Origin of the sequence: Holdemanella hominis (assembly GCF_014306155.1) — a bacterium.
GTDB lineage: Bacteria > Bacillota_I > Bacilli_A > Erysipelotrichales > Erysipelotrichaceae > Holdemanella > Holdemanella hominis.
This window is the reverse complement of record NZ_JACRWH010000015.1, coordinates 1-41705: the sequence shown is the minus strand read 5'-3', so window position 1 is coordinate 41705 and position 41705 is coordinate 1. Positions and strand designations below refer to the sequence as shown.

Here is a 41705-nt window from a genome sequence, read left to right as displayed (position 1 = left end):
AAATATCATCTAGATTTAAATACATTGCATTCAAAGAAAAGAATGTTTATAGAGCAGGAAATTTATGCAAAGCTAGTGTTATATAATTTCTGCAGCAGAGTAAGTAACAATATAAAAATTAAAGAAAAAGACAGAAAATACGAGTATCAATTAAATTATGTACGTGCCTTTCATATAATACGTAACTACCTAAAAGAAAAAGGTGGAAAGAATCCACCTGATATTGAATCACTGATAGCTAAAGAAATACTGCCAATCCGTCCTAATCGCCAGAATGAACGGAAAGTGAAAGCCAAATCACCGGTATCTTTCAACTATCGATATGATTAACACCTAATATTATATATTTTTTAAAATGTAGTAGCAATACTACAAATTTCGTCGTGCTTTCAAATAAAAACACCATCCAGACAATAGTATCTGGATGGTTCGTCATTTCTTAACTTAATGACATTGCCATACCGAGTACTTGTTTTTTTAGATTGCCTTGATTTTTATAAATGTGGTTTGTACAAAGAATGGGAAAGCATGACCAATCACTTGGAAATGCCAACAAACAAAGAATTAGAATACAACCTATCTTCTTTGCATCTTTCCATTCTTGATATTCCACCCATAAACCAATCACCGACAAGAATAATGGCCATATAATACTTGTCTGATTTAATAAAGAATCTTTTAAAGGAATCAAAGAAATGCCAAAACAGAAGTTATACGCAAAGTGAGCGATAATTGAAAAAATCAATAATCTTTCTAAGTACTTCTTTAAACTATGCGTATGCGTATAGCCTTCAACCACCATAAACCACATGATAGGTGCTGCCACTCGTCCAATTAAATGAATCAATAAAAGCCACCAATACTTTTCATAATTCGGATAAAATGTTGTTGCGAAATGATCCATAAACATCGCAATGATCGCAATCATCTTGATTTGATTTCCATTTTACTTTTTTATCATTGAGTCACACCTTCTCCTACATTAGGTTCAAAGTGCGAATAAACAACATCTGCACCAAATAAAAGAAGTAAAACCAAACATGCCGCAGATAATTTTTTATTTAAGTGTTCTTTAACCCAGTTATCAATTAATGGTGCAATCACATAGACAAAAGCCATACCACCAATGCCAAACACCAATAAGCCTTCCGCACAAATTCTTCCATGAAGATTTAAGAAGTAGCCTGTATAATCCCACCATTTTTGACCATTATGCGTAAGCTCTAAAAAGAAACCCGTAAAGTATTCAATACATCCACAAAGAAGTACGGCCATACTAAATTCAACTTTGGGGCGCATTCTAAATCGTTTTAATAAAAGTAAAATTAAAACACAGCCAAAACCATAAATAGGAATCCACGGACCATGTAAAACTCCGCGATTCACAAAACATCCATAGCTAATCATAGATAGACTCACTTCCCAGATCCATCCGACAAAACACATAAAGAAGAAACAGACTAAAATAGATGTTACTGTATAATTTCGATTTGGATGTAAAACACGAAGATTTGACTTCTTATACTCCTCTTCAATTGGAGATAGCCTTACTGGATAACATAATAAATACACTTCGGTAATCATAGTTTCAGCTTCCATTTTATTATAGGTATATCTCTCATATTGTTTTTCTTTTGAACTCAAATGAAAGATGATCCCAAAATTATCACACAAGAATTTTTTTACGCCCGTATACGCATTTTCTATTGGATTTTTCGCATTCAATGCCGCAATTACATCCGAATACGTATTACGCATCAAAGCACTACTTGGTTTTTCAAATAAATACGTATCATTTAAGATAGCACTTTGAAATTCTTTTCTTCTTAGTGTATAAAATTCACTCATCACAGCCATACGATACATATTCGAATAGAATATAGCACTAATCCCAAATGTACAAACATCCAGAATGTACCATCCAGCCATTGAAAATTGCCATTTAAAACATTCCAACTTATGTCCCTTCATCATATTTCGAGATAAAGAAAGTGCATCTTTTAAAGATATCGTCGGATTTTCAGCTAAGATATAATCCACTAAGAAATACACATAGTAAAAGTAGACGCCTCCTATCGCAGTAAAGTTCATAATTATTAAAATCATAGATTTCACTAACCTCACAAACGCAACATTCATCTGTTTACGAATTCGCATTAAATAAACCAATCGATCAAGTGGAAGTTTTGCATAAACTCTTCCTTCCAAAAATAGTCTGCGATTGATGACTGGCAATACATTCACAATATACACTCTATAAAACACAGATATGCATAAACCCATCACGACAAAACAAATACCCGCAATATCTTTTGAATGAACAATGGTAGATAAACCTAAAAATAGTGTCTTCACAAAGGATCCTGAAGTAATTCCATTTACCACATGTGCAAATACACCGTTGGTCGTACCAAAGACGTCTTCAGGAAGTAAAAATGTCATCGACTTCACAAAAGAAGAGTGCATTAATAGGCCTGAAACTCTCTTGGCATTATCTTGTTTTAAAAGGGATAAAGTCGAACTAAATTCACTTTCCATAAGTACTGCTGCAAGACATAACACTAAATAGGTCGCATAGTGAGTTTTTACATTTTTATGTGCATTTTTCTTAATTTCTTTGAGTTTCATACTTAAATAATAGCATATCTGTAGTAAAATATTTTCAAAAAGAAAGGGGATTTATGATGAATCCAATTATTCAAAGTTTATTTGACCGCAAATCTTGTCGCATTTTTAAAGATAAAGAAATATCCCAAGAAAAAAGAAAATTGATATTAGAAGCTTGCATGCAGGCACCGAGTGCAGGAAACCAACAAATATATACAATCATTGATGTACAAGATAAGAAACTACAAGAAACGCTATCTAAAACGTGTGATAATCAATCTTTTATTAATCAGGCTAAAATGGTTTTAATTTTCTGTGTTGATTTTCAGAAATGGTATGATTTATTTAATTATGAAAATTGCAGTCCTAGAAAACCAGGCGTAGGCGATTTATTACTAGCCACAACAGATGCGACCATTGCCGCACAAAATGCGGTTGTAGCTGCCGAAAGTTTAGGAATCGGATCTTGTTACATAGGTGATATTTTAGAGCAGCATGATTTACATAGAGAATTATTAAATCTAAGTGAGTATGTAGTCCCTGTATGCATGTTAGTACTTGGATATCCTGCAGAAGATCATTTTAAAAGACAAAAACCAAAACGTTGTCAATTAGAAGATATTGTTTGTGTTGATCAATATCATAGAAAAGACCAACAGGAATTAAAAAATATGTATGAATATAAAGCTGGAAATAAAACATTAAACGAATGGGCAACAGCTTTCTGTAAACGAAAATACAATTCGGATTTTTCAAAAGAAATGTCAAATTCTGTACAAAAATATATTGATCAATTTAAAAGTGAAGCCGATTAAGACTTCACTTCTTTTCTTATAGTTTTAATGCAATATTTACGCCATCACGAACTGCTTCCAAAGCTTGTGCTACACATGATGCATCACCAAATAAGTATGTTTCTTTTCCCGTTTCTCTAATAGCTTCATATAGACTTGGGTCTGGTTTTGAGCCTGTCGCATATACGATAAAGTCAAATTTTCCTAAATTTTGTGTTTCTCCACCTTTTTCAACCTTAACACCATCTTCTACTGATACAAGTTTTGTTTCTGTTAGTGCCTTGATTGGTAGACTTTGAATACGAGTCATTGTAGAAACTAAGTTTGCCGGAGATTCTCCATCACCAATATTCTTTTTCATTTCCAAAATTGTAACATGTGCATCCGGGTGCTTTTCACAAATATATTCACTTGCCTCAACGCCAACCATGCCTCCACCTACGACAAGGATATTTCCATGCACATCGACTTTATCACCCAAAATATCATGTGCTGTATAGGCATCTCCATTTGGTTTATTTGGAATAGAACCATTACATACTAGAATCACATCAAAATTATGTACATCATTCACTTTCACTTCATGATTTAAATGAACTGGAATATGCAATCTTTGACATTCATTTTCTAAATAATCAATCCATTTATGCATTTCTTTTTTCGGTGTAATCTTGCTAGCAAGATTGATCTGTCCACCTAACACATCACTTTTTTCAAAAACTTCTACATCAAGTCCTCTTAAAGAACACATTCTTGCAGTGCTTAATCCACCGATTCCGCCACCTACAATCATAATTTTTTTATTCGAAACAGTTGGTTCTATCTTTATTTCCATTTCATGACCACAGAATGGATTAATCACGCAAGTTCCATATAACCGCTTTGTTTGTTGTCCAACACATCCTGCAAGACATCCTGTACAAGGTGCAATTTGTGCATCTTTATGTTCTTTTGCCTTCTTGACAAAATCTGGATCTGCAAGTAAAGCACGACCTAGTACAATACCATCGACTTTCTCTTCCTCCACTAAAGAACGAGCCAATTTCGCTTCATTGATCTTTCCCACCAACAATACGGGTACGTGACTGATTTCTTTGATTCTTAAAGCTTCTTTTAAATTGGTTGCACACTCTTCTCCATGACTTGGCATAATTTTGTTTGGCAATTCATATTGAGATCCACCCGAAATTTCAAAGGCATCAACACCTCTTTTTTCTAATTCAGGTATCAATTGAAGTGTATCTTCAATTGTATTTCCACCTGGAATCTTCTCAGATCCAGACATTCTTAAAATAATTGGAAAATCATCTCCACATTTTGATTTAATCGCTTCTACCACTTCAAATAATAAGCGTGCACGATGCATTAGATTGCCACCATATTCATCTGTTCGCTTATTTTTTAAAGGACTCAAGAAAGAGCCTAGAAGCATATAGCCGTGAGCACAATGCAGTTCAATTCCATCAAAACCAGCCTGTTTTGCCTGATAAGAAGTATTTGCATACATGGAAATAATGTTTGGAATTTCTTCTATTTTTAATTCACGAGTTTGTTGGTACATCGAATTTAAATAGCCACTACTAGAAATTGGTGTAACCCCAAAGAATGAAGAGATACTTTCTGGCCCTGGATGTGTAATTTGAGGAATAATTTTTGTTCCATATGCATGGATCTTATCCGTAAACTTCTTATATTCCAAAATGCTTTCTTCACTTCTAAAACATAGCGTATTTCCTAAATAAGGTGTATTAGGGTCAACACTAGTCGCATCCGTAATAATACATCCTACTTCTCCTTTAGCTCTTTCAAGCCAATATGCCTGTTCTTGTAGTGTTGGGATTCCCGTTTGATCTCCATACCCTAAAGACATAGGAGCCATAAAGGTACGGTTTTTCAATATCATTGAACCAATTTTAAGTTCATCAAATAAAGTTGTCATATCGCTACCTACTTATTAATTTCTAATACTGCATGATAAGCATCTTTAAATGCATCTAAAGCAACACCTGCTTTTTTACAATCACCAACGATATATGTAGGAATATCTAAATCTGCATACATACTTGTGTCGTTTGCCTTTGAACCAACAGCCATAATGACACTATCATATGGATATTCTTTGCCACTGGCAACAACTGCATGATCATCAATTCGTTCTACAGTGGCACTTGTCTCAATTGTGATTGGCATTTGTGCCATCACAAACTGCGCTGTAATTTGACGTAATGGACCTAGATCCTGTAAAGCTTTTTCTTTCATTTCTAAAACAGTAACTTTCTTTTGTCTGGCAGCCAAGAATTCAGCGGTTTCAAAACCAACAAGACCACCACCAATAATGACGACGTTTTCACCTGGCACTTCTACTTTTTCACTCAATACATCATGTGCAACAATAGCTCTTTCACTACCTTCAATTGAAAGTACAAACGGACTGGACCCAATCGCAACAATGAGTGCATCCGGCTTAATTTCTTCTAGCATTTCCTTAGTAACAACAGTATTTAAGTGCACCTCAATTCCAGATTTTTGAACATCCAAAATCATTTTATCTACCGCATTCTTAAAGTCTTTTTTAGCTGAAATAGCCCCGGCCAATAAGAATTGTCCACCAAGACTTTCACTCTTTTCAAATAAAATTGGTGTATTACCTGTTTCTTTTAAATCTAAAGCTGCTTCCATACCTGCAATTCCGCCACCTAAGATGACAACTTTTTTAGAAGCAGATTCTGGTTTTAAGTCTAATGTATCCTCTTCTAATAATCCCGGATTTCGCATACAAGTAATGTGTTTAATCGCTGGATTATATAAGGATGCACAGAATGAGTCATAGCAGCCTTGGTTACATCCAATACAATAGCGAATTTGATTGACTTTACCAGCTCTAGCCTTGTTACAGAAATTAGCGTCGGCAAGTTGAGCACGTGCCATGACAACTAAATCGGCCTTGTCATCTTCTAAGATTTTTTCGGCAAATTCAGGCGTATTGATACGTCCACAAGGCATTGTCAACATACCCGTTTCTTTTCGAATGCGTGCAGCATCTTCTACGTTAAATCCATTTTCAATATCAACTGGTGCCACTTCATATAATGTAGCTGCCGTTAATATATTTCCACGACTAATATTTAATACATCAACACCTAATTCTTTAGCATCTTTACAGAATTCAATCACTTCTTCAACCGTTAATCCACCATCTAACATGTCATCATGACAATCTACACGCATGAATAGTGGCATATCTTCTGGCATATTGGCACGAATCGATTTAATACATTCCAATGGGAATTTCTTACGGTTTTCAAAAGAGCCACCCCACTCATCACTTCGATGGTTAATTCCACCTGAAAGCATAGAGTGTGGTAAATAGTTATGTGCACAATGGAATTCTAAACAATCAAATCCAGCTTCTACTGCACGTTTTGCAGCTTGGCCAAACTTATCTATTATATCGAGTAATCTTTCATTTGTGATAGCTGGCACTGTATATTGTGGACTTAATGGTAAGTCATTGGGCACTAAAATTTGAGCCGTTTGATCTGAAGCTACGGCTAATCCACCTTGCCATAATTGAATGCAAGTTTTTCCTCCAGCTTCATGCACGGCATCATTTAATTTTTTAAATTCTGGAATGTATTTGTCTTCGGCAATCGACAAGAATCCAAAAGGTGCACTTGGAGCATCTACACTTGTAACTTCAATTGTATTTAATCCATTTCCACCTTTTGCACGAGCCACATGATACGCAATCAACTTATCTGTAACACTCTTTCCATCTTCACTTTCCGCACTTTCATGTGTTCCCATCGCAGACATGACAACACGATTTCTTAATTCCATACCACGAATCTGTATGGGTTCAAACAATTTGTCAAACATATGATTCTCCTCCTTTTCGTATGTTTATTTCTTATTTTATTATACTTCAATTGTTAGCGGTTTCACATACACAAAAGAAAAGAGTTGTCATTCTTTGACAACTCGTACGGTTTCAATACCATAATATTTCATGACTTCAATAGAAGACTCACTAATCACTTCTCCTGGAATCACTGGAAGAATCGCAGGAGGACAAGATACAGTCACACTGGAGCATACTTGTCCTAATGATTTAGATACATCCAATGTTATGCTTGACGAAAATAAAGCTTGACGCACATTCATGGCTTTTTTAGATTGTTCTAATTTTGGTGGTTTATTTACTAAAATGGGCTTTCCTTCAATTCCACATAAACATGTCTCTAATCGTTTTAAATCATCCTTCGTATTATATGGAGATGGCATTAATACAATATAGTCTGAATCATAGAATTCAGGATAGATATCACATTCCATTAAAAGATTTGCGATTTCATTTCCAGTATAGCCAAACTCTTTTGTTGAAATCGTAATCTTCATGGGTTCACCAGATAAAATCGTGTATCCATGTTGAACCAACGTATTCTTTGATCCATCAACTCTTTGAATACATTCAAACAAAGAGTTTTTAAACGTAGTATCCAACACCTCATTTGCCGCATCTAAAGATGCCATAATCAAATAGGATGGACTTGTAGAAGAAAAGTATTCCATAAAATGTTTAACGTCATTTTTCCATACTTGATTCAAAGAATCACTTAAATGAAGATAAGCTCCCCCTGTAAGTACAGGCAGTGTTTTATGGGCCGAATCACAACATAGATCAGCACCCAAATCAATAGGGTATAAAGAATCTTTTAGAAAACGAAGATATGCACCATGCGCATTATCAATGGCGAGTAATACATTATGTTTTTTACATACACTAGCTAAAGACTTAATATCCAAAAGATTTCCTAAATAGTCTGGATTGGTCAGATATACAGCCGTTGGAAGACTTTCAATAATCGCCTTTTCTAAATCCTCTGCATGTATCTTACAAGATAAATAATCACTATTTCCATATAACCATTCAATCTCAAAATCTAATAGTGCAGCCGCATGAATAAAACTTCGATGCGCATTTCTTCCTGCAAGAATTTTAGGCTTCTTGCCTTTACTTTTGGCATCTTGGCATAATATCGTGCACATCGTTTGAATGCATAAAGTAGAACCTTGCGTTGAATAATAGGTTGGACAGCCAAATAAGTTTGAAGCATTTTGTTCACTTTCCTTAATGATTCCCTCTGCCGCAAACAATTCATCAGCTCCATAAATTTCTGTAAGATCCATTCCTTCAAAACCAAGAATGCCAGCGCCTTTATGGCCTGGCATATGCATTCTTACAGGTGATTTTTCTTGATATGATTTTAGAAAACTAACAATCGGCGTCTTCATGATTATTTTCTTTCATATCACGAATAATAGCTACGGCAAGGGCACACTCTAGTCGTTTACAGAATAGTTCACAACCCTCTTTATATACACCTTTGACAGATCCTGTCGCATGGTATGCATTGGCTGCACATCCTCCAGAACAATAAAGTCTTGCCCAGCAATCTGCACATTCTTTACGTGCATATACGTTACATGATGCAAATTCATCCTGAATCTTTTTGTTTGTGACACCCGTATAAATGTCTCCTAATTTAAAGGCTTCTTCTCCTACAAATTGGTGACAAGGATATAAATCTCCCCATGGTGTTACGGCCATATATTCAGTTCCTGAACCACATCCTGAAATACGTTTATAAATACATGGTCCACCTTTTAAATCAATCATATAGTGATAGAAAGTAAATGGATCTTTCTTCTCATCATATTCCAACATCAACTTCGCTAAATCTTCATATTGTTTCATAACAACTTCACGATCCGCTTCAGTTAGTGCAGAAGGATCATCTGACTTGGCAACAACAGGTTCCATACTTAATTCTCTAAATCCTAAATCTAACATTTGTTGCACATCTTTTAAGAAGTCTGGATTGGCATGAGTAAAAGTACCACGCATATAGTAATTTTTACCTTCACGAGCCTTTACTAACTTTTGGAATTTAGGAACGATTGTATCAAAACTTCCCTTACCAGAATAATCCACACGATAACGGTCATGAACTTCTTTACGTCCATCTAAGCTTAATACAACATTGCTCATTTCTTTGTTCGCAAATTCAATTACGTCATCATCAATCAACATACCATTTGTCGTTAATGTAAAACGGAAATTCTTTCCAGCATCTTTTTCAATACTACGAGCATACTCAACTAATTGTTTAACCACATCAAAGTTCATTAGTGGCTCTCCACCAAAGAAATCCACTTCTAAGTTTCTGCGTGTTCCTGAATTTTCCACCAAGAAATCAAGAGCTCGTTTTCCCGTTTCAAAACTCATTAATGCACGGTCCCCATGGTATTTTCCTTGGCTGGCAAAACAATACGAGCAATTCAAGTTACAAGTATGGGCAATATGAAGACATAAAGCTTTAATAACACCACTTGTCTTAGCCTTTAACTGTCCTGCCATCGGCTCATATGTATCTTCACTAAATAAACGACCTTGTTCTTTTAATTCTAAAATCTGGTCGTAACATTCTTCTAATTCAGATGTTTCAACACTAGGATATTTCTCCTTCATTTCTAAAACCAAGGTATTTTTATCTTTATCTAAAAATTCAGCAATCATATCATAAGCAATTTCATCTACCACATGAATGCTTCCTGAACAAATATCCAATACAATATTCTGATCAAACATCTTATACTGATGAATCATCTATATTTCCTCCTCAAAATTTAAAAAATGCTGCCTTAAAGGCGGCATTAAAAATGCCGAATCACTTCGGCATTTCTTAATTACTTACTTTCTTTATTATTTTCGCAAGCTTGGTTAGCGATTCCGCAGCTAGTTTTACAAGCTGATTGGCAAGAAGTTTGGCATTCTCCACATCCACCATTTTTTGCGCTTTCACACAAGTTACGAGTATCTACTGTATTAATATGTTTCATGATTATATACCCCCATATAAATTCCTCTTTATTTTAACACGCCAACAAAAGAATATCAAATTAAAAAGGCATTCCGAAGAATACCTTTATAAACTATTTAGAACTTTCTTCCTTAGTACGGAATACATAACGACTCGTTACTGTAGCACCTTCTGGAGCACCAGAGTAAGAAGCATATTCTTTGTTCATAGCTTTGATTTCATCCATTACACTTTGTAATGTTTCAAGTTCTCCAACACCTAAATCAACCTTTTCTTTTAATTGATCCAATCCTTCAGACTTAAATTGTTCGTTACCCTCATACAATTGTTTAGCACCATCATTCAATTGATCAACGGCATCACTTAATTTAGTTAATCCACTAGTTAATTCGCTCATCTTTGACTTAGATGCACTTAATTGTGCAGTTCCATCATTTAATGCTTTTGCACCATTTCTTAAAGAATCACTGTTATCAGATAATTGACTTGTTGCTTGAGTTATTCCTGTATAAGCCTGAGACATACCTGAATCTAAGCCATTTAAGCCTTCACCTAAATTATTTAATTTGTTTGCTAGAGTGGCTACACCATTAGCTAAAGCAGGTGAATTCTTTGCTAATTTTTCAACTCCTGCTTTTAAAGTATTCACCTTTTTTTCAAACTCTTCACTAGTTATGCCATTTTCATTTAATTGCTTCATTACGCCATTTAAAACTTCAATTGACTTTTTAGCTTCATCCAATTTTGTACTAAGATTCTCAATGTCAGTTTTAGAACTATTATAAACAGCATTTAATTCTTCTAAAGTTTCCTTTGAATCCGCAACAATTTTATCAATACCCGCCTGACATTGACTTAAATCTTTCAATGTAACACTTAATGAAGACGCATCTCCTAATGTCGCTTTCTGGCTTTCTAATGCATTAATTTGTTCTTCAATCTTAGCTTTAGCTCCAGTTGTATCATCTTCTGGAACAGCATTGGCAGCATTTTTTAACGCTTCAATTGAAGCATTTAATGCGTTGATTTCTTTTGTACGAATAGCAGCTAATTGATCATCAACACTCTTAATTTGTTCATTATCTGCAGTAATAATTGCAGATGCTCCATCTGTAACTTCTTTAAAACTTGTTTGTAGAGTTCCTAATTTATTAATATTTTCACTGGCTTTTGTAATTTGATTGCTTAAATCAACAAATGCACCTTCTTGATCTTGTAAATCATTCAATACTTGTCCTAATTTTCCAACCTGTTCATTCGTAGTCTTTAAAGCTTCAGTAAGATTTTTTACCATATCTGGTTTTAACATACTGTCATCGCCATTTACTTGTTCATTTAGATTCTGAATACCAGCATCCAAAGCTTGAGATCCTTGAACCAATTGATTTAATTGACTCTTTGATTCTTTGTTATTTAAAGATGTATTTAATGTTGTAGCACCCATTGATAATTTATATAAATTTTGTTTACTAACGACATTTAATTGATCCACACCAGCCGTATATTGATTTAAACCAGTGCTTAAAGTTGTTGTTCCATCATGTAATTGATCAAATGCATTTGTTAATGTTTCAATTTGAGGATATGCACTTGATAATGGAGCAATACCTTCTTTTAATTGAGTTGTTCCATCATACAATTGTTTAGAACCATCAATCAATTGATCATCCGCTTCAATTAATTGATCGATTCCATCTGTTAATTCAGATACAGAACCAATTTCACCTAATTCACTTGCCAAATCAATTTCATTTGTCATACCAACCATGATAGAACCTAAATCAAAATTATTGACATCCGCTTCTACTGTTACATCATCACTAATTCCTAATTGATTATTTACTTTGTCTAAACCAGCAGATCTTAATGTTTCATTCAAGCCTGGAATATTCGCAAATGCCAACATTTCATTTGTTCCATCATTTACGATCTTACCAGATTCACACTTCACATTTGTAAAGTTACCAGTACTCATATTCAACATACCACCAGCTAAATAACTAGGGTGAATCACAATGGATTTGCCATTAATATTTTTTACTTCTGAATAGTTATTTGTGAAAGAAATAGTTAATTTCAAATGACCAGACTTACCTTCCATATCTTTTGCAGACATTTCCTGACCATCTAATTCATAACGAAGCTTAACAGACACAGGAAGTTGTTTTGTTCCTGTTCCTTCATAATACACATCATTTCCTTTCGCATTCCATGTATATGTATTTCCATTTTTTGAAGGTTTTTCATTTGATTTAATGTTCTTAACATCTGTTAAGTTTAAAGTTTCTTTAATATTATTAATTCCATCCTCATCATGTAACCAGCTCGATACGATTGTATCACTGATTGAACCATCAGAGTTTAATACAGAATAAACAGTTTCTGTTTTTTCTGTAGGATTTTCATCATTATTTTGTGCAAATACAGTCACAGGCATCATACTTCCTGCCATAACTGCACTCAACACTACACTACCAACTACTTTTACTGTATGACTTAAATTCATATTTATTCTCCTTTCGCTTCCATGTTTGATTCTGGCCAATTCTTTGTCGTTTTTTCAATAAACTTATGGCAGAAAATCAACAATGAAGGTAATACTAATAAAATACTTACGACTGAAATTAAAGCACCACGTGCTAATAAAATAACTAATGATTTAATTAAATCCATCTTAGCTATAAAGCTTACACCGATACATGCGGCAAAGAATGAGAATCCACTTGTCATAATGGAAACACTCGATTTTTCCATCGCAATTAAAGCCGCTTCCTTAACCTTCTTACCATGCGATAACTCTTCTTTAAAACGCGTTGTCATTAGGATAGCGTAGTCAACGGTAGCACCCAATTGAATAGTTCCGATAACCATACTTGCGATAAATGGAAGTGTAGTTTTTGTAAAGAATGGAATACCCATATTGATTGTGATCGCAAATTCAATTGTTAGTACTAAAATGACTGGAAGTGCAAATGATTTAAATGTTAAGGCAACAATGATAAAAATCATGATTACAGATAATACGTTAACCATCGCAAAGTCTGTATTTGTTGTTGTGATCAAATCACGTGTCATACTTCCTTCTCCACCAATCATACCCTTCTTATCATATTTATGAATGATGGTATCCATTTTATCTAACTGTGTATTTAATTTATCGGTTGCAGCTTTATAATCACTGTTCACAACAATTAATTTCTTTCCGCCATTTTGGAAAATATCCTTTACTACACTTGGAGTAAAGTTGGATGCAAGTCCTGGACCCACAAATTCTTCATAAGCCAATACATTATGAATTCCTTTTAAATCTTTGATTTCAGAACACATATTCTGAATTTCGTTTGTCGTTAATTTGTCATCCACTAAAACGAAATGTGTTGTTGTCATATCAAATTTATCTTTTAACTGATTTGTACCAATGATACTCGCAAAATCACCTGGCATACCAGAAATCAAATCATAATAGATATTTGTATGTGACTGTCCATATCCAAATGGAATGAAAATCAACACGAAGGCAACAAGAATCTTTTTATAGTGATGAATCACAAAACGAGGTACTCTATGTAACTCATTCAAAATTGTTTTATGTTTGTACTTTTCAATCGTCTTATCAAAGAACATCAACAAGCTTGGCAAAATAAAGATGGTTGATAATACACCAAGAACAACACCTTTTGCCATGACAATACCAATATCTCTACCTAGTGTTAACTGCATTACACACAAGGCAACGAAACCTGCAATTGTTGTGATTGAACTTGAAGTAATTGAAGTAAACGTAGCTTTGATAGCCTTTGCCATAGCTTCTTCATTTGGAAGTTTTTGTTTTTCTTCTTGATATCTATGTAATAAGAAGATGGAGTAATCCAAAGTAACAGCTAACTGTAATACAACGGCCAAAGCCTTTGTGATATAACTAATTTCACCTAAGAATACGTTTGTACCAAAGTTATAAACGATTGGGAAAATCATTCCTAACATAAATACAACTGGAGCAATTGTACTCTCTAATCCTAAGAACAATACGACCATACATAATACAACCGCAATGCCTGCATAAATTGGCGTATCATGTTCTGTTTGATCTTTAGTATCTTCACTGATGGCTGACATACCACCTAAATAACAATCATCTTTTGTATATTTTTTTATTTTACTAATCGCATTCATTGTACGCATTGACGATGTTGGCTCTTTAAATGTAACAATCATCATTGTGCTGTCACCAGAATATAACATATCCTGAATACTTTCTGGAATTGCCTGTTTTGGAACAGAGATATCCAATACATCATCTCTCCAAATACATTTTTCAACTCCATCTATTTTATTGATCTCTTCCTTAATTTTTGAGGCCTCTTGATCCGTCTTGTTGTTGACAACCAAGAAGTCTACACTCGATAAGTTAAAATCATCTCCAAGAATCTTTTGTGTTTTCATAGATTCTGAAGTCGAAGGTAAATAAGATAATAAATCGTAATTAATATTTGTATTGAAATAACCAATTGCACTTGGAATCAAAAGAACAATGGCCACAGCCAAAATCATATTACGATATTTAACTATCCATTTTGACATCTTATCCATATCGAATCACCTTTTTTCTATCCTTTCCTGTACTACGTGAAGAGTATAGTACCAAACTGACCAGTAGTCAATATTTTTATTTTATTTTTTTCAAATCCCAAATATACAATTGTTTTAATATGTTCAATAGGTCATTTTTATTTGTGTTTTCTAAATTATTGTTTATAATAAGGATGGTGATACGCATGAAAAGTAAGATAATCGAAAACAAGAAAATAAAAGAAAACAACCTCTTACAGGCTGCCTTTAATCTATTCACAAAAGAAGACATCACAAATGTCTCTGTTAATGATATTGTAAAAAACGCGGGAGTCGCAAAAGGGACTTTCTATCTTTATTTCAAAGATAAATATCAAATACGCGATATTCTAATTCAAAAAGAAGCACATCGCCTATTTGAAGAGGCCCACAAACAATTAGAGAAAAATGATATTCGTAATTTTGAAGACTCTGTTATCTTCTTGATTAATCAAGTATTGATTCGACTAGAAAACAATCCATTGATTTTAAAATTCGTTGAAAGAAACCTATCTTGGGGCGTGTTCCATGCCCAATTAAATACGGCTATCGATAATGATAGTTTCAGCCTTATAAAAGAGTTTAATGAAATCGCAACCGTAAATGGATACGAATTCGAAAATTCAGAAGTCATACTCTATCTTATAGTTGAACTTACAGGAAGTACTTGCTACAACAGTATTCTTCATAGTCAACCACTTCCTATCGAAGAATATAAACCCATTCTTTTCGATTCCATTCGTGCTATCCTTTCCCAAGGAAAGAAAAAAAGCTAGGAAAGGCCTAGCGTACAATAATATAAATCATATAAATGACATATACGAGGATCATAAAGATCCCCTTTTTTCTTGTCATTGTATCTCCTTTTTTGGCAATACCATAAATCAAAAGAGATACACCAATCAAGACAAAAGTATCAATAATATTCTGTGAAGTAGCTGCAATTGGATGAATTGTACTTGAAGTACCCAAAATAAACAAAATATTCATAATGTTACTTCCAATCGCATTTCCTAAAGATAATCCACTCTCACCTTTTCTTGCCGCAACAACACTTGTTACTAACTCAGGCAATGAAGTTCCAATAGATACGACAGTTAAACCAATCAACGTATCACTCATACCAAGTATAGCTGCAATCTGTTTTGCACTATCTACAGTGATGTCTCCACCCCAAATAATACACGCAACACCGATCACGATATAAATCAAGCATTTGATTCCCGATAAAGTTTCAACTTCCTCATCCTCAACACGATTCTTTTTAGCACTACGAATCAAATTTAAAATAAACAATACCAAACCAACCAAGAAGATCATGCCTTCAAAGCGATTCAACATTCCATTTAACACAAAAATCGAAAGTAAAATACTAACTAAAATATTGATTTTTAAATCACGATTCAAAATATCCTTGTCCATTAAAAATGGAGCAATGACTGCACTTGTTCCAACCACAACCAAAGTATTGAAAATATTAGAACCCACAATATTTGAAATCGCAATTTCATTACTGCCCATTAAGCCAGCCGTAATACTCACACTCGCTTCTGGTAAGCTTGTTCCGAGCGCAACAATTGTCAAACCAATAATAACTGAAGGTACTTTTAACTTACGAGCCACACTTGCACTGCCATCCACAAACAAGTCTGCACCCTTCATTAAAAGGACCATACCTAATACTAATAAAAGAAATACCATTTTTTCAATCCTTTCAAAGTCACTTTATTATATCACAGACTGAAAAGAAAAGAAGAGATTTTTCATCTTGTCCTATCAATCGTCACAAACATTGAACAAAAGAATTAATCCATCTTTGCGACCATCTCTTTGCAGCTTGGCCTAAGCTTTCATCAATAGCTTTTTAATCGACTCTTCACTTACTGAGAAGATCGATGTGATACTTGAAACATTAAATCCTTTTTCCATTCCCCAATAAAGAAGTCGACAAAATAGGCATCGTTTTATCTTTTGATTTATTCATCTAATACGCAATCAATAGTGGCTTTTCTAGAAAACTGGCATTTGTTAAGATATTTTTACAATTAAATATAGAATTTATTGACCAAAATATGTATAATAAACCCATAAAGGGAGTAGCCTGCACATATATGTGTTTACAGCTTCGTCAATACGATGTTAAATCCGGACTGTGATGAAATGGCAAGACTTTGGTATATAAGACCAGAGTCTTTTTATTTTTATCTGGTCCAGGAGGAAAACATATGAATATAATTTTATTAGTATTAGGATTTATTCTACTACTAAAAGGAGCCGATTGGTTCGTTGATGGATCAAGCAGTATCGCATCACGCTTTGGCATACCCCAACTTGTCATTGGACTTACTATCGTTGCGATGGGAACCAGTCTTCCAGAAGCCTTTGTTTCCATTACAGCTGCATTAAAATCCAATGCAGCCATCACAATTGGAAATGTTGTTGGAAGTAATATTTTAAATGTAGGAATCATTCTTGGCATTACAGCACTCATTCGTCCATTACATATTCAAAATAGTACAATCAAATATGAAATGCCATTTATGATGCTTGTAACACTTGTATTGATATTATTAGGCATCAACACAACAATTTCTCGTTTAGATGGAATTATTATGTGGGTATTCTTTCTTGGTTACTTATACTACATCTTTAGAATGTCTAAGAATCAAATGGAAGAAACTGAAATCAAAAAAACAAACCCATTATTTATTCCACTCGGACTTGTATGTTTAATGATTGGAAGTAACTTTGCGGTAGATGCAGCCACAAACATTGCCATCTCATTAGGTGTCAGCCAAAGATTTATCGGACTAACCATTGTTGCCTTAGGAACATCCTTACCAGAACTTGTCACTTCTGTAACTGCTGCAAAAAAAGGCAATGCCGACATCGCGATTGGAAACATCATCGGATCTAATATCTTTAATATCCTATTTGTCGTAGGGGCTAGTGCACTTATTACTCCCGTACCTTTTGAACCTAACTTTATCATCGATTCCTTTGTCGCAATATTGATTGGTCTTGTCCTTTATATTTGCACTAAAAAAACAAGAGTACTCGACAAAAAAGCCGGCATACTCTTGTTAGTTACATATTTGATTTACTTTATTTATCTTCTTTACTAGTCTTCAACAAATCACAAATCTCTTCTAATAAGACAACAGTATCTTCTTTTTTAGGTTCTTCCTGATCAAGTTGATCATTTGTTGTCTTTTTAAAATGAGCCAAAAACTTCAACATTTTGACGTACTCTCATCATTAAAATGACGAGATTCTCTTTCTCTCATTGCGAGAAATGGAGCATCGCAAAGCTTTCAGCATGGTTCTAGGCCTTGCATATAGTCTTTGCATAGCTTTTGTTTTTTGAGCATTTCCAATCCATGTGGACCGTACTCTGTAAACTCATACTGCATCCAGCAGGGCTTACCCTTAGACCTAACTGGATGAGAGATTCTTTATACTAGAATCCAAAGCATGATTTCATTGTGTGTCCACATTTTTTCATATCTAGAATCAATGTGTCCTGCATTGCGACAAAGTGTGAAAAGTCAAGATGACAGGATTTAAAATCAGGTGCAGTCAATGTATCGTCAGTATGACAAATTAGAAAAGCAGAATATAAAAACGTTTCTCAGATCCACTTAATTCCAATACTTAACAATACGTTACAAGCAAGTACTGTAACCATTGTACCAATGCTTAAATCAATACCAAGTGCAGTCGCAAAGAATGTGATCATCAATGACATCAAAATCGAAACTGCATCCATATCGATAGTTGTCCCTAAAGGAAGAGTCAACGAAGTAATTTCTTCTGGAATGCCAATTTTTTCAGTTGCACACTTTAATGAAATGGGAATCGTAGCACTACTTGAACAAGTACCAAACGCATTCAATCCTACAGGTGCGATACCCTTAAAAATTTGAATTGGACTGTATTTTCCATAAAATTTGACCATACCACCATAAATAATAAACGCATATAAATAGAACGTAATATACAATGCCAATAATACTTGTCCTAATTGAAGCATTGTATCCACACCATTTGAATACATAACTGTAGCGATACATGCGAATACTCCAAATGGAGTCACATACATGATCTTACTAATAATAAAAGTAGAAATTTGATAAATGGAATCACGCAAATTAATAAATGGATCCGCCTTTTCCTGAACAGCCAAACATGCAAGTCCAATAATTACCGCAAAAGCTAATACTTAATGTATATTTCCTGATTCGAAAGCTTCCACTGGATTTGGCGGAATAATATTCTGTAAAGTATCCAACAATCCATTAAATGTCGCAGCCTCCACTTGTGTTTTTGTCGTAACAATATGCACATTCTTACCCAAATGCAACATACGAGGCAAAACCAAACCTAAACCTGAAACTAAAGCCGTTGTACCCGTATACCATAATAAGGTATATAAATCTACCTTACCTGTTTTGGCAATATCCCCAATTCTAATGATCCCCATAACTAAACTTGTGAATACAAGTGGGGAAATCATCATTTTTAATGCCGACATATAAATAGTGGAAACCACACTCAATGCCCATATTTGCCCATTCCGGCATAATAATTCCAATAATAACACCGGCAATCAACCCAATAAAAATACCAAGCGTTATATTATATCCGTTCTTTTTTATACTCATTCTACAATAATGTAAATATTTTACCATATCATTACATAATTATAAAAATTTACATACGCTCTAAAAAAGACACTGCCTAAAACAGTGTCATTTGATTTTCTTCATCCAATCCCTCTAAAGCATTCATATCCGCTAACTTTTCAACTAATGTTTTTGAAAGCTGTGTACGCTTCAGTACATCTTCCTTAGATAGGAATGGTTTTTCTTCTCTTGCCTTTACAACAGACAAACCTACGTTTGAACCCAAACCATCAATACTTGTGAAAGGCGGAATAATCGCTTTTGGATCGTCTGGATCCACAATAAATTCAGTAGCCGCACTACGATTAATGCTAATGTTTGAGAATCTAAATCCACGCAAAACCATCTCTAAAGCAAGTTCTAACGTATCATAAATAGCTAACTCTTTATCACTTGGCTTTTGTGTTTTATCCTCTTTCATATGTTTGATATCCGCCATTCTTTGGCGAATTGCAGCTTCACCCTGAATCATGGTCTGCACATCATAAGCATCACAACGTATACTAAAATACATACAATAATAATGTACTGGCATATGTACCTTAAACCACGCAATACGCACAGCCATCATAACATAGGCAACCGCATGGGCTTTAGGGAACATGTACTTAATTTTTGTACAAGAATCAATAAACCATTCTGGTACATTGTTCGCCTTCATTTCGGTAACCCACTCATCTTTTAAACCTTTACCCTTACGAACACTTTCCATGATCGTAAATGATAATTTTGGTTTAACACCATACCCCATCAAATCAACCATGATATCGTCACGACAACCAATAACTTCATTCAACTTACAAATACCATTATCAATTAGATCTTTGGCGTTTCCCAACCAAACATCGGTACCATGAGACAAACCAGAAATTGTGACTAATTCCGCAAACGTTGTCGGCTTTGTAAGTTCAAGAATACCACGAACAAATGGTGTACCAAACTCAGGAATACCCGCGGCTCCTGTAACTTCATTATATTTTGTCGTATCGATTTTTAGTGATTCAGTTGTCGAGAATATAGCCATAGTTTCCTGATCATTCATAGGAATCTGACGAACATTCACCCCCGTTATTCTCTCCAACATTTTCATAGCCGTAGGATCGACATGACCTAAAATATCAAATTTTAAGATATTATCATGAATCTGATGGAAATCGAAGTGCGTTGTTTTCCAAGTCGCATTTGGATTGTTTGCAGGATATTGAACAGGCGTAAAATCATGCACATCCATATCCAATGGCACAACGACAATACCACCCGGATGCTGACCCGTTGTTCTTTTTACACCTTCACAACCCTTAGCCAAATCTACACGCTTTGCCTCATTAAAAGGCTCACACTCCATCTCTTCTTCATATCCTTTAACATAACCATACGCCGTCTTCTCCTGAACCGTACCTACAGTACCTGCTCTAAAGACGTGATCATCTCCAAATACTTCTTTTGTATAGGCATGGGCATTCGGTTGATATTCACCGGAAAAGTTCAAATCGATATCGGGAACTTTATCCCCTTCAAAACCTAAGAATGTTTCAAACGGAATATCCTGACCATCTCCACGCATGATTTCACCACAAACCGGACACAGCTTATCCGGCAAATCAAAACCAGACTTAGCTTCATCCCCATCTAAAAACTCATAGTGCTGACAATTTTTACATACATAGTGAGGTGTTAATGGGTTTACCTCAGTAATATTGGACATTGTCGCAACAAAACTAGATCCTACAGATCCACGCGAACCTACAAGATATCCATCATCATTACTCTTCTTAACTAGTAAGTGTGAAATATAATATACTACATAGTAACCATGACCAATAATACTATCTAACTCACGAGTTAAACGTTTCTCTACAATGTCTGGCAAATCATTTCCATACCATTGGTGAGCTGTTTCAAAACAAATATCACGCAACTTTTGGTCAGACCCCTCAATGTCAGGTGGATACAACCTATCTTTGATTGGAAAGATAGGCTCTGTTAATAACTTCAATTTATTTGTGTTTTCCACAACAACCTCATAAGCTACATCTTCACCCATCCATTCAAATGCCTTCAACATCTCATCCGTCGTCAACAAATGCTGATTTGGATTGCTCGTAGCTTTACGCGCTTGTTTATTATAAATATATAGAGGATGTCTAGCATTACCAATTGCCTTGGCATTAATATATACATCACGAAGACGTTTCTCATTAGGATTCACATAGTGTGCATCACTTGAAGCAATCACCATCTTACCCGCTTCTTTTGCGGTATCATAGATAAACTGCAAATACCACTTCAAATCATCCACATCTGTAATGCTTCCACGATCCAATAAATTCTTATAACACTCTAATGGCTGTAACTCAATGTAGTCATAATAGCCCATAGCTTCCAATAATTCTTTTTTACTTCGCGTATGCGCCAATTCAAAAATTTCACCATTCTGACAAGAAGAACCAATTAATAAGTTGCCGTTATCCCACTTCTTTGAGATTTCCTCCTTAATAATACGAGGCTGACCATTTTCTTTACCCATACTCACCAAATATTGTGTATGTGATAAAGTAATCAATTCAAACAATTCTTTTAAACCATCCTTATTCTTTGCAAATACCGTCATATGATATGGACGATTTCTCTCATATGGTTTTTTCGAAGCGTATTTCTCACATCCACTTTCCATATCAACTAATGTATCTAAAGTAGCTTCATGTCCTAATTGATTCATCATATTATACATGACTTGTGAAAGTACATCCGCATCATAGTCGGCACGGTGCGCACCTTCACCATCATAACTCACACGATAATGACGACATACACTTCCTAGATTAAATCGCTTTTGATCATCCGGAAGCATCGCATACGATAGTGGCAATGTATCAATCACAGGATTTGTCAGTTCATCACGACCTGTTTTTCTGCAGGCTGCATTCATAAAGCCAACGTCAAATGTCGCATTATGTGCAACTAAAATAGAATCTCCAATAAATTCTAACAACTCATCTAAAGCATCTTCAATAGGTTTTGCACGATCTACATCATTTTGTGTAATATGCGTTAAATTTGAAATGTGGGCAGGAATTGTACGCTTTGGATTAATGAACATCTGTAAACGTCCAACCTCTTCACGATTTTTGATCTTAACCCCACCAAATTCAATAATTTCATCACGCGTATTTGAAAGACCCGTTGTTTCTAAGTCAAACACGACAAATGTTGCATCTTCAAGTTTGCGATGATCATTATTATATACAATATGATATTTAGAATCTGCCACAAGCATTTCACAACCATACAACATTTTAAATTCACGATTCGGATCTTGTTTGACCAAAGCCTCAATCTTATGTTGTGCCATTGGAAAAGCCTGTACGACCTGGTGATCACACACACCGATAGAATCCATACCCCAGTCATAGGCAGTCTGAATAAATTCTTCGATTGCACAAACACCATCCATTTCTGAAAAATTAGAGTGAACATGCCATTCCGTTCTTTTTACTTTCGCATGATCTTCTCTTTTCTTTTCCTTTGAGATTTCTAATTTACGAACCATAAAAGAGTCGCACTTTGAGAATGAATCATAAACAACTTCACCCGTTAACACAACATGCATGCCTTTTTTTACCGCTTGAATCTCTTCAATAGGACATCTTGCCCCTTCAAAACGTTTGGCAACAATCGCATCATCATAATCACTGATATACAACATCTGCAAAGTTTTACCACTCTTCATAACACGATTATCAATATCGAAAATATGTCCTTCAATTTGAACATTTGAATAGCCCACTCGTAAATCTGCAATCTTATATGTTGTAGCTGATTCCTTCTTATAGCTGTTTGAAGAAGGATACTGCTTCTTAACTGGCTCTTGTTTAATAACTGGTGCACTCACTTGAACCTTTGCCGTTTCAATCTCTATATCATCTTCAACTTTTTTACACACAATTTCCTGCGTAATCCCTACATCCTCTAACTTTTCCATTAATGAAGGTAAAGCCAAATTTAAAGCAGCAAGACGAGACTCATCGCGCGTAGAAAAACAGATTGTATCATTTTCCAAATAAGGATGTAGAAAGCGAAAATCCTTCACATCACTATATTTTTCCACAAAATAATTTACATAACGATCCAGTTCATCCATTTCAATAACGCTATTCTTTGTGTGCATATGCAACTTTACATGAGTATGCAAAGAAAGCTGAAGCTTAGTAATGATCTGTTCATAAATTTCCAAAGGAATTACATTCTCAAATTCAATGTAAAAATCAACCATTTTATGCGCTGTATGAAATACAGGATTCTCATAAAAAGTCGCATTTTTAAAATACGCATATAATTCCGGATCTAGTAATTTCTCAAATACTTCCATTTTATTTTGCCATCTTTTCAAAAGCATCCTTAGCTGCTTTTTGTTCCGCCTTTTTCTTTGTGCTGCTCGTTCCCTGACCTAATAAAATATCATCTAAATACACACCCATTGTGAAGGTTGGTGCATTACTTGGACCTTTTTCTTCTAACAATTTATATTGAATTGTCTTTCTAGAATCTGCCTGAATCACCTCTTGTAAATGTGTTTTATAGTCTGTAACAGCCTCACTCTTTTCTTGTTTAAATACTGGCTTCATATATTTTGTCAAAATCTCGTCACAAACGGCATATCCCTGATCAATATAAATAGCTCCGATGCAAGCTTCAAATTGATCGGCCAAAATACTTTCTCTATGGCGTCCACCCGTTTTTTCTTCACCAACACCTAGACGCAAGAATTCATACCATCCTAATTGTCTATTCAATACGGCTAATGTAGATTCACACACTGTCTGTGCACGAAGTGTTGTCATTTGTCCTTCACGCATTTTGGGTTCCATCAAAAATAATTGTGTAGCACTCCAAATTTGTAAAACAGAATCTCCCATAAATTCTAAGCGCTCATTGTCTCCCATTTCACGATGATGTTCATTGGCATACGAAGAGTGTGTACAAGCTTCTAGATAAATATCTTCATCTTTATATTGATATCCATTTGCCTTTAACCAATCAATAAACTTTTCCATTTTATTCTTCTCCTTTTTTTAGATCTTCTAATACACAAGCAGGAACAAATCCCGAAATGTCCTGACCATATTTAAATAGTTCTCTTACGTTTGAACTTGAGTACAAACTATATTCAGGACGAGTAAATAAACATACTGTCTCAATGTCCTCATTCAATCTTGCGTTCATAAACGCCATGTTTTGCTCGTATGTACAATCCACACCATTACGAATTCCACGTACCAGCACAGTCGCATTCACACTTTTGCATGCCTCGACAACTAATCCCGACTGAATCTTGCATGTTACGTTTGACAAGTGCTTCGTTGATTCATTCAACCATTTTAATCTTTTTTCCTCTGTAAACTCATTATTTTTATCTGAGTTTGGCGAAATAAAGACCACTAACTGATCAAACAACTTACTTGCTCTTTCAATAATATCTAAATGACCATAAGTAACTGGGTCAAATGTTCCGCAAAATGCTGCTATTTTCATTCTTAATTCTCCTCTTTTTGATAATAAGAAATACGCGTAATACCATATGTCTTCTCTTTATATTTTATGAATGAAGCTATTTTTTCTGGCCACACCTCTTCTTGCAGGCTTTCCACTACAATAACTCCATCTAATTTTACAATATCCAAATCCTCTAATTTTTGAATCAACTTTTCATTTTCCTGTTTCGCATACGGAGGATCAATATAAACTACATCATACTTTAAAGTCAAACGTTCCAATACACTAAAAATATTTCCACAAATAATTTTGGTCTCTTTTTCTGCCTTTAAACTCTTTACATTCTCCTTAATGACAGAAATGGCCCCTTTATTATTGTCCACCAAAGTCGCATGATCCATTCCGCGACTCACAGCTTCTAAGCCCATATTTCCAGTTCCACTGTAACAATCTAAAAAGTTACCACCATCAAACATGTTCCCCAAACTTGAGAAGATGGCCCCTTTAATTTTATCTTGTGTTGGTCTAGTCGCATCATTTTTAGGACTTTTTAATGATCTAGACCCATATTTTCCCGCTACAATTCTCATGATAATCGATCCATCTCCCTTCTTCGGATTGCACAAATGCAGTTTTGTGCCAATCCCATTGTCAACATAATTGAAATCAAGCTTGTACCTCCACTACTTATAAATAGTAGGGGTACTCCGGTAAAAGGAATCAGGCTAGCCACACCACCAGCATTCAAAAAGAAGTGCATAAATAGATAAACGCCTGCGCCACCCAATATTATTTTGTACATATCCTCACTTGTTTTAAAGGCATAATAAAATAAGCGAAATTCAATAATTCCATACAGAATAACCAATCCAAACAAACCAAAGATACCTGTTTCTTCAATCAATACAGCTAAAATATAGTCATTGTCAGCCTGTGTTAAATAACCATATTTACGTGCCGAGTTTCCAATGCCTTTTCCAACAATATTCGAGCTTGCGATTCCATACAAAGAATTGGCTGGTTGATATCCATCCCCATAAACATCGTTATATGGATTTTTGAAGTTTTCAACACGCACCGCAATATGTGCAAAGGGCGTATGTTTTAAGATTTCATTTCCTATATTTGTAAATCCAAACAAAACAACGCCAGAAATAATTCCTCCATAAATAAGTACTTTTAATACGCGTTGTGTATGTTGTAAAACAGGATATTTTGGAATCATGATACAAGATATAAAGATAAATCCAATGATAACAGCGGTTCCTGTATCTTTTTGAAAAAGCACAATGATACATATACAAATAAATGCGGCCCACGCCCTTTTAAAGAGTCTACCCTTTTCCTTTAACATAATTGATTTCTTTTTTGCGCGATACAAGCATGTCGCACAAATAATCAGCAATAATGGTTTTGCGAATTCACTTGGCTGCAAAGATATACCGGCAACCTGAATCCAGGCATGGCTTCCTCCAATTTCTGGAAACGCAAATGGAAGTACCATTATGAACAAACAAAGTGGAACAATAAACCATTCTGCTTTTGAATACCATCGAAAGCGAAACAAACGATTCATAAACCACATGGCAATATATCCACATACGCAAAATACACTTTGTTTAACAATTACTTTTGGGACAATGTTAGGAGCATATGTCGTTTTTCCTACATTGGTTGATACAATCGTAAATGTTCCAATCAACAAAAGAAGCGACACCGCCCAATTAATATACTTATCACACTTTGGATCCAATGCGAAAAATGATAATTTTCCCTTCTTTTTTTGTTCGGACATGTAAATCCCCCCATCATAAATTCTATTTTAGCATATTTTCAAAAATCATTTGTCAATAATTCGAAAATGCTATAGAATGTTTGCGAGGATGATTACTATGAAAATAACAAGCAAAGATATTATATTGGATACAGACGAAAGAATTCGTATGCAAAGTGAACCTGTTCAATTGCCTTTATCAAATGAGGACAGAGAACTCGGGAGTTTAACACTTGCTCATAGCCAAAATAGCCAAATGTCGTTTATGTACGGCTTTTTTTTCGTCAAATTTTTATTTTTTACTGTTGTATGTGTTGTAATTGTGGTATAATAGTTGTAAAGGATGGCTGCTTCTATGAAACTGTATTATGATAAACGACTTAAAGATCCTACTTACTATATTCAGCAGGGATTTAGAAATGGTAAAAAAACGACAACCAAAAACATCAAAAGATTAGGTAAACATTCTGAGCTTCTTCTTATAACGGATAATCCCTTGGAATACGCTAAAAACGAAGTAAAAAAAATGAATGAGGAATATCGTTCTGGCAGATCTGAATTCATTGTTACTATGGACTTTAATGAAAGAATCCCTTCTACAGATTCTCCTTGTTCGAATTCTACTAGTTTGAACATTGGATATCTGTATCTTAAGGATATCTATGCCAAATTGAATCCGTCTGATTTTTTTAAATCAGTTTCTTCTGACCGAAAGATCACCTACGACTGTAATAAAATCTGTCAGTTTCTTACCTATGCAAGGATTCTGGATCCTGCCAGTAAATATGGAACATACGATAAACTTGATACATACTATGAGAAACCTCAGGTTGAATACCAACATATGATTCGTTTCCTGGATATTCTAGACAGAAACAGTGACCAATATTTAAAACATCTTTTTGACAATTCCGAAAACATCGTTAAACGAGATACTTCAGTTATGTACTATGACTGTACAAACTATTTCTTTGAAACAGAAAAACCTGATGAGGAGATTGTTGACGAAGTTACTGGAGAAATTATCCTTGGACTTCGTCAGTTCGGAATCAGTAAGGAAAACAAGACATCTCCTATTGTTGAAATGGGGCTTATCATGGACAGACGTGGAATCCCTATTTCTATGTGTATTCATCCAGGAAACACAAATGAACAGCTTACTGCCGTTCCACTTGAAAAAGAAGTTATAAAAATGACCGGAAACAAAAAGTTCATATATTGTGCGGATGCAGGACTTGGATCCTACAATATCCGTAAATTCAATGATATGGGTGGTAGAGCCTATATCGTTACACAGTCAGTAAAAAAACTTGGACAAGAGATCAAAGATATCGTATTCAACGATTCAAACTACCGTCTATTGTCAAATGACGATGCGATCACATTGAAAGAAATGCGAACATTTAATAAAAAAGACGCAAACAATCTAAGTCTATACAATGATTTTGCCTATAAAGTGATTCCAGCCAACACAGCCATGGATACAGGACTTTATGAAGAAAAAGTATACAAGAACGGTCGAACAAAAAAAGTAAAAGCCAAAGGAACATTACATCAATATATCATTGTCACTTTCTCTAGAAAGATGATGGAATACCAAAGGACTATCCGCGAAAGACAGCTTGAACGTGCTAAAAAGTTATTAAGACTTAAAGATCCTGAAAAGATAAAAAAAGGACCCAACGATATACGTCGATTCCTTAAGAACACATCATCTGATACAGCTAATTATGTATTGGATATGGATAAAATCCATGAAGAAGAAAAATACGATGGATTCTATGCCGTCGCAACAAACCTTGACGATTCAGCCAAAGACATCCTAGCAGTAGCTCAAAATAGATACAAAATCGAAGACTGTTTTAGAATCATGAAGACTAATTTCGATGCAAGACCAGTATTCTTGAGAAAGCCAGAAAGAATACGTGCACATTTCTTGATCTGCTACACTGCACTACTTATATACAGGCTTATGGAGTGCAAGTTGGATGACAACTTAACTCATGTAACAACATCAAACCTAATAAAAACATTACGAAATATGAATGTAGTAAATATGGATGACATGTACTACAAATCCATCTATAGTGGAAGTCAGGCATTAGATGCATTAGAAAGATGTTTCGAGCTACAACTAAACAGAAAGTACTATAGACCAAGTGATTTAAACAAAATAGTAAAAAAATTTTCAAAATAGAAATCACATACAACATTTCAAAAAAACGAAAGTGCTAGATTAAACCTTGAATAAAGGCTTTCTAGCACTTTTTACTTTTTCAACTGTCAAACTCGGGAGCATATTTTCAAAAATCATTTGTCAATAATTCGAAAATGCTATAGAATGTTTGCGAGGATGATTACTATGAAAATAACAAGCAAAGATATTATATTGGATACAGACGAAAGAATTCGTATGCAAAGTGAACCTGTTCAATTGCCTTTATCAAATGAGGACAGAGAACTTTTACAGGCCATGTTAGATTATGTGCGTAATTCACAAGATGATGAAATTGCCGAAGCCGAAGGTTTACAGCCGGCCGTTGGTATTGCAGCTGTACAAGTTGGTGTTTTAAAACAAATGATTGCGGTTGTGATTCCTTATGAAGATGGTGTAGATGAAGTTGCACTAGTCAATCCTAAAATCATTTCCGAATCCGTACAAAACGCATATTTAGATAATGGAGAAGGTTGTTTATCCGTAAAAGGCGAACATCCAGGACATGTTTTCCGTCATGCAAGAATTAAAGTTCGTGGTTATGATTTGATTCAAGATAAAAATGTAACAATTTCAGCGGAAGGATATTTCGCAATTTGCCTTCAACACGAAATCGATCACTTATCAGGTACTCTTTTCTACGATCATATTGATGCCAATAATCCATGGAAAAGTGATGATGAGGCAGAAGTCATTTAAGCTTCTGCTTTTTTAAATCGCGTAGCTTTGCTATAATAACAATAGAGTCATTAAATTATAGAAAGAGGTCGAATATGCCAAAAACACAACAACAAGCGTTTGGGCATGCATCGAACAAAAAACCATATCATGCAAAAAATCACGTTGAAAAAGGTGATACTTTGATTTACGCCTTAGGGGGATTAGGCGAAGTCGGTAAAAATATGTATTGCTACGAACACGAAAATGAAATCTGTATCGTAGATTGTGGCGTTTTGTTTCCAGGTGATGAACTATTAGGAGTTGACTATGTAATTCCTGATTATCATCATTTGATTCGCATGAACAAAAAAAGAAAGTTTTTAGTAATTACCCATGGTCACGAGGATCATATTGGAGGAATTCCATTCTTACTAAAACAAGTCCAAATTGATGCTATCTATGCACCTCGTTTTGCGAAGGCTTTGATTCTTAAAAAGTTAAGTGAACATAAAGGACTAGAAAAAACAAAAATTATAGAAATTGATGAAAACTCAAGTATCTCAACAAAATACTTTAAAGTTGGTTTCTTCAATACCATCCACTCTATCCCCGATTCTTTAGGTGTACATATCACATGTCCTAATGGATCTATTGTCCACACAGGTGACTTCAAATTTGACTTAACTCCTGTTGGAACAAATGCAGACTATCAGAAAATGGCATTTATCGGTGTCACAAAACCAGACTTATTGATGTCAGATTCTACAAACTCTGGAGTTGAAGACTTCTCTATTTCAGAAAGAAAAGTTGCCAATGAAATCCAGGACATTATGCGTAAGACAAAACAGCGTTTAATTGTTGCGACATTCGCATCCAACGTACATCGTGTTGCTCAAATCATTGAAGCTGCTACTAAATTTGGTAGAAAAGTAATCGTATTTGGTCGAAGTATGGAAAATGTTGTCGATATTGGACGAAAGATGGGAACAATCAAAGTTAAAAATTCAGACTTCTTAAGTCCTGAAGAATTAGCTTATACACCAGATGATAAAGTTTGTATTATTTGTACAGGAAGTCAGGGTGAACCTTTGGCTGCCCTATCAAGGATTGCGAATGGTACACACCGCTTTATTCACTTAAAACCTGGAGATACAATCGTATTCTCAAGTAATCCAATTCCAGGAAACCAATCCAGTGTCAATCGTGTTATTGATAATTTATTTAGATCGGGTGCTACAGTATTGACAAAATCCATCTTAAATAACTTGCATACAACGGGACATGCTTCTAAAGAAGAACAAAAACTAATGTTACAGTTAGTTCGTCCAACCTATTTTATGCCAATTCATGGTGAATATAAGATGTTGATGCAACACCGTCAAACCGCAATGGAAACAGGTATTCCTAAAGAGAATATCTTTGTATGCGCAAATGGAGATATTTTAATTTTAAGAGATCACAAAGTACTACAAAGTGACTGGCGATACCAAGGTGACGATATTTATGTCGATGGAAATGATATTTCCGGATTATCCACTGCTGTTTTAAAAGATCGTCGAATCTTAGCCGATAATGGATTAGTTGCTGTTATCTTAGCTATCGATTCAAAAGAAAACAAAATCTTAATGCGACCAGTCATCGTATCACGTGGATTTGTCTTCATTAAAGATTCACAGGGATTGATCAAAGAAGCTGAATATATTGTGAATAATTCTCTTCAAGAAAAGATGAAAGAGAAAACCACTTTCTCTGAAATCAAAAACTGTGTACGCTCTACATTAGAACCATTCTTATACAAGAAGACACATCGAAACCCAATTGTAATTCCAGTTATCTTGAATTCAAAACAAACAATGGAAGAACTTCAAAAGAATCGTAAGAACAATTTCCATGCAAGAAAACCAAGAGCAACAAAGGCATCCTAGTGATGTCTTTTCTATTTTATGATAAAATAGTTTCATGACAAAGTTACAGAAACAAATGTTTATCATCATTGCCATATTATTTGCAATCGTATTAAGTATGCTAGGATCTTTGAAAATCGCAAAAAATGTTGAGCCCGAACAATTGAGTGTACAATATAAAACATTGAAAGATGAAAAGATTCCATCCTCAATGAATGATGTATCCATTGTTTATTTTACGGATGTGCAATATGGTAAATTTGAAAATAAAAAAAGAGCCGACAAACTCTTTAATAAAATTGAACATTTAGATCCAGACATTCTGATTTTTGGTGGCGATCTATTTGATGAAACCTGTCAAATGAATCAAGAAGACATGGATTATATCACCAATAAATTATCTAAGATGCATGCTCCACTAGGTAAGTTTTGTGTCTTAGGCGAAAAGGATGATGCAAACAACGACGTAGTTCGTTCCATTTTAAATCAGGCACAATTTGAAATATTAGAAAATGAAACAATTCTTCTTACAAACAAAAAAGAGGAAGGCATTACATTAAGTGCATTATCAAATATTCCAGATCCAAGTAAAATTTCAACGTCAGACAAACAATACAATCTGCTCATTACTCACATGCCAGATACACTGACTAATGAAGAATTATCCACAAAATCAATATCCCTTGCATTATGTGGACACTCTCATGGCAATCAAATCACATTTCCTATTTTTGGTGGATATAAATCGATAGATGGGGCAAAATCATTGAATCGTTCCCACGCAAAACGTCTTGCCTTTCCATACATCATTTCATCCGGTGTAGGATGCACACACGTAAATCTTCGTTTTATGGCAAAACCAGAAATCTATTATTTCATGCTACAAAGTAAATAAGAGGCTTTTTAAATCAGCCTCTTATTCTTTTTTCTTTAGACATTGAATTAGAAGTTCATTGTTCTTTTTGATTTCATCTTTAATAGAAGCTAGTTCTAACAAGATGAATACTAAGATTATTATGATAAAGATAGTTAGAAACATGCATGTCACCCTCTTTTCTATTCGAATATCTCTACTTAAATTTTATCATAATAATACTACGGATTTTTATCTTCTTTTTTCTATTAATAATAAGTATGGACAATGATCCAACAACAAGTTTTGTACTTTCTGTACCTGAATCGATGTTTGTGTTTTTAAAAACTCTTCCATACATTTAGCTTCTTCCTGTCCCGATTCATGTGGATACATCACAAGTGCCATTCTTCCTTTTACTTTTAAAAGTTTTAAAGCTTGTCTAACTGCACTTACACTTGAAGAAGATTGGGTTGTGATGCCATGATCACCTTGAGGAAAATACCCAAAATTAAATATTATCGCATCCACTTCTTCATAAATATATTCTTCCATATGTTCATGTCCAACATTATAGAAACAAGTTCTTTGATCATCCAATCGTTCTTTTGTACTTTCAAAAACATCCCTTTGAATTTCAAAGCCATATACTTTATGCACATTCTGCGACAAAAAGAAATCTGTATCTTTTCCCTGTCCTAATGTCGCATCCACACATATTGCTTGTTTATGAAGAACTGGCTTTAAAAATTCATGGGATAAATCAACCATGGATTTCATCGTAGTCTTAATGCCTCTTTATATAACATATAATCTTCGGTTTTATCACACACAAAACATACATGAATAGCCCTTGTCTCAGGAAACTTATTCATTAATCGTTTTACGGTTTGAATCGCAATTGCACAAGCCTCATGATTTGGATATGCATTGATACCTGTAGAAATACATGGAAAGGCAATATTGATCGATTCCATATCATTTTTTCGCATATAATCATACGCCAATGCCATACTATTCCAATAACATGCAGCCAAGTATTCATCTTCATTATGAGCGCCATCTATATAACGAGGTCCACACGTATGAATAACTGCTTTACATGGCAAATTAAAAGATTCTGTCATCTTAGCTTTTCCTACTTCTAAACCATTTAAAGCCTGACAAGCCTTCATCATTTCATTTCCAGACTGATGAAATATCTGTGCGCTCACTCCTTGCATTGGTAAAACTTGTTGATTGGTTGGATCCACAATCAAATCAAAATCCAATAATGATATATTTCCTTTTAATGTACTAATCATTCGTCTTCTCCCATCTTAGTCATTCGACTTGATAATTTTTGTGCAGAAATAGAAACCGCATGGAATTGTGTTGCCAAAGTTTCCAACATTTTTTCTGCCCTTACACTTCTTTCTACAAGACGATTCGCATCCTCCTGCAGCAACAAAATATTTCGTTCGATTTCTTCCATATGGCTTGTGCGATAAAAATCCTTTGTACTTGATAGTAAAGTCATCACTTCCGCTACAAGTGTAGTTGGAGATACCAACATAACATGTTTTTGAAGGGCATATGTAAATAAATCATCACATTTAGCACATACAAATTGATAAATCGCTTCACTAGGCACAAACAATAAAGCATAAGGCATCGTATCCATATTAATATATTTATTTGCTACATCATCAATATGTTTTTTCATATTCATCTTAAAAGGTCTTAGATATGTATCCATATCTTCCTGAAGATTCATATAATTTTCCATAGGAAACTTTGAATCAATACACAACACTTTATTCGTGTCTGGTAAATGAAAAGCACAATCCGCAATCTTTCCATTTGGCAAAGTATACTGCATCGAATAGATAGATGGATTTTGACCACAATATACGCTTAGAAGCATATCCAATTGATATTCTCCCCAGTTTCCTCTAAGTTTTGTATTTGTCATGACCATATTCATACGATATAAATACTCTTCCATTTGATTCAAGCTCACTTTTGAAGTAGCCTGATTCTTTTGAACATCCTGTACTTGTTTTAAAAGATATTCAAAATTCTTTTGTAGAATCAAAGAATCTGCACTTGAAGTTTCTACTTCCTTCGACTTATTTTGCATCAACAAAACAATCAAGCATACAATCACAACGCATAATAATATTAAGATAATGATTTCCATTAAAACCTCCATACGAAAAGAAAAGAGACAAAAATATTTGTCCCCTATTTGTACGTTTATTATAGTTCAACTCGAAATGAATTACTACATCTTTTGAAATTCTTTCATATATTCCACAAGAAAATCAGCCGTAGCTTCCACCATTTCTTTACCCCATTCATACGTTGCATATTTAGGATGATCCTTTCCAAACCAGCCATTATCACTACTTAAACGATTACTTCTAGGAACTGGAATATCCACGCCTTTAAAGTTTACGGTTTGTGCATTGGAAGCTGTTAATTGAGGTGTAAACTGATTTAAATTTGAATCTTCAATCTTATCCTTTTGAACTAAACTTTCATCCACATACAACATAGCTGCCGTTTCCTGACCTGCACCATGGCCTCCGGCCCATTCTGGATTGATTTTTCCAGCAATAGTCCACCAGTCAAAAATTGTACCCACAGCTCCCTTCTTATATAAATGACGACATACTTTACTTAATGCATGTGTGTTTCCTCCATGTCCATTTAAGAACACAAAATGTCGAGCACCACAATCATATAGTCGATCACTGATTCTTTTCATAACCATTTCTAATAAATCACTACCAATTGAAATTGTACCCGTGTATTCTGTATGAAAATCGGCATCCCCATAAGGTAAGGTTGGGCAAATCAATACATCACTTTGTTTTTCAATTAGTTCTAAAATCTTATTAGGAATCATAGTATCTGTTCCTAATGGATTGTGGATTCCATGATTTTCAGTACTCCCCGTTGTAAGTATCACCATATCATGATCCTTAAAATATTCTTCGCAATCTTTCCAACTCATTCTTTCAAGTCGCATAACTTCACTTCCTATCTTTATATATGTATAATACTCCTATCGAAAGGAAAATTTCTATGGATATTAAAATTTTATTGTTTATACAAGAAAACATTCGTCACTACATACTCACACCCTTCTTCACCTTGATCACAAACGAATACTTTTTATATATTCTTCTAGGAATCGTATTGATTTATATGTTCAAGAAAAATGAAGATACTAGAAGACTCGCAAAAGAAACAATTATTGCCTTTTTGATTTGTACCGTATTATTCGTCGTATTAAAACTCATATTTCAAAGACCTAGACCCTTTGATGCGTTTAATGAACTTATTCCATTAGTGGATAAACCTAGTGATTATTCATTTCCATCTGGACACACCGCATCTGCCTTTATTTGTGCCTTTATGGTATATGATGGTCTTCCTAAGAAGTATAGTATTCTAATTTTCATACTCGCAATCCTTGTTGCGTTTTCTAGACTCTATGTGGGCGTTCATTATCCAACGGATATTCTTGCAGGCATTGTGCTTGCGTACATCGTTTATAAATTCATGAAAAAGACTATGTCAACTAAATGACATAGTTTTTTTGTGGGCATATAATAAAAACAGATATAAAACGAGTTAACATTACACAAAAAAAGGAGGATTATTGTATGTTACACGAAGTATCTTTTACATCTTATAATGAACGCGATCAAGTGCAAGCTTGGATTTATGTTCCTGCATGTAAGCCAAATGGAATCGTTCAATTAATTCATGGATTTGGCGAACACTCAAGACGCTATATCCATATGATTTCGGCTTTTCTAGATGCTGGTTATATTGTAGCCGCTGATGATCATGTAGGTCATGGAAAAACCGCAATGGTGAATAATGTCTGGGGTGACTGGGGAGATAAAGGATGTCACACCATGATGGAAGATGAACACACATTAAAGAAAATTGTATGTGAGAAGTATCCAAATTTACCTTACTTCTTATTTGGTCACAGTATGGGTTCATTTATCACAAGAGATTTTATCGCAAAATACGGAAATGAATTAAATGGTGCAACAATTTGTGGTACAACAGGCATTTTCCGTGGTGCTAAAGAAGTTAAAGAAAAATTGAAAGAAATCATTGATGCAGGCCACGGTGAAGAGTCTGATCCAAATGTTGTAGGCTCACTTATGGGCTGGATGTGCGAACGTTGTGGTGAAGTTCAAATTGGAAATGAATGGATTTGCCATGATCCATACGTACAAAAGGACCATGCGCAAGATCCATTTGATGCCTTCACAAGACCTACTAGCAATCGTTCTATTTATGATTTTATCCAAATGATGCTTACAATTGAAGGAACTCAATGGGCCAAAAAAGTACCTAAAAAATTACCTATTTACAATATTGCTGGTGATCAAGATCCAGTTGGCGAATATGGTCTAGGAGTATGTCAAGTCAGTAACTGGCTTGTAGAAACTGGACATCATGTCACAACTAAATTATATTCTGGCTATCGTCATGAAATTCATAATTATGCAGAAATCAAAAATGAAGTTGAAGCCGGAATTATTGAATTTATGAATTCAAATTTATAAGGGTGTAATTCAATTTACACCTTTTTCATTAAAGGAGCTAACTATGTTTAAGACAATGCGAAGATTCAAACAAAAATTATCTGAAGAAAAAATTTATAGAGATACTTACCAATGAACCTCATGGCGTATTATCTTTAATCAGTGATACGGGATACCCCTATGGTTTTCCTATTACACATTGGTACGATGAAAAAAAACGGACATATCTATTTTCATGGAGCAAAAGAAGGACATAAAATGGATTGTTTAAAACAACGTGATAAGGCTAGTTTTTGTGTCATGGATAAAGGCTTTAAAAAAGATGGTGAAATCGTAAGTGATCCAGCTGGTATTAATAATGATGGTAAATGATCCAGATAAAGTCAAAGAAATATGCACGCAACTCTGCCTAAAATTTACCGATGATCAAAATTATATTGATCATGAATTAAAATATTCCGGACCTAGTGTACAATGTTTTGAACTCATCCCTGATTATATATCTGGAAAAATCATTAAGGAATCTTAATTGAGTTTAGCATGCAGTAATGTTACTATTAATACGATAAAGTTGAGGAAGTATTATGGCAACACCAGCAACATTAGAACAATGGAAAGAACTCTATGATTTGGCTATTGAAATCACAAAATTAAGGCCTTGGAACTCATATTGGAACATGGATTTAATTGCAGTAGAAACAAAGAAAAATGAAGAGCCAAACTTCGTATCCATTATGGGTAAAAGTGGAACATGCACAGGTATCAGTGTTTATCGAGGCATGGAAGGTTATAGTGATTTTTGCCAAATCTGCAATGACGACTATAATGTACCTGCAACGTTTGTGATGTCCGATCAAAACTGCATTACTTGTTATTGGGGAAATCGTGATGAAATCGATGATGAAATGTATTCAATTATCAAACAATTAGGTCTTCGTTTTCGTGGCAATGGGAACTGGATTTATTTTAAAACTTTTGAAAAGAAAAGTTTTCCAAGCCTTCCAAACTATGGTGAAATCAAAATGTTGATTGAAACCTATAAAGGATTGATTGAAACATTAAAACATGAAGATTATCAAGAGTCCATCTTTGAAGGAGGAGATATTCTTTACACACAAAAAGATGAAGATGGAAATTGGTTCTCTTATACTGTACCTAGGCCTATGGAACCAGAACGTTATAATACGATCCTTGTCAATGATTCAAATCTAATTGATTATTTTAAAAATATAAAGGATGGAGATTTAGAACTTGCGATTGATATGGATTATATGATGGTTCCCACAAATGATGAAGGTTTTGAAAGGCCCATCAATCCATTAGCCTATATAGTATTTGATTTAAGAAATAACCAAATTTTACACTTTGATTTAATTCACCCAGATCAAGAAGATTATGAAGTCATTATGAATAATTTTTTGGGTGCCATCGAACATTTTGGTAAGCCTAAACATGTATATGCCAGAAATCCATATATTCTAAATTGGCTTGATTTTATTTGTGAGAAATTAGATATTCCTCTAGTTAAAGATAATTTGGAAGAAATCGATGATATTTTTAATATGTTAAAACATATGGATATGGAGTAATGAAATGAAAAAGGAACTACAAAAACAAATGGATTCTATGATGAATATGACAATGGAAGCCATCACAAACAACAAGAAATTAGAACCTGCATTAAATGAATTATTCAAATATGCACCACAAGATGAAAAATATCAATTCATCTTACTTCATGAAATCGCCAATCAATATCTACATGAATTATTAGATATTGATTCTGAATTCCACGATTATTCTTTTGAAGAAGGTATAAAGATTTGTATAGAAGAAAAAACGGACTATTTAAAGGAAAGATTTCAAATTTGTACCATTCAGTTTCAATTGGACGACATCACAAGAACCATCACATTCCCTAAAAGACTTCCATTAGCGGATATGACATATTTTGTGATGTCTAGTTTAGACATAGTATGCAGCTATGATTTCATGATCAATTGTGAAGGCATTGATTATTCTACTGAAGAAATGCAGATTTGTTCCATTGCCGATTTATGTTTAGAAAAGAGTGATATGTTCTTACTATCCTTCTTCGATTCTGGAACAGACGAATTTTATCCTGTAACTGGAAAGCTCATCAATGAAGAGCTGAATAATAAAGAAATTGAATTGGAACGCATTCAAGTTATTGAAACTCAAAATGAAGGACCTTGGGTAGAAGAAAACGAACACCGTACTTTAGAAGAACAAAATGATCAATTGGTTTCTGGATTCTTCTTTAATAAGATGTTCTATGAAAGACCCGATCTATTTGAAGAATTAGAAAATGGTAAAGACATCGAGGAATTACTTTTCCAAATGATTGATGAAGAATTAAATGATGATGTATTTGATACAGACTTATTAAACTAAAAAGGATCGATTTTCGATCCTTTTCCTTTGGCTTGTAACGAATAAGAGAAAAGAGCAATTTTACAAGCCATGATTTTTATATTATTCTTCATATTTTAATGCATCTTTGCCACGAGCTCCTGTTGAGATACGAACAACATCCGCAACATCGTAGACAAAGATTTTTCCATCCCCAATATTTCCAGTATACAATGCCTTTTTAGCTGCCTTAACAACATCTGCTACAGGAACTTCACTTACAACAACTTCAACCTTTAATTTAGGAAGCAATTCCATATTTACTTTAGCACCACGATAGTAGCTTGTTTGGCCCTTTTGCACACCACAACCAGATACTTTTGTGACCGTCATACCACCAATACCAATTTCATTCAATGCAGTCTTAATCTTATCAAATTTCTCAACCTTAGTAATAATAACAACCTTTGAAATAGAACCATCACTATGAATAACTTTTGTAGGTACGGCATCATCCAATTCTACACTTGGAGTGTAGCTAGAATCTTGAATTGTTTCTAAATAATCACCAGGAACATCGGCTTCTAAGGCAAAACCTGCATATGCACTTTCCAATCCATGTTCCATTTTATCAAGACCCACAATTTCTTCATGTGCACTAACACGTAATCCAACAGTCTTTTTAATAATGTAGAAAGTAATAAACATAGTTACAACAGTCCATGCACCAATTGCCAATAAACCTAATAATTGAACGCCTAATAAATGGAATCCACCGCCATAGAATAATCCTTGTGCTTCAGGCATTGTATCTGTACCACACGCAAATAATCCAACACAGATTGTTCCTAATAAACCATTTCCAAAGTGTACGGCAACAGCTCCTACTGGATCATCTACTTTTAATTTATAATCCAACAACCATACAATGAAACAAACCATACATCCAGATAAGATACCAATCACAAATGATCCAAATACGTTTACGGCATCACATCCTGCAGTAATCGCTACTAAACCTGCCAATGAACCATTTAAACACATCGCAACATCTGGTTTTCCATATTTAATCCAAGTAATCAACATAACTGTACATGTCGCAACGGCAGGTGCTACTGTAGTTGTCGCAAAGATTGTAGCTAACTGAATACCATTTGTAGCAGCTGCACCATTGAATCCATACCAGCCAAACCATAAGATGAAACATCCAAGTGCACCAATTGTTAAGCTGTGACCTGGAATTCCTCGTGGAGTTCCATCTTTATCAAACTTACCAATTCTTGGGCCTAACATCCATGCACCAATTAAAGCGGTTAAACCACCAACATAGTGAATGGCAGCACTTCCGGCAAAATCATGGAAGCCTAGGCTACTTAGCCAACCGCCACCCCATACCCAGTGTGCTTCAATTGGATATACAATTAAACTAATCACAAAACTATAGATACAATAAGAAATAAATTTTGTTCTTTCTGCCATGGCCCCAGAAACAATGGTTGCAGCTGTAGCACAGAACACTAAGTTGAATGTAAAACTTGACCAGTTTGTTCCGGCAAAATCTGTCAATGGACTTTCTCCCCATCCAACAAGTCCCGCAAAATCTTGTCCCATCAATAGGCTATAACCAATAATCAAGAATGCGACAGTTCCTAAACAGAAATCCATTAAGTTTTTCATAATGATATTACCGGCATTCTTGGCTCTTGTAAATCCGGCTTCAACCATCGCAAATCCGGCCTGCATAAAGAATACAAATGCAGCTCCGATTAGGTACCATATTCCAAATACCTCTGTTAAAATCTTCTCCATAATATTCCCTGGTATATTGTAATTGACCCATCTAGCTGGTCATTTACAACATACATCTCCTTTCTTTCAACCTTTAATAACCGTAGTTGAAGACGGTTTTGTTAATTTGTAAAATTGAATATGTGAATATGGATTTGTATATTTATACCCTGTAGCTTGACTACTTTAGGGAGGTTCTTACCACACCTTATTCCAAAACAGTGATTAGTTAGATGAGTCTTTGAATTCGTATTTTGAACCAGGTTTTGTGGTCTAAGTGTTGTGGATAACCATTTTCACAAATTTTAATCAAGAAAGGATGTTTATTTATGAAATTAGTTGGTATCGATGTTGGAAAGAACAGTCACCACTTCTGTGTTATGGACAAGGAAACTGGTGAATTCAATGTTACACCTTCTTCTTTTTCTAACAACAAAGAAGGATTTGACTTTCTGATCAACTCTCTTAAACCATATTCTAAAAAATCAATTCTATTAGGTATGGAAGA

General features: G+C 34.6%; 37 protein-coding genes and 2 pseudogenes. 15 read left to right on the top strand and 24 right to left on the bottom strand.

What is annotated here, in order from left to right:
• Window positions 1-330 (top strand): annotated as a pseudogene (locus H8911_RS05450) (IS4 family transposase); the annotation flags it as partial.
• Window positions 331-439: 109 nt separating this feature from the next.
• Here the strand turns inward: H8911_RS05450 and H8911_RS05445 are convergent.
• Together H8911_RS05445 and H8911_RS05440 are read right to left on the bottom strand one after the other, a co-directional pair.
• The gene (locus H8911_RS05445) at window positions 440-934 is read right to left on the bottom strand and encodes a TraX family protein (protein WP_369410293.1); all 495 of its coding nucleotides are present in this window, start codon (window positions 932-934) and stop codon (window positions 440-442) included.
• 23 nt (window positions 935-957) lie between these two features.
• Window positions 958-2628, bottom strand: coding sequence for a DUF975 family protein (locus tag H8911_RS05440; RefSeq protein WP_186998932.1), 1671 nt, complete (start codon window positions 2626-2628; stop codon window positions 958-960).
• A gap of 53 nt (window positions 2629-2681) precedes the next feature.
• On the opposite strand from H8911_RS05440, the gene H8911_RS05435 reads away from it, so the two are divergent.
• Window positions 2682-3422, top strand: coding sequence for a nitroreductase family protein (locus H8911_RS05435; RefSeq protein ID WP_222620964.1), 741 nt, complete (start codon window positions 2682-2684; stop codon window positions 3420-3422).
• Between the two features lie 16 nt (window positions 3423-3438).
• Here H8911_RS05435 and H8911_RS05430 read toward each other — a convergent pair whose 3' ends face one another.
• The 7 genes from H8911_RS05430 to H8911_RS05400 all read right to left on the bottom strand — a co-directional run bounded on the left by H8911_RS05430 (window position 3439) and on the right by H8911_RS05400 (window position 14875).
• Window positions 3439-5340: an NADH:flavin oxidoreductase gene (locus H8911_RS05430; protein ID WP_117924539.1), complete on the bottom strand. Its 1902-nt coding sequence runs from the start codon at window positions 5338-5340 to the stop codon at window positions 3439-3441.
• Between the two features lie 8 nt (window positions 5341-5348).
• Window positions 5349-7280 (bottom strand): bile acid Fe-S flavoenzyme BaiCD, encoded by a 1932-nt coding sequence (gene baiCD, locus H8911_RS05425; protein WP_186998931.1) that lies wholly within the window; start codon window positions 7278-7280, stop codon window positions 5349-5351.
• An 87-nt stretch (window positions 7281-7367) separates the two neighbouring features.
• Window positions 7368-8696, bottom strand: a complete 1329-nt coding sequence (locus H8911_RS05420) for an aminotransferase class V-fold PLP-dependent enzyme (protein ID WP_186998930.1) — start codon at window positions 8694-8696, stop codon at window positions 7368-7370.
• Window positions 8677-10071, bottom strand: coding sequence for a thioether cross-link-forming SCIFF peptide maturase (gene scfB, locus H8911_RS05415; RefSeq protein ID WP_186998929.1), 1395 nt, complete (start codon window positions 10069-10071; stop codon window positions 8677-8679). The genes H8911_RS05420 and scfB overlap by 20 nt, the downstream gene beginning before the upstream one ends.
• An 80-nt stretch (window positions 10072-10151) precedes the next feature.
• The gene (scfA, locus tag H8911_RS05410; protein WP_003865538.1) at window positions 10152-10304 is read right to left on the bottom strand and encodes a six-cysteine ranthipeptide SCIFF; all 153 of its coding nucleotides are present in this window, start codon (window positions 10302-10304) and stop codon (window positions 10152-10154) included.
• A 93-nt stretch (window positions 10305-10397) separates the two neighbouring features.
• The gene (locus H8911_RS05405; protein WP_186998928.1) at window positions 10398-12791 is read right to left on the bottom strand and encodes a YhgE/Pip domain-containing protein; all 2394 of its coding nucleotides are present in this window, start codon (window positions 12789-12791) and stop codon (window positions 10398-10400) included.
• Window positions 12792-12793: 2 nt separating this feature from the next.
• Entirely contained in the window at window positions 12794-14875 is a 2082-nt protein-coding gene (locus H8911_RS05400) for an efflux RND transporter permease subunit (RefSeq protein ID WP_186998927.1), read from the bottom strand.
• Between the two features lie 185 nt (window positions 14876-15060).
• Here H8911_RS05400 and H8911_RS05395 point away from each other — a divergent pair, with 185 nt between their 5' ends.
• Window positions 15061-15669, top strand: coding sequence for a TetR/AcrR family transcriptional regulator (locus H8911_RS05395; RefSeq protein WP_199593122.1), 609 nt, complete (start codon window positions 15061-15063; stop codon window positions 15667-15669).
• A gap of 7 nt (window positions 15670-15676) precedes the next feature.
• On the opposite strand, the gene H8911_RS05390 is transcribed toward H8911_RS05395, so the two are convergent.
• Window positions 15677-16594: a calcium/sodium antiporter gene (locus tag H8911_RS05390; RefSeq protein WP_186998926.1), complete on the bottom strand. Its 918-nt coding sequence runs from the start codon at window positions 16592-16594 to the stop codon at window positions 15677-15679.
• A 524-nt stretch (window positions 16595-17118) separates the two neighbouring features.
• Here H8911_RS05390 and H8911_RS05385 point away from each other — a divergent pair.
• Window positions 17119-18018, top strand: a complete 900-nt coding sequence (locus H8911_RS05385) for a calcium/sodium antiporter (RefSeq protein WP_186998925.1) — start codon at window positions 17119-17121, stop codon at window positions 18016-18018.
• Here the strand turns inward: H8911_RS05385 and H8911_RS12690 are convergent.
• From H8911_RS12690 to H8911_RS05355, 8 genes and pseudogenes are all read right to left on the bottom strand, one after another.
• Window positions 17999-18133: a hypothetical protein gene (locus H8911_RS12690; RefSeq protein ID WP_255466298.1), complete on the bottom strand. Its 135-nt coding sequence runs from the start codon at window positions 18131-18133 to the stop codon at window positions 17999-18001. The genes H8911_RS05385 and H8911_RS12690 overlap by 20 nt on opposite strands.
• A 391-nt stretch (window positions 18134-18524) precedes the next feature.
• Window positions 18525-19409, bottom strand: a pseudogene (locus tag H8911_RS12685) (dicarboxylate/amino acid:cation symporter).
• Complete coding sequence (locus H8911_RS12435; RefSeq protein ID WP_222620961.1) at window positions 19363-19557, bottom strand: hypothetical protein; 195 nt, start codon at window positions 19555-19557, stop codon at window positions 19363-19365. The pseudogene H8911_RS12685 and the gene H8911_RS12435 overlap by 47 nt, the downstream one beginning before the upstream one ends.
• Window positions 19558-19633: 76 nt before the next feature.
• The gene (locus tag H8911_RS05375; protein WP_255466297.1) at window positions 19634-23947 is read right to left on the bottom strand and encodes a PolC-type DNA polymerase III; all 4314 of its coding nucleotides are present in this window, start codon (window positions 23945-23947) and stop codon (window positions 19634-19636) included.
• A 1-nt stretch (window position 23948) separates the two neighbouring features.
• Complete coding sequence (gene rnc / locus H8911_RS05370; RefSeq protein WP_117924560.1) at window positions 23949-24632, bottom strand: ribonuclease III; 684 nt, start codon at window positions 24630-24632, stop codon at window positions 23949-23951.
• 1 nt (window position 24633) lies between these two features.
• Window positions 24634-25110, bottom strand: coding sequence for a pantetheine-phosphate adenylyltransferase (gene coaD, locus H8911_RS05365; protein ID WP_118114671.1), 477 nt, complete (start codon window positions 25108-25110; stop codon window positions 24634-24636).
• Between the two features lie 2 nt (window positions 25111-25112).
• The gene (gene rsmD, locus H8911_RS05360) at window positions 25113-25661 is read right to left on the bottom strand and encodes a 16S rRNA (guanine(966)-N(2))-methyltransferase RsmD (protein ID WP_186998923.1); all 549 of its coding nucleotides are present in this window, start codon (window positions 25659-25661) and stop codon (window positions 25113-25115) included.
• Window positions 25658-26866 carry an FtsW/RodA/SpoVE family cell cycle protein gene (locus H8911_RS05355; protein WP_117924566.1) on the bottom strand — a complete coding sequence of 403 codons (1209 nt, stop codon included), beginning with the start codon at window positions 26864-26866 and terminating at the stop codon, window positions 25658-25660. Before H8911_RS05355 ends, rsmD begins: the two co-directional genes overlap by 4 nt.
• A gap of 97 nt (window positions 26867-26963) precedes the next feature.
• Here H8911_RS05355 and H8911_RS05350 point away from each other — a divergent pair, with 97 nt between their 5' ends.
• From H8911_RS05350 to H8911_RS05330, 5 genes are all read left to right on the top strand, one after another.
• Window positions 26964-27176, top strand: a complete 213-nt coding sequence (locus H8911_RS05350) for a hypothetical protein (RefSeq protein WP_186998922.1) — start codon at window positions 26964-26966, stop codon at window positions 27174-27176.
• 24 nt (window positions 27177-27200) lie between these two features.
• On the top strand, window positions 27201-29042 hold the full coding sequence (locus H8911_RS05345) for an IS1634 family transposase (protein ID WP_186998921.1): 1842 nt from the start codon (window positions 27201-27203) through the stop codon (window positions 29040-29042).
• 165 nt (window positions 29043-29207) lie between these two features.
• On the top strand, window positions 29208-29759 hold the full coding sequence (def, locus tag H8911_RS05340; RefSeq protein ID WP_117571533.1) for a peptide deformylase: 552 nt from the start codon (window positions 29208-29210) through the stop codon (window positions 29757-29759).
• A gap of 74 nt (window positions 29760-29833) precedes the next feature.
• A complete protein-coding gene (locus tag H8911_RS05335; RefSeq protein ID WP_117924568.1) occupies window positions 29834-31645 on the top strand; it encodes a ribonuclease J in 1812 nt (603 codons plus the stop codon).
• A 34-nt stretch (window positions 31646-31679) separates the two neighbouring features.
• The gene (locus H8911_RS05330) at window positions 31680-32519 is read left to right on the top strand and encodes a metallophosphoesterase (RefSeq protein WP_117924569.1); all 840 of its coding nucleotides are present in this window, start codon (window positions 31680-31682) and stop codon (window positions 32517-32519) included.
• 21 nt (window positions 32520-32540) lie between these two features.
• Here H8911_RS05330 and H8911_RS12680 read toward each other — a convergent pair whose 3' ends face one another.
• The 5 genes from H8911_RS12680 to H8911_RS05310 form a co-directional block, all read right to left on the bottom strand.
• Window positions 32541-32663, bottom strand: a complete 123-nt coding sequence (locus tag H8911_RS12680; RefSeq protein WP_255466296.1) for a hypothetical protein — start codon at window positions 32661-32663, stop codon at window positions 32541-32543.
• Between the two features lie 66 nt (window positions 32664-32729).
• The gene (gene mnmM, locus H8911_RS05325) at window positions 32730-33257 is read right to left on the bottom strand and encodes a tRNA 5-(aminomethyl)-2-thiouridylate-methyltransferase MnmM (protein WP_117924572.1); all 528 of its coding nucleotides are present in this window, start codon (window positions 33255-33257) and stop codon (window positions 32730-32732) included.
• The gene (locus H8911_RS05320; protein ID WP_186998920.1) at window positions 33254-33781 is read right to left on the bottom strand and encodes a macro domain-containing protein; all 528 of its coding nucleotides are present in this window, start codon (window positions 33779-33781) and stop codon (window positions 33254-33256) included. Before H8911_RS05320 ends, mnmM begins: the two co-directional genes overlap by 4 nt.
• Complete coding sequence (rmuC, locus tag H8911_RS05315) at window positions 33778-34659, bottom strand: DNA recombination protein RmuC (protein ID WP_255466295.1); 882 nt, start codon at window positions 34657-34659, stop codon at window positions 33778-33780. Before rmuC ends, H8911_RS05320 begins: the two co-directional genes overlap by 4 nt.
• A gap of 84 nt (window positions 34660-34743) precedes the next feature.
• Window positions 34744-35493, bottom strand: coding sequence for a creatininase family protein (locus tag H8911_RS05310; RefSeq protein WP_117924576.1), 750 nt, complete (start codon window positions 35491-35493; stop codon window positions 34744-34746).
• A 56-nt stretch (window positions 35494-35549) separates the two neighbouring features.
• Here H8911_RS05310 and H8911_RS05305 point away from each other — a divergent pair, with 56 nt between their 5' ends.
• The 5 genes from H8911_RS05305 to H8911_RS05285 all read left to right on the top strand — a co-directional run bounded on the left by H8911_RS05305 (window position 35550) and on the right by H8911_RS05285 (window position 39451).
• The gene (locus H8911_RS05305) at window positions 35550-36056 is read left to right on the top strand and encodes a phosphatase PAP2 family protein (RefSeq protein WP_158567592.1); all 507 of its coding nucleotides are present in this window, start codon (window positions 35550-35552) and stop codon (window positions 36054-36056) included.
• Between the two features lie 77 nt (window positions 36057-36133).
• The gene (locus H8911_RS05300; RefSeq protein WP_186998919.1) at window positions 36134-37057 is read left to right on the top strand and encodes an alpha/beta fold hydrolase; all 924 of its coding nucleotides are present in this window, start codon (window positions 36134-36136) and stop codon (window positions 37055-37057) included.
• Between the two features lie 186 nt (window positions 37058-37243).
• Window positions 37244-37408 (top strand): hypothetical protein, encoded by a 165-nt coding sequence (locus tag H8911_RS12430; RefSeq protein ID WP_217295468.1) that lies wholly within the window; start codon window positions 37244-37246, stop codon window positions 37406-37408.
• Window positions 37409-37620: 212 nt separating this feature from the next.
• Window positions 37621-38625: a DUF7309 domain-containing protein gene (locus H8911_RS05290; protein WP_117924582.1), complete on the top strand. Its 1005-nt coding sequence runs from the start codon at window positions 37621-37623 to the stop codon at window positions 38623-38625.
• A gap of 4 nt (window positions 38626-38629) precedes the next feature.
• Window positions 38630-39451: a hypothetical protein gene (locus H8911_RS05285; RefSeq protein WP_186998918.1), complete on the top strand. Its 822-nt coding sequence runs from the start codon at window positions 38630-38632 to the stop codon at window positions 39449-39451.
• A gap of 81 nt (window positions 39452-39532) precedes the next feature.
• Here the strand turns inward: H8911_RS05285 and H8911_RS05280 are convergent, their stop codons facing one another.
• Window positions 39533-41218, bottom strand: a complete 1686-nt coding sequence (locus H8911_RS05280) for an ammonium transporter (protein WP_186998917.1) — start codon at window positions 41216-41218, stop codon at window positions 39533-39535.
• Window positions 41219-41526: 308 nt separating this feature from the next.
• Here H8911_RS05280 and H8911_RS05275 point away from each other — a divergent pair.
• The coding region (locus H8911_RS05275; protein WP_186998916.1) for an IS110 family transposase at window positions 41527-41705 on the top strand (179 nt) is incomplete at its 3' end.

Excerpts from the sequence above, each read along its gene's own strand:
- H8911_RS05440 (WP_186998932.1), bottom strand. The coding sequence starts at position 2,628 with ATGAAACTCAAAGAAATTAAGAAAAATGCACATAAAAATGTAAAAACT.
- H8911_RS05435 (WP_222620964.1), top strand. The coding sequence starts at position 2,682 with ATGATGAATCCAATTATTCAAAGTTTATTTGACCGCAAATCTTGTCGC.
- H8911_RS05430 (WP_117924539.1), bottom strand. The coding sequence starts at position 5,340 with ATGACAACTTTATTTGATGAACTTAAAATTGGTTCAATGATATTGAAA.
- baiCD (WP_186998931.1), bottom strand. The coding sequence starts at position 7,280 with ATGTTTGACAAATTGTTTGAACCCATACAGATTCGTGGTATGGAATTA.
- H8911_RS05420 (WP_186998930.1), bottom strand. The coding sequence starts at position 8,696 with ATGAAGACGCCGATTGTTAGTTTTCTAAAATCATATCAAGAAAAATCA.
- scfB (WP_186998929.1), bottom strand. The coding sequence starts at position 10,071 with ATGATTCATCAGTATAAGATGTTTGATCAGAATATTGTATTGGATATT.
- scfA (WP_003865538.1), bottom strand. The coding sequence starts at position 10,304 with ATGAAACATATTAATACAGTAGATACTCGTAACTTGTGTGAAAGCGCA.
- H8911_RS05405 (WP_186998928.1), bottom strand. The coding sequence starts at position 12,791 with ATGAATTTAAGTCATACAGTAAAAGTAGTTGGTAGTGTAGTGTTGAGT.
- H8911_RS05400 (WP_186998927.1), bottom strand. The coding sequence starts at position 14,875 with ATGGATAAGATGTCAAAATGGATAGTTAAATATCGTAATATGATTTTG.
- H8911_RS05395 (WP_199593122.1), top strand. The coding sequence starts at position 15,061 with ATGAAAAGTAAGATAATCGAAAACAAGAAAATAAAAGAAAACAACCTC.
- H8911_RS05390 (WP_186998926.1), bottom strand. The coding sequence starts at position 16,594 with ATGGTATTTCTTTTATTAGTATTAGGTATGGTCCTTTTAATGAAGGGT.
- H8911_RS05385 (WP_186998925.1), top strand. The coding sequence starts at position 17,119 with ATGAATATAATTTTATTAGTATTAGGATTTATTCTACTACTAAAAGGA.
- H8911_RS12690 (WP_255466298.1), bottom strand. The coding sequence starts at position 18,133 with ATGTTGAAGTTTTTGGCTCATTTTAAAAAGACAACAAATGATCAACTT.
- H8911_RS12435 (WP_222620961.1), bottom strand. The coding sequence starts at position 19,557 with ATGAGTATAAAAAAGAACGGATATAATATAACGCTTGGTATTTTTATT.
- H8911_RS05375 (WP_255466297.1), bottom strand. The coding sequence starts at position 23,947 with ATGGAAGTATTTGAGAAATTACTAGATCCGGAATTATATGCGTATTTT.
- rnc (WP_117924560.1), bottom strand. The coding sequence starts at position 24,632 with ATGGAAAAGTTTATTGATTGGTTAAAGGCAAATGGATATCAATATAAA.
- coaD (WP_118114671.1), bottom strand. The coding sequence starts at position 25,110 with ATGAAAATAGCAGCATTTTGCGGAACATTTGACCCAGTTACTTATGGT.
- rsmD (WP_186998923.1), bottom strand. The coding sequence starts at position 25,661 with ATGAGAATTGTAGCGGGAAAATATGGGTCTAGATCATTAAAAAGTCCT.
- H8911_RS05355 (WP_117924566.1), bottom strand. The coding sequence starts at position 26,866 with ATGTCCGAACAAAAAAAGAAGGGAAAATTATCATTTTTCGCATTGGAT.
- H8911_RS05350 (WP_186998922.1), top strand. The coding sequence starts at position 26,964 with ATGAAAATAACAAGCAAAGATATTATATTGGATACAGACGAAAGAATT.
- H8911_RS05345 (WP_186998921.1), top strand. The coding sequence starts at position 27,201 with ATGAAACTGTATTATGATAAACGACTTAAAGATCCTACTTACTATATT.
- def (WP_117571533.1), top strand. The coding sequence starts at position 29,208 with ATGAAAATAACAAGCAAAGATATTATATTGGATACAGACGAAAGAATT.
- H8911_RS05335 (WP_117924568.1), top strand. The coding sequence starts at position 29,834 with ATGCCAAAAACACAACAACAAGCGTTTGGGCATGCATCGAACAAAAAA.
- H8911_RS05330 (WP_117924569.1), top strand. The coding sequence starts at position 31,680 with ATGACAAAGTTACAGAAACAAATGTTTATCATCATTGCCATATTATTT.
- H8911_RS12680 (WP_255466296.1), bottom strand. The coding sequence starts at position 32,663 with ATGTTTCTAACTATCTTTATCATAATAATCTTAGTATTCATCTTGTTA.
- mnmM (WP_117924572.1), bottom strand. The coding sequence starts at position 33,257 with ATGAAATCCATGGTTGATTTATCCCATGAATTTTTAAAGCCAGTTCTT.
- H8911_RS05320 (WP_186998920.1), bottom strand. The coding sequence starts at position 33,781 with ATGATTAGTACATTAAAAGGAAATATATCATTATTGGATTTTGATTTG.
- rmuC (WP_255466295.1), bottom strand. The coding sequence starts at position 34,659 with ATGGAAATCATTATCTTAATATTATTATGCGTTGTGATTGTATGCTTG.
- H8911_RS05310 (WP_117924576.1), bottom strand. The coding sequence starts at position 35,493 with ATGCGACTTGAAAGAATGAGTTGGAAAGATTGCGAAGAATATTTTAAG.
- H8911_RS05305 (WP_158567592.1), top strand. The coding sequence starts at position 35,550 with ATGGATATTAAAATTTTATTGTTTATACAAGAAAACATTCGTCACTAC.
- H8911_RS05300 (WP_186998919.1), top strand. The coding sequence starts at position 36,134 with ATGTTACACGAAGTATCTTTTACATCTTATAATGAACGCGATCAAGTG.
- H8911_RS12430 (WP_217295468.1), top strand. The coding sequence starts at position 37,244 with ATGAAAAAAAACGGACATATCTATTTTCATGGAGCAAAAGAAGGACAT.
- H8911_RS05290 (WP_117924582.1), top strand. The coding sequence starts at position 37,621 with ATGGCAACACCAGCAACATTAGAACAATGGAAAGAACTCTATGATTTG.
- H8911_RS05285 (WP_186998918.1), top strand. The coding sequence starts at position 38,630 with ATGAAAAAGGAACTACAAAAACAAATGGATTCTATGATGAATATGACA.
- H8911_RS05280 (WP_186998917.1), bottom strand. The coding sequence starts at position 41,218 with ATGGAGAAGATTTTAACAGAGGTATTTGGAATATGGTACCTAATCGGA.